The following is a 55,320-nucleotide window of genomic DNA, read 5'->3' as shown; positions in this document are numbered from 1 at the left end:
ATGGAAGAGAGAGATCTTAACGTTTTAATGAGAGAAATGCCTATAAAAAGTCATATTCTGATTTTTATTTAACCAAAATAACCTTATTAAAAATGTGAGATCTCACCCTGCTTGCCGTCGCGATCCATCTTGAAATCCATAGGGTATATTACCTTTGAAAATTAATTCCCCAATATATTACGTGGACTTTACATACCACAATAACTCATCAGAATATTAATATATCCATATTATAAGTAAGTTATTAATGAGACATATCTAAAAAAATCACAATAATATAAAAACTATAGCAGAGATAAAGTTCATGTCAATGCCCCTCTTCAATGAAATCACTATTATTTAAGAGTTAATAAAATTATATGAGATATAAACAACACATACAAAAATATTAAAATGGGAATTATTGGCATTACGTTATTCACCTGAGATTAATAATATGAATATTGGTTGCTATAGTACTATATGATTCTATTTTTATTTTCCAATTTCACCTTTATACAGTGACTGTAATAATTCACAAATTCACTCGCAATGTTAAAATGATAATAAATAAATCAACTTCATAATAACAAAATAATTTTGACTGTAGATTTTAGCTATTCAAATATGCTGAATACAATTAATTAACCTTCCATTACTCCACCAATAAACTATATCCGTTATCTTTCAAGTTGCCTCTTTGTTGGCTGCACTCACTCACCCCGGTCACATAGTTACCTATGCTCCCTGGGATTCGCTCCCTTGCCGTCGCGATCCATCTTGAAATCCATGGGGTATATATCGCTTAAAATATGACGAAAAAACACAGAAAAAAATAAGGGCAGATTTCAAAGCATTTGAAACCACACTCGTTGCCGCGCCCCCAGATAATACCAGACTTAAAGCGTTATTAATGGCATCCTCACCTTGGGAAAAACAACCTTCCCAGTACTACGAGGATAATCAACCATCTTAATTCCCTTCCTGTGAAAAAGAATACGCCTCTATCCTCCCAAATACGCATTTCTCACAGCTTCATTAACCAATAATGCAGACCCGCTGTCTTCTAGTACGATCTTACCGTTTTCCAATACATATCCTCGGTCAGCCAATTTCAATGCCTGATTTGCATTCTGTTCAACTAAAAAGATTGTCATCCCCTCTTCCCTCAACTGCTGTATAGTATCGAAAATCTGAATGATAACTATCGGTGCCAGTCCCAATGAAGGCTCATCCAGCAACAATAATTGTGGCTGGCTCATTAAAGCGCGGCCAATTGCCAACATTTGCTGTTCACCACCGGACATCGTTCCAGCCCGCTGGTTACGTCTTTCCTGTAAACGCGGAAATAAATCATAAACCCGCTCAATGCGCCGCTGATACTGAGTCTTATCAGCAAAAAAGCCGCCCATTGCCAAATTCTCTTCCACTGTCATACGAGCAAACACTCTGCGACCTTCAGGAACAATCGCGATGTCCTCACGCATAATACGAGATGTCGACCATTGGGTGATATCCTGACCACGAAAAATAATGGAACCTTCAGTTGCTCTGGGTTCACTACATAAGGTGCTGAGCAATGTTGTTTTTCCTGCGCCATTTGCACCAATCAGAGTGACAATTTCTCCCTGCTGAATATTCAGGCTAACCTGATGCAACACCTGAACTTCCCCATAGTGGGCGGATACCCGCTTAAATTCCAACATAATTAATACACCTCGCCCAGATATGCCCGGATAACATCCGGGTTGTTACGAATCTCTTCTGGCCTCCCTTGCGCCAAAGACATTCCCTGATTAACAACATAGATACGATCTGAAATTCCCATCACCAATTTCATATCATGCTCAATCAGCAATACAGAAACTTGATGATGTTCCCTTAGTTCAGCAATTAAAGCATTAAGCTCTTCTGTCTCTTTCGGATTCAGACCCGCAGCAGGTTCATCCAGCATCAAAATTTCCGGGCGAACCACCATGCAGCGAGCAATCTCCAAACGCCGTTGCTGACCGTATGCCAGATTACCTGCCTGTCTGTTTGCCAGTGGTAATAAACCAATCCGTTCTAACCAAGTTATGGCCCAATCTACGGCCTTAGATTCTGCCCGGCGGAATGCCGGCGTTTTAAAAAGGCCGGCAAAAAGGCCCCTTTTAAGATGCTGATGCTGCGCCACTAATAGATTCTCAATCACCGTCATCTCTCGGAATAACCGCACATGCTGGAATGTTCTGATAACACCCATACGAGCAATAGCCTGCCCAGATAACCCTTCCAGATGTTTTTCCCGCAGCTTTATCGTACCGCTTGTCGGACAGTAAAATCCTGTCAGACAATTAAAGATCGTGGTTTTCCCTGCTCCATTAGGGCCAATAAGAGAAACAATTTCACCCTGATTTAGCCTCAGGGCAACGTTATTAACCGCCAGCAAACCACCGAAGCGCATGGTCAGATCGGAAACTTGCAATAATGGTGTTGTACTCATGCTTGCTTTCCTCCCTGTACCTGTCGTTCCAATTTGACATGACGGCGTTTTGTCGGTAGCAACCCTTGCGGACGCCAAACCATCATCAATACCATCATTGCCCCTAGCAGCAACATACTATAGGCATTCAGATCACGCATCATCTCACGGGAAACCACCAACAAAATGGCGGCTAGAATCACCGCAGTCTGTGAGCCCATCCCTCCGAGTACCACAATCGCCAGCACAAAAGCAGATTCAGAAAAAGTGAAGGACTCTGGGCTGACGAAACCCTGCCGGGCAGCAAATAAAGTACCCGCAAAACCGGCAAATGCCGCACTGATAGTAAACGCAGCCAGTTTAATACGGGTTGGACTCAGGCCAAGAGAGCGGCAAGCAATCTCATCTTCACGCAGCGCTTCCCATGCGCGACCTAATGGCATACGCAGTAGTCGATTAATAATAAATACTGTCAGTATTACCAACAGTAACGCCACCAGATAAAGGAAGATGACCCGATCACTGGGATCGTATTTCAAACCAAAGAAATTGTGGAAAGTATCCCAACCACCCTCTTTCACACTACGGTTAAATTCCAGCCCGAAGAAAGTCGGTTTTGGGATCTGGCTGATACCATTCGGGCCACCGGTTATTTCAGTATTATTCAACAGTAGAATGCGAACAATTTCACCAAAACCAAGCGTAACAATTGCCAGATAGTCACCTCGCAATCGCAATACCGGAAAGCCCAACAACAACCCCGATAAAGCAGCCGTTAACCCCGCCAGCGGCAAACTCTGCCAAAACCCTAATCCGTAATAGTGACTTAGCAAAGCGTAGGTATAAGCACCGATAGCATAAAAACCTGCATACCCAAGCACCAGCAACCCCGACAAACCAACCACGACATTCAAACCCAACCCTAGCATGACATAAATTAACGTCAGTGTAGCAATATCAACACTACCACGGGAGACAATAAACGGCCAGAAAATTGCAGTAATAATGACCAATATTGCCAGTAACTTTTGTCCTTTGGTTGAGCCATCGAAATCCGGCAACGACCAGCTTTTAATCGGTACTTTCTTCATTATCTGCTGAACAACCGGACGCAATAGCTGGAACAGAAAAACAACCGCACAGCCAATACCAATCCATAACCATCGCACTTCATCGGCACGATGGACGACCAACTTCGTACCCTCCAGCGACAACTGCATCCCCATCATAAAGGCAGACAACACAAATAAAGCGACTGAGGCGATAATGGCATTCACCCAATTAGCATGTTTCATACCTTTTCTACCTCTGGACGGCCTAAGATTCCAGTCGGCATAAACAACAGCACAACAATGAGCAGAGCAAAAGAAACGGCATCTTTATATTCTGTGCTCAAGTAAGCAGAAGTTAAGGCTTCAGAAATTCCCAAAATCAAGCCACCAATCATCGCCCCTGGAATACTGCCAATTCCTCCCAATACTGCTGCGGTGAAAGCTTTCATGCCTGCCATAAAACCGATATACGGATTTATTACACCGTAGAACTGCCCCAACAAAACACCGGCTATTGCAGCCATAACTGCACCGATAACAAAAGTTAAGGAAATCATTCGGTTAGTATTGATCCCCAACAAACTGGCCATTTTCAGATCTTCCGCACAAGCACGGCAGGCACGTCCCATACGGGAGTAGCGAATGAATACTGTCAATATCAGCATGGTAAGAAATGTCACTATCCAGATGGTCAGTTGCATTGCGCTAATACTGGCAGAAAATCCATCACTTTCGCCTAATACCCACTGCCCGGTAATCAGGCTAGGCAATGCCAGATCGCGAGAACTTTGTGACAGACTGACATAGTTTTGCAAGAAAATAGACATCCCAATCGCCGAAATCAGCGCAATCAAGCGTTTGGAATGACGAACTGGCCTGTAAGCCACTCGCTCAATACTCCAACCATAAGCAGCAGCAATGACAATTGATGTTAAAAAAGCCGCAGTAATCAGCAACCAGCCCAAATCAACGCCCATCATGATCAGAGCCGCAATCACAATAAAGGAGACATAGCTACCAATCATGTAAACTTCACCATGAGCGAAGTTAATCATCCCGATAATGCCATAAACCATCGTATAACCAATGGCAATCAATGCATAAGTACTACCCAGAGTCACTCCATTTAACATCTGTTGTAAAAAATAGAGAAATTGCTCTGACATACCTTGTACCTCTGGAATAACAGCTCCTGACAAACAGAAGCTGACGACTGTTCTGATGACTTTACTTCACAGAAGTAGAAGAACCATCTGCATGCCATTCAAAAATACCAAATTCGAACCCTTTTAGATCGCCAACGGCATTCCAGCTTAGTGTTCCCATTACGGTATCTACTGGATTCGCTTTCAGGTCTTTCACCAAATCAATCGGTTCCATACTACCGGTACGGTTCATTGCCGCAGCCAGAGATTGCAGAGCAGCATAGGTTGTCCAGACGAACGGACCTGTCGGATCACCTTTCTTACCTTTGATCGCCTCAACAATAGCTTTGTTCACCGGTACCTGATCGTAACGCTTAGGGAGGGTGACTAACATTCCTTCAGAAGCAACTCCGGCGATATTAGATAGCGAGGAGTTACCTACACCTTCCGGTCCCATAAAACGAATATTCAGACCAGCCTGTTTAGCTTGACGCAGAATTTGCCCCATTTCAGGGTAGTAGCCACCAAAATAGACAAAATCCACATTCTCTTTTTTCAGGCGGGCAACCAGAGCCGAAAAGTCTTTGTCACCAGCAGTAACGCCTTCAAACAAGACAATATTGGCTCCCGCTTTTTTCAATTTATCGAGAACAGATCGAGCCAACCCTTCACCGTATTGCTGTTTATCATGAACAATAGCTATACGCTGAGGTTTAATCTTTTCAGCAATATATTTCGCTGCCGTTGGTCCCTGATCAGAATCCAGCCCGGTAGTACGCATAATCATTTGGTAACCACGAGTTGTCAGATCGGCATTGGTTGCTGCTGGTGTAATCATAATGACACCTTCATCTTCATAGATGTCAGATGCCGGTTGAGTAGAGGAAGAGCATAAATGGCCGATAACATAGCGAATGTTGTCATTAATCACTTTATTCGCGACAGCGACAGCCTGTTTCGGGTCACACGCATCATCATATTCAACCCCCACCAGCTTATTACCATTAATACCACCATTAGCATTGATATCTGCAATCGCCTGACGTGCGCCAGTAAATTCCATATCACCATATTGCGCAACTGGACCAGACATTGCCCCCACAATCGCCACGTTGATCTCTTGTGCCCACAGTGAGTAACTCATCATCATGACAATACAGCCGGCTAATAGGTTTTTACCTGTTATGACTTTCATTTTATTTATCCCCGTGTCGTTATTGGTCTAATTTATTGTGTTTACCTTTTAGATCTCCGATTATCTAATGGGATAACCGTGATCTTTTGTGATCGCTGATTAGATAAAGTAATTTTTATGAATAAGATTTTATTTTTCATGCTATTAAAATAGCATTTCATGCTTAAAATCAAATTAACAAGGTAGATAAAAGCATTAATTACAGCATAAAATACCGCCAAAGTTGATTGGAATTTAGACAAAACATAGTGTGATATTCTGGTTAAATATTAGTAAAGCAATCTTTAACTCGAAATATCGATCATGTTAAAAACATTTTTCCAGTAACGTATAAAAGCGGTTACGCGACACTCCACTCTATCGATCTATGCAACTAAAATTGATATGGAAAAACCATGAAGCTAACTATTGAACAACTTACTGTTTTGTCCGCACAAGATATGATTGATCTGAAAAAAATCTGGCCTCAGCAAATACCTGAACAGTGGCAAATCCATCTAAAAAACGGAAATAAACTGTTCGCTGCTCGTTTTAATGATAGATTACTGGCCGCAGTAAAAGTGACTTTCAGTGATCAATCCGGCCTGCTTAAAGATTTATGTGTCCGTGAAATAACACGCCGCCGGGGAGTGGGTTTATATCTGATAAATGAAATAAAAGCTCAGCATCCCACCATTAACCAGTGGAAGTTAAGCCTTGAAGGGTTCTCCGATGCTAACGAACCAGCATTAAAAGGTTTTATGAGTGCCTGTGGTTTTTACTACGATCCCAAATCAAATTCTTATTCTAGCTGACCCATTTTCCAGACCGCAGCCACATTGCGGGCAGTCACCCTCAAATTCTCATGCCCGCAAGCAAGAGCGTCAGAAAGAGAACAAACGCCGGGCATAATTGAGAAAACGGCATCCAATCCGTGCTCATGAACGATGCTATAGTTCTGACTTATACTGCCAACTAATGCAATGGTTGAAATAGCATACTTTTTGGCGATACGAGCAACACCAATCGGTGTTTTACCGTAAATAGTCTGGCTGTCCATTCGGCCTTCACCAGTAATAACCAGATCAGCGCCTTGTACTGCCTTTTCCAATTCCAGCGTGGAGATAACAATATCAATTCCCGGTTGCAATTTAGCGTCCAACCAACCAAGTAAAGGAACGCCCATTCCCCCTGCTGCTCCTGCACCCGGTACGTCAATGACCTTAATGCCGGTCAGTAACTCAATTTTCTCACCATAATGGCGCAAGGCTGCATCCAACTCTTTCACCATCTCTGGTGTCGCTCCTTTCTGTGGCCCGAAAATAGCAGATGCACCAAACTCGCCGCATAATGGGTTAGTCACATCACAGGCAACGATAATTTCAGTCCGACTCAAACGAACGTCCAAACCAGAAAGATCGATTTTAGCGAGCCGACTTAGCGCAGCCCCGCCAGCTTCCAACGCTTTACCATCAGAATCAAGCAAACAAGCCCCCAACGCCTGCATCATACCGGCACCGCCATCATTAGTCGCGCTACCACCAATGCCTAAAATTATCTTTCTGACACCTTGATCCAAAGCAGCCAACATCAGCTCGCCGGTACCATAAGTCGTGGTTATCAGCGGATTACGCTTTTCCATCGGCACCAGATGTAAGCCAGAAGCCGCCGCGATTTCAATAACAGCGGTTTCTCCATCACCTAGCACGCCGAAAAAGCTATCCACCGGCTGATTTAACGGACCAGTAACCGACAGGTGTACAACTCTCCCATTGGTGGCTGCAACCATCGATTCAACCGTACCTTCACCGCCATCAGCCATCGGCAATTTAATGTATTCTGCTTGTGGATAGATTTCCCGAAATCCTTGCTCTATCGCTTCAGCGGCCTGCAAGGCACTGAGACTTTCTTTAAATGAGTCAGGCGCAATAACAATTTTCATAGGATTAGATGACAACAATGAAAAATAAAACAAAAAAGGCGATAAACCATTATCGCCTTTTTAATTTATTCATTGCGAATGCATTAACGCAAAATCACTCTATTTATGCCTCAATGGCTACACGCAATTTTTTCATGGCATTTTTTTCAAGCTGACGTACACGCTCCGCAGAAACACCATACTTATCCGCCAGTTCTTGCAGGGTAGATTTATTGTCATCATCTAACCAGCGGCAACGGATAATATCCTGACTGCGCTCGTCTAAACTTTCCATCGCTACCGATAATTTATCAGCCGCATGGTTTTCCCAATTGTCCTCTTCAATGCCGTCTGCAAAATCAGATGCTTTATCCTGAAGATACAGCACTGGCGCAACCGGTTGACCTTCCTGACTATCATCATCGGCAGACATATCAAACGCCATATCCTGCGCTGACATACGAGATTCCATCTCACGCACATCTTTACTGGTCACACCAAGTTCTTTGGCGACCATTTCTACTTCGTCCTGATTGAACCACCCTAAGCGCTGTTTAGTTTTACGCAGGTTAAAGAACAGCTTACGCTGTGCTTTAGTTGTTGCAACTTTAACAATACGCCAGTTACGCAGTACATATTCATGGATTTCAGCTTTAATCCAGTGGACGGCAAAAGAAACCAGACGCACCCCTACTTCCGGGTTAAAACGACGTACTGCTTTCATCAGGCCAATATTCCCTTCCTGAATTAAATCCGCCTGAGGTAGCCCATAACCAGCATAGCTACGAGCGACATGAACAACGAAGCGCAGATGAGACAGAATCAGCTTCTTAGCTGCATCCAGATCTCCCTGGTAATGCAGCCTTTCAGCCAGTTCCTTCTCTTCCTCTGCTGTCAGCATTGGATAAATATTAGAGGCACGGATATAGCCCTCTAGACTTCCTTGAGGAACTAACGCTAAGGTTTGCATTTCTTTGGCCATTCAAATCCTCTCAAATAAGGCTCAAATCGTTAGTATGGATTAGATTACATCAGTGTATATGAGAACCTACGTTCAACATACAGCGGTACAGTCTATCACCAGAATGTGCATATTCAAGTTACAGATCCGTGGAAGAGTAATAATTTCAGTACCGACCATCCCGATAATGGGTCCACAGAACAAAAAATAACAGATAGTTTTATATTTATGCAACTACCTTTATTTGTACTATCCCCGACAAATATTAATCCCATTTCACAAAAGCGCCCGCCAGGTTCACCGGGAGAGTACAAGCACCTTTTTAATTAATTCTACACAGAAGAAAATCGAAAATTACCGTTTTATTCTGGCGTAAAATGACGCAAATGCTGAGTTGTCGCCAACCAAGCAGCGACCCAACCAATCATTGCGGAGAGCAAAACTAGCAGCAGGGACTCATCCCATGAAAGCCCATGTAAATTAAATGTCGTGCCAAATACACTGGCAACCTGTGTGACAACATCAGAAAGTTTCCACACCAACAGCGCAGACAAAATTAACGATAAAATTGCCCCCAAAGCCCCTAACAAAGCACCACCATTGAGGAACGGGCGCAAAATAAAGCCATCCGTTGCACCAATAAGCTTCATCACGTTAATCGTATCACGATGACTGAAGATGCTGAGACGCACACTATTACCGATGACCAAAAACAGCGCAACGATCATCAGAATACCGATTACTGTCACAATCTGACCGATAAGACCTGTCAGCGCCGCCAGACGAGCAAACCAGCTATCATCCATCCGAACTTCTTCAATACCTTTAACCTGAGAAACTCTATCACGCAGCGTGGTCAGCGTCTGTGAACTCTGAAAATCGATTTTCGGTGTGATAATAGCCACCGCGGGCAACGGATTCTCTTCCAGCATATCCAGTGCGCTACCAAAGCCAGACCAGGCGCGGAATTCTGTCATTGCTTCCTGACGTGAGAGATAGTTGACATTATCCACACCATCAAGTGCTTTCAGCTCACTTATTAATTTCTGAGCACTGCTATCATCCAGTGATTTATCGAGATATACCGTCAGTTGAGGGGAGGGATACCATGTCTCCGCAGCCTGGCTGACATTCTTCCACACAATGTAACAAACACTTGGTAATGTCAGGGAGATAGCAATCACCATCACGGTCAACAAAGTTGCCAACGGCTGACGCGACATATCTGTCAACGTATTCATCCAAGCATAGCGCCACTGCTCACGCCATCCTCCTTGTAAAACTTTACTTTTCGATCTTGTTACTTTCCCCGCTGCCTTACGCACATTTTTAACCATGATGCTCTCCCGCCATACGGCCTTGGCTCAGAGTCAGAATACGATATTTCCGTCTTTCAATCAGTGCCATATCATGGGTCGCTATCAGCACTGTCACCCCAACCCGATTAAATTCTTCAAACAGTCGTAAAATACCCTCCGACAACTCACCATCCAGATTACCGGTAGGTTCATCCGCCAACAAAACAGTCGGCTTATTCACAACCGCACGAGCAATGCCAACTCGTTGTTGTTCTCCCCCTGAAAGTTGAATTGGGAAATTTTTCGCTTTGTCCAGCAGACCAACCTTATCCAAAGCAGCGGAAGTCCGACGACGGATATCTTCAGAACTTGCACCTGAAATAATCAGTGGCATTGCCACATTATCGTATACCGTCCGACCCAACAGCAGATGATGATCTTGGAAAATCATACCAATCTGACGACGTAGAAAAGGTACCTCACGGCTTTTTAACCGGCTGATATCATGACCGGCAAACCAGATATGTCCGGCACTAGGCCGCTCAATGCCACAGATAAGTTTCAGCAAGGTACTTTTACCTGCCCCTGAGTGACCGATTAGAAATGCCATTTCCGCAGGGCGCAAATGAAAATCCACCCCTTGCAGGGCTTGCCGTCCCCCCAGATAAGCTTTACTGACCTGTTCAAAGCGAATCATAGGTAATTAATCCTCTCGGGCAAAAAGTGCCTCTATAAAGTCGTCTGCCTTAAATGGCCGTAGATCTTCAATTCCTTCACCAACCCCAATATAACGAATAGGAATTTCAAACTGATCAGCAATGGCGAAAATTACTCCACCTTTGGCAGTACCATCCAGTTTTGTCAATGAGATGCCTGTCAACCCAACAGCTTCATGGAATAGTTTAGCCTGATTTATCGCATTCTGACCGGTACTGGCATCCAATGTCAGCATAATTTCATGTGGAGCATTTTCGTCCAGTTTTTTCATCACTCGGACAATCTTCTTCAATTCTTCCATCAGATGAGATTTATTTTGCAAACGACCTGCGGTATCTGCAATCAGGACATCGACACCTTTGGCTTTAGCTGACTGAATAGCATCGAAAATCACAGAAGCGGGATCAGCGCCAGTATGTTGCGCCACTACCGGAATATGGTTACGTTCCCCCCACACCTGTAACTGTTCAACGGCGGCTGCACGGAAAGTATCTCCGGCTGCCAGCATGACAGATTTACCTTGTGCCTGAAATTGACGCGCCAATTTACCAATTGTCGTGGTTTTTCCAACACCATTAACACCAACCATCAGAATGACGTACGGCGTTTTTCCTTCAATGTCCAAGGGTTTATTCACTTTAGTCAGAATACCAGACATCTCTTCTTTCAGTTTGGCATACAACGCTTCTGCGTCTTTTAGCTCTTTACGGCTGGCATGTGTTGTCAAACTGCTAATGATTTTACGGGTAGTATCGACACCAACATCAGCAATCAATAACTGCTCTTCCAATTCATCAAATAGGTCATCATCGATCTTTTTGCCACTGAATAGACTAAGAAAACCGGACCCTAAATTCTGACGAGTTTTAACCAAACTGCGTTTCAGGCGAGAGAAAAAGCCCTCTTTAGTCGGACGCTCTTGCTCTTTTGATATAACTAGCTCTGTCTGTTCAGTTTGTACCTGCTCTGCCGCCAACCTTGCGGCTTCCTCGGCAAGACGCTGTTGTTCCGCCTGCTCCGCCGCCAATCTTGCGGCTTCCTCGGCAAGACGCTGTTGTTCCGCCTGCTCCGCCGCCAACCTTGCAGCTTCCTCGGCAAGACGTTGCTGTTCCGCCTGCTCCGCCGCCAATTGTTCTTCTTTTTGCTGCTCTTCCTGACGGCCACGCCCGAACCAGGAGAAAAAGCCTCTTTTTTTCTCTTTTGCCATTAGCCACTGCTCTCCTCAAGGTTAAATCATGGCGTTACAACAAGGAATAATAACGAAATTAGAAACAGTCTAACATTTTCGTAATAGCTCAACACATATCAATCATGAATTTCATGGTAAATTAATGCCTGTAAGTCTTAACAACTGTTACGCAAATTATGGCAAAGAAATCACAACGGCAATCGATGGGACAAATCCGCATTATTGGCGGAAAATGGCGAGGCCGAAAATTACCTGTACCGGATAGCCCTGGATTACGTCCAACGACAGATCGTGTCAGAGAGACGCTATTTAACTGGCTAGCCCCAGTTATTCAGGAAGCACACTGCTTGGATTGCTATGCAGGAAGCGGAGCACTTGGATTAGAAGCGCTTTCTCGTTATGCAGCCCAAGTTACCCTAATTGAATATGAACGTAATATAGCCAAACAGCTTTCCGCGAATTTGGATCTGCTCAGTACCCAAAACGCCGAGGTCATTAACGACAGTGCATTAACCTATTTATCCCAATCAGGAAAACCCTACGATGTCGTTTTCCTTGATCCTCCTTTTCGTAAAGGAATGCTTAGCGAAACTATAAAATTGTTGGAAGAGCAAAATTGGCTGGCAGATGAAAGCTGGATTTATGTTGAGGCTGAATCTGAATCAATGGCGATTGATGTGCCTGTTAACTGGCAACTTCATCGTGAAAAAGTCGCCGGACAAGTCGCATACCGGCTCTATATCCGTTACTTACCTGCATAACGCTTACTTTGGAGTATACACTGATGTTTATTCAATTGGGCAAACTGTTAATGATCTGCGTTTGGGGATTTCTGATCTTTAACCTGATCCATCCATTTCCAAAACCATTGAAGTATTTTATGGATGTCGCCATGATTTTCATGGTGGTCATGCATGCATTTCAAATGCTGCTTCTGAAAACCAGTCAGCCCAAAGACCAAAAACTCTCTAGCCTGATGCAAACCAAGATCTTCTTTTTTGGTGTTTTTGAACTACTGTCAATGCAGAAAAAACAACGGAAAGAGAAAAGCCATCACCTCAAATAGTAGACACACGCCCCAACACCCGGAAAGTATATATACCCGTCATCTTTCAAGTTGCCTCTTTGTTGGCTGCACTCGCTCACCCCGGTCACATAGTTACCTATGCTCCCGGGGATTCACTCCTTGGCCGTCGCGATGCATCTTGAAATCCATAGGATATACAATTATGTGAGGAATGATTCATTTCATTCCTCTTTCCGGTTATGAGGAGGGCGTTCAGAATTCTGTCTCAACACAACTTATTGCCTGCTTTCTTTGCTGAACAGATAAATCATTTCTTAATTTATTGCCTATTTCCGCACAGATACTTAAACCAATCTCTATTATTTAAGTCTATATTTTGATAGTAAAAGAGTAGAACCCTTATCCATTACTTATTTAAGGAACAAAGATGAGCTGGCCATTTATTGCAGTATTTCTTTCTGGTTGGTTGTATGTTGATGCAGCTTACCGTGGTCCAAACTGGCAAAGATGGCTATTCAGGCCAGTCACTCTGCTATTGTTGTTATTGTGGGCATGGCAAGCGCCTGAGCTGCATATTTCAGGTTATTTAATCTGTCTTGGGTTATTCACTGCTTTAATATCAGATGCTCTGCGCATGCTCCCCAGTAAGTATTCACTACTCTCCCTAAGCACATTATTCCTCTGTTATCTGCTCTACACGATAAGCTTTGTAATGCAGATGAATTTCAGTTTCTTCTTCCCGCTGCCATTAATTTTACTGGTTCTGGGCTCCGTTATTCTGCTGGTTATTTGGAATAAACTGGAGGAAATGCGCTGGCTAGTCGTTGCCTCAATTGTCATGCTCCTGATAATGGTGTGGATGGCAGGTGAACAATATTTCTCCCTTAATACAGCGTATGGTTTCTCCCTGTTAGCAGGCACTATCTTGTTGTTACTGTCACATAGTGTCTGGTTGATTAACCATTACCGTTTCCAGTTCAAATCTTCTAAGGCGATTGTAGCAACCTGTTATTTTATCGGCCATTTTCTGATTATTCGTTCTATTTATCTTTAATAAAAAGATTAAGTTGAAAATAGATATCAGCACTCAGTCGTACAATTTGACAACTTTATTTTTTCTTTTTATTGACTCTGGAGTAGGCTCCAAAGTGTAGAGTTTAATCATTATCTTTGAGTTAACTCTATTCAGGGGGAGTCCATGTACTCAAATTCAAACAAAAATAGTGCTCATCAACATAACCACCAGCATGGAAGCTGTTGCGCGACGACTACTTGTTCAGATCAGGCTAAACAAGTTAGTGAACATTTACATCATCATGAACATGAACATGGTAAGGCTTGCTCACATAAGCATCACCCTTCCCATGATACACAAGAGACACAAGCACCTGCGCTTTTGGCAAACCAACGTTTCAGTTGGGTGGTTAATGGTATGGATTGTCCAAGTTGTGCCCGTAAAATTGAAACCGCGGTTAGCAAAATTCCAGAAGTGAAACAAGCCAAGGTTCTATTCGCAACAGAAAAACTAGTTGTGGATGCGGATACCGATATACGTTCAGCCGTTATTCAAGCCGTTAATCAGGCTGGATTTACTCTACGCAATTCCGATTCAAGTCAGAAAGCAGAAAAAAGCAGCCGCTGGAAAGAATTTGCCCCAATCATCACTCTTTCACTGATGATGCTGATAAGTTGGGGAATCTCTCACATCAATCCCTCATTTGGCCGTATTGCCTTTATCATCACCACCGTGATTGGATTGGTACCTATTGTCACCAAAGCCTGGCAGCTCATACGATCAGGCACGCCATTCGCCATTGAAACATTGATGAGTGTTGCCGCCATTGGCGCACTGTTTATTGACGCCACCGCTGAAGCAGCAATGGTACTACTGCTGTTTATGCTGGGTGAAATGCTGGAAGCTTATGCTGCCGGCCGTGCTCGTCGAGGGGTTAGCGCATTGATGGCACTGGTGCCGGAAGAGGCTCTACTGATAAAAAATGGTGAAAAAAGAACTGTCCCAGTTTCAGACCTTCGCCCTGGCGATATCATCGAGATTGCTCCAGGCGGACGTTTACCCACTGATGCCGAATTACTCAATTCATTCGCTAGCTTTGATGAAAGTGCACTGACAGGCGAATCTATTCCGGTTGAACGAATGCAAGGAGAAAAAGTTCCGGCAGGTTGTTTATCCGTGGATCGTGCAGTCCAAATGAAAGTGCTGTCCGAACAGGGCAACAATGCCATTGACCGTATTCTGCAACTGATTGAAGAAGCCGAAGAACGCCGCGCACCGATTGAGCGTTTCATTGACCGTTTTAGCCGGATTTACACTCCGCTGATTATGCTGTTTTCTGCGTTGGTTATCATCATTCCACCTACTGTATTCAGCCAACCTTGGGACACATGGATCTACCGTGGTCTTACTTTGCTACTGATCGGTTGCCCTTGTGCTTTAGTGATTTCCACACCCGCCGCAATTACCTCTGCCCTTGCAGCAGCAACCCGCCGAGGTGCCTTGATTAAAGGTGGTGCGGCACTGGAACAACTGGGACTAATCACCACTATCGCTTTTGATAAAACCGGTACGCTGACCGCCGGTAAACCACAAGTCACAGATATACAACCAGCAGAAAACATCAGCGAATCCCAGTTATTAACTTTGGCTTCCGCAGTAGAAAGCGGCTCCCACCACCCACTGGCTAAAGCCATTTTGCAATATGCAGAAAGTAAAAACGTTAGTATTACCGAAGCTGAACACCGTAAAGCGCTGGCGGGTGTTGGTGTTGAAGGTCAGTTGGACGGTAAACGTATTCTCGTCAGTGCGCCCGGAAAACTGCCAGCAAACACGTTATCTGAGCATTGGAAACAAAAAATTGTTCAGTTAGAAGATTGCGGTAAAACCGTTGTTGCCGTGATGCATGATGAACAATTTACTGGCCTTATCGCGATGCAAGATACGTTACGTCAAGATGCAATTGATGCTATCCGTTTACTGAAAGATCAAGGTATTAAATCGGTGATGTTGACAGGGGATAACCCACGTGCAGCAACTGCAATTGCCGGTCAGTTAGGGATAGATTTCCGCGCCGGGTTAATGCCAGAAGATAAAGTCAAAGCGGTCATTGCATTGAATAAAGATCACAGCACAATGATGGTCGGTGACGGCATCAATGACGCACCCGCAATGAAAGCTTCCAGTATCGGTGTAGCGATGGGAAGCGGTACCGATGTCGCTCTGGAAACCGCAGATGCAGCATTGACTCACAACCGTCTGACAGGTTTGTCGGAAATCATCACCCTTTCCCGCGCAACGCACAATAATATCCGTCAAAACATTGCTATTGCCTTGGGGCTAAAAGGGATCTTCCTTATCACTAGCCTATTGGGTATTACAGGCTTGTGGATGGCAGTACTGGCGGATTCTGGCGCAACCGCTCTTGTGACGGCAAACGCGGTAAGGTTATTGAGGATTAAGCTGAAATAACGAAAATTGCCTAGCTATACCCTATGGATTTCAAGATGCATCGCGACGGCAAGGGAGCGAATCCCCGGGAGCATAGCGAACTATGTGACCGGGGTGAGTGAGTGCAGCCAACAAAGAGGCAGCTTGAAAGATAACGGGTATATTAAGGATATGAGTCTTATTTCCAGCTCATATCCTGTGCTATAGCAAGATAAATTCAGTGGTGAAAACTCATTGACGTTCGAAGGCATGGTAAAAAGTAAAAGCGTTCATTTCTCAACTTGGCTGTTATATTCAATTCAGAGTTGACTCTCTTTTTTCCGAACCAGATAGCGGTAAGGCATTTGTTCCGTTTCTTGCGCAATCAGTTGATGCTCCATAAAATGGCAGAAACTGGGAATATCACGCGTAGTTGCCGGATCATCAGCAAGAATTAATAACATCTGCCCTGCTTCCATATGACGCACAGTTTTCCGCACCATCATTACTGGTTCAGGACAGCGAAGCCCTTGTGTATCAAGGGTCTGGTCTGGATGAGTAAACACATCGGGCATAACTTATCTCTACAATTTCAGTCAGTCTATTAGACCGAATTATATTATAAAAAAGCCAGCAAAAATTAACTTTACATACCGGCATTTTGAATTCGTGCACAACCGACATATCATGTGAGGTGCCGTCAGTTAAAACGGCAGATCTTTCATTGGGTTCCCTCACCCCATATTTCAAAAAAGGTACAATATGTTTTTATCAACTACGATTACACAACAGCGTGCTATCGCTTTAATTTGGCTTTCGTTATTCCACATTCTGATTATTATTTCCAGTAATTATCTGGTGCAGCTACCCGTCTCTATTTTCGGTTTTCATACCACTTGGGGAGCCTTTACTTTTCCATTTATTTTCCTTGCAACAGATTTGACGGTTCGTATCTACGGCGCACCACTGGCAAGGCGGATCATTACCACCGTTATGATCCCCGCATTGCTGATCTCTTATATAATTTCTGCCCTATTTTTCCAAGGAGAGTGGCAAGAGTTTACCGCGCTACTTGAATTCAATCTCTTTGTTGCCCGTATTGCCTGCGCCAGCTTTATGGCTTACTTCCTTGGGCAGATATTGGATGTATACGTCTTCAATCGTCTGCGCCGGAGACGCAATTGGTGGGTCGCTCCCGCAGCGGCGATGTTCTTCGGCAACTTACTTGATACCCTAGCCTTTTTCTCTATCGCTTTCTATCGCAGTACCGATGCTTTCATGGCCGCTAACTGGATCGAGATTGGGTTAGTCGATTACTGCTTTAAGCTATTAATTTATTTAATCTTTTTCTTGCCAGCTTACGGCATTTTGTTGAACCTGATTCTCAAGTACTTCTTTAACTATCAAATTAATAATAGCCACATTCAAGTTCGCTGATTTTTATACACCCAACCGATAGCTGTCTCTTAATCAGATCGCCTGATTAAGAGATCGGTAAAGCAATACCTGCCACTCTGTCCGCTTTTTACCTGTCCAACCCACTAGCTTCCCCAAACGCAGCTATGAAGAAAAAGGGCCTGTTCCAGTACAGAGATCCGGGTATAGATCAAAAAAACACACATTTCCCACGACAAAATGGGCATAACAACTTTATTTATCCATAACCAACCATTAATTTTTATAGATGGTGTTAGTCTGTGAAGTAATTTAAGTACTTTTTTCATCCGAAGATAGTTTACCAGTCTGTCACATTTTGCTCCTTGTTCATTAGGAAAATTGATGCGACAAACAGACATTGAGTTTCCACAAAAGGAATATTCTTATGCTGAAAATTATTCAATCCCCATCCAAATATATTCAGGGACCTGATGCCCTGCTCCATATTGGTAAATACACAAAAACTATCGCCGACCACGTTTTGGTTATCATCGGTAACTCCGCGATGAAATTGGTGGGAGATACTGTTCATAGCAGCCTGGAACAGCATGAAATCACTCGTCATTTTGAAGTGTTTGGCGGCGAATGTAGTTGGAATGAGATTAAACGCCTGTCTGACATTCTTAAACAACATGAATGCCAAGCCGTTATTGGTATCGGTGGCGGCAAAGTACAAGATACCGCAAAAGCGGTCGCTTACGAATCCAGATTGCCGGTTCTGATTGCTCCCACTATCGCTTCCACTAACGCCCCAACCAGTGCTCTCTCTGTTATTTACAGCGATGATGGCAAATATGAAGACTATCTGTTTCTCCCAACAAACCCAGATATTGTCCTAATCGATACCAACATTATCGCTAAAGCCCCAACCCGTTTTTTCATTGCCGGAATTGGCGATGCGCTGGCAACTTACTTCGAAACCCGCATTTATGGAGTCGGCCATAAACCTCGAATGACAGATGGTGCGATATCCCGTACCACAATAGCCCTCGCTCATCTCTGTTACGAAACTTTGTTAGAAGAAGGCTATAAAGCAAAATTGGCTGTTGAAACAGACGTCAGTACACCTGCGGTGGAAAATGTCATCGAAGCTATTACTTACTTAAGCGGCCTGAGCTTTGAAAATACGGGTGTAGCCGCCGCTCATTCCGTACACAATGGCTTTACCGTATTGGAAGAATGCCACCACATGTACCACGGCGAAAAAGTCGCCTTCGGGGTATTAGTTCAACTAATACTGGAAAATAGCCCAAATGAAGAATTGGACACTTTCCTTGATTTCTGTGTACAGATGGGACTACCGGTTACTCTGGATCAACTTGGAGTAAAAGATGGTGAAAAACTGAAAGAAAAAGTGATGGCAGTGGCAAAAGCAAGTTGTGCCGAGGACGAAACCATTCACAACATGCCTTTTGAAGTGACACCGGAAAAAGTGTACGCCGCTATTATGGCTGCTGACCGGATGGGACGCGACTGGCTGTATTAAGTTTGACAAGAGCGGGCAAATTGCCCGCTCAAATTGTTGGCAAGGCACTGATTTTTATCCAATTATTTGTTTTAATGAAGTCTCGTTCATCAAACGGAACCTGCCGCCATATTAAGAATTCTGCCTTCCCAAATTTTTCTTCCTGAAAAGATCTCACTTAAGTACTAGCAGGTTATCCCAAAATATAAATTTACTATTCTGATTTTTTCAATTTAATAACATCACTCCAATTATTAATAAGAAATGTGCATTCATGACACCCAATTTGACTTCCTTTATTAAAATACTCTTTTGCCTTATTAAAATCTTGATTTACACCAATCCCATTTAAATAATTTGTTCCAATAGTGCGATAGCCCTCAAAATATCCACTTTTTCCAGCCAATTCGAAAAGTGCTCTCGCATCTGAGTATTTATTTTCATCCTCTAAAATAAATCCCAAATTAACCATAGATCTTAACTTATATTTATCATTTCTTGATATAGATAACTTATATTTTTCACTGGCTTCTTGACGATAACCTTCTGTTTGTTGTATTACAGCAAGCATCCAGTTTGCATCTACATTACCACTATTTGCTTTCTTTATTAACGCATAATATTCATTTTCATTTTTATACCCGTCATCTTTCAAGTTGCCTCTTTGTTGGCTGCACTCGCTCACCCCGGTCACATAGTTATCTATGCTCCCGGGGATTCACTCCCTTGCCGTCGCGATCCATCTTGAAATCCATAGGGTATAGGCATTGGAATAGAGAATTCTGATAAAAAATCATCTGAATGATTAAAGACAATCGATGGGATATCTTGTATGTTCATGTCTGAACTCTGAACAATAAAAGAAAAAAAGAACACTGAGTAGAGAAAATATTTCTTATTTTTTACAAAAAAATTACTCATAATATAATCTCGCTAAAAGTATCATTTATACCCGTCATTAGTGTTAACAATTTTATCAACTAACCCATAGTCTTTACTTGGCACAGTTATTTCCTTATTGAAAACTTCCATGATTTTCTTTGATAAATTAAAGAGAATACAATTTACTGCAAATAGAAATAATTATCAATATCACTACGGAAATTTTATAAATTTATATCAAAAAATCAAATTAATAACTTGCTAATATTTTATCTTTATTACTTAATTATTATATTTTTCGATAAGAAATTAGCACTGTTGACATTTTGCGTTACTATTTTGACTAATACAATGAGCATCCACTGAAAAGCAAATAATTTCCGTTAATACTGCTTGTAGTGAAATGAAAATCAATCAACTGAGTTGTTGAGCAACGAAAAAACGCACCGTTCAAAATCAGTGCGTTAGGAAACAAATTTATCGAGTCTATTCAGGCCAAAAATTTTCATCCATTATTTGCTCAAATGTCCAAGGGCAAGTTTCAGGAAATATATTCCGATTAATTAGCGTTTCTTTTTCTGCCAATCGACGAGCAGCAATATAAGCTTTTTCCAAATGCTCATTCAACTTATTTTTCAAACTGGGAGATTCTTGCAAACAATCAATTGCCTTATCACGCTGTTCTTCAATGGTCAGTTCCCAACTCCGCCCTCTGCGATCTGCCTGATATCTCCATTTCAGTAAGTGTGCGAGTAAAATTTCCAACCGGGATCGTAATTCTCTGCGCTCGCTTCGCCCCATAGCCTCAATTTCCTCAAGAAGATTTTCCGTATCCAACTGACTCAAATCACCGGAACGAAGCAAACCTGCCTGCTCCTGCGTCCAACCATAAAAGTCGCTGTCATAACGTGTCGTCATGGTTCCTCCTCTGGGTATATACAACTGTACAAATTATGAGTCTGGCAGATTATTGGCATACCGTCAAAACAGTATATTTATCATCAAAATCGATTAGCACCCCATTCACCATAAAGGTACAACACAGTATTGCAGCTTAAAACCGGTGGTTTACCCTTCCATTTAGAAGAGTAAATTTATCGAGTCTATTCAGGCCAAAAATTTTCATCCATTATTTGCTCAAATGTCCAAGGACAAGTTTCAGGAAATACACTACGCCTAATATTAGTTTCCCTCTCCGCTGCAATAATAGCATCACCATAAGCATCAGAGGAAATTTCGCTAAGTTCTGACTTTAGGCTAGGATTTTTTTTAAGACGACGGGCTATTTTTCTTCTCTGCTCTTCAATCGTAAGCTTCCAGCTCCGACCTTGCCGTTCAGATTGGAATTGCCATTTTAGGAGGTGAAGAAACAGTACCTCAAGACGAGATTCCAGCTCGTTTCTTTGGCTATTTCCCATACTTTCTATTTCCTCCGAAAGGTTTTCCCTATCCAACTGGCTCAAATCACCGGAACGAAGCAAACTGGCTTGCTCCTGAGTCCAACCATAAAAATCACTGTTATAACGGGTCGTCATGGTTCCTCCACTGGGTATATCAGCTATACAACTGTATAAATTATGAGTCTGGCAGATTATTGGCACACCGTCAAAACAGTATGTTTATCGTTAAAATCGATTAGCAGCCCATTCGCCATAAATTGAGAAGAGCCTTTCATCTGGACGGATACATATAGAATAACAAATAGAAGATGTATGAAAACTGTGGTTTTTGTTTGATAAAGAACAGAAACGAACCAAAAACGCTCACCAATAATTAAGTAAAGATCGTTATTGTGACAATGGTCACAATTTCATTGGTAAAGCACATTTCAAAAAGTTAACAAATCACTCAGAATTATCGCCAGGGCAAAACAACTTTAACAACTGAGTGTTGTTTCACAGATAGGTTGAGTGATTTCGACTATCATCATTTTCGTTATGGAAAATAACCACTTACAAAACCTTTCATTTTCCCATCCGGTGGCATTAGTCAACCGGCAAGCTGTTTATAAAACCAAAAATGCCATCGGAGGCAAAATATGTTAAGTATTTTCAAGCCGGCACCTCATAGGTCCCGACTGTCAACAGAACAGATAGATCCAGTCTATCGTCGCTTACGTTGGCAAATTTTTATGGGGATCTTCTTTGGTTACGCGGCTTACTATCTGGTAAGGAAAAACTTTGCACTTGCAATGCCTTATCTGGTTGAGCAAGGTTTTTCCAAAGGTGAGCTCGGTTTCGCACTCTCAGGGATCTCTATCGCATACGGCATCTCCAAATTCATCATGGGCTCCGTATCCGACCGTTCTAACCCACGAGTCTTCTTACCTGCGGGTCTGATCCTCGCGGCTATTGTTATGCTGTTTATGGGTTTCGTACCCTGGGCAACGTCCAGTATCACTATCATGTTCGTACTACTGTTCTTATGTGGTTGGTTCCAGGGTATGGGTTGGCCTCCTTGTGGACGTACCATGGTGCACTGGTGGTCACAGAAAGAACGTGGCGGTATCGTTTCTATCTGGAACTGCTCACACAATGTGGGTGGTGGTTTACCACCATTGCTATTCCTGTTGGGCATGGCGTGGTTCAATGACTGGAAAGCAGCACTTTACATGCCAGCTTTCGCCGCCATTCTCCTTGCATTGATTGTATTTGCCCTGATACGTGATACACCGCAATCCTGTGGTTTGCCACCAATCGAAGAGTATAAAAACGACTATCCTTCTGATTATACAGATAAAAATGAAAATGAGTTGACAGCTAAACAGATTTTCATGCAGTACGTGTTACCGAACAAACTGCTGTGGATGGTTGCTATGGCTAACGTATTTGTTTATCTGCTACGTTACGGTATTCTTGACTGGTCACCAACCTATCTACGTGAAGCCAAGCATTTCGCACTGGATAAATCTTCATGGGCTTATTTCCTGTACGAATATGCCGGTATCCCAGGCACGCTACTATGTGGTTGGATGTCAGACAAAATATTTAAAGGTAACCGTGGTGCAACCGGTGTGTTCTTTATGACACTGGTCACTGTCGCAACTATCGTATTCTGGTTGAACCCACCAGGTAACCCCACTGTAGATATGGCTTGCATGTTGATTATTGGCTTCCTTATCTACGGCCCAGTGATGCTGACTGGTTTACATGCCCTTGAGCTGGCTCCAAAGAAAGCCGCTGGCACAGCCGCCGGCTTCACCGGCTTATTTGGTTACTTAGGCGGCTCTGTTGCTGCAAGTGCTATCATCGGCTACACCGTTGACTTTTTCGGTTGGGACAGCGGCTTTATGGTAATGATTGGCGGTAGTATCTTGTCCGTTATTCTATTGCTAATCGTTACGATTACCGAAAAAAAACATAAACAAGAAATCGCCCAACAACATGGCTAACCTCTGTCATTAAACTGTGATATATCACTGATAATATTAATTAAGCCACAGCATTATATATGCTGTGGCTTTTTTTAGCCTCTCAATTAAGAGATTATGTCAGTACGTGTTATTAACACAACCAAACTCACAGTTTAATGAGATAGATTTTATCTCATCGCTAAAACGGGGAAACACACATGCAAACTCCAATTAAAACAATGATAATGGGTATCATTTTAACTTCATCAATGTCAGGCATCACGCAAGCAGCAGATAAGATTGTTATCGCCCATCGGGGCGCAAGTGGATACTTACCTGAACACACTCTGCCGGCTAAAGCGATGGCTTATGCCGAAGGTGCTGATTATCTGGAACAAGATCTGGTCATGACTAAAGATGATGAACTGATAATCTTACATGACCATTACCTTGATCGTGTAACTGACGTTGCCAATAAATTCCCTAGCCGTGCTCGCCAAGATGGACGCTACTATGCCATTGACTTCACCTTGTCCGAAATCAAGTCACTAAAATTCACGGAAAGCTTCGATATTAAAAATAATCAACAGATACAAAGCTACACCAATCGTTTCCCAATGTGGAAATCTGATTTCCGAATCCACACTTTTCAGGAAGAGATTGAATTTGTTCAAGGATTAAACAAATCTACCGGCAAAAACATCGGTATTTATCCTGAAATCAAAGCACCGTGGTTCCACCAACAAGAGGGAAAAGATATTTCTACTAAGGTACTAGCCGTGCTAAAAGCGTATGGTTACACCAAGAAAAGCGACAAAATTTATCTGCAATGTTTTGATACCAACGAACTCAAACGCATCAAAAACGAATTGGAACCTAAGTTAGGCATGGATCTGAAACTGATTCAACTTATCGCCTACACCGATTGGAATGAAACTTATGAAAAACAATCAGACGGCAAATGGACAAATTACAGCTATGACTGGATGTTCAAACCCGGTGCGATGAGAGAAGTGGCACAATACGCTGATGGCATCGGCCCTGATTATCATATGATTGTGGCGGAGTATTCCACACCAACCAATATTAAGCTAACTAGTCTGGTAAAAGAAGCTCACACCAACAATCTGGAAGTCCATCCATACACGATTCGAGTTGATCAACTGCCTAAATACGCCACCAGCGGCGATCAACTGTTCGATATTATGTATAACCAAGCGGGCGTAGACGGTGTATTCACCGATTTTCCTGACTTGGGTGTGAAATTCCTGCAAAAACAGCATCAACATAAATAAGATGCAAACAGGGTGCCTTAATCAGCGCCCTGTTGCTTAATAATTACGCCTTACTTATCGAAAAGGCCATAACATCACTGAGCTTTTCAGCCCCCAAAGCCAACATCACCAAACGATCGACACCAATCGCCACACCTGCACACTCAGGCATTCCTTGTTTCAGGGCGCCAATCAGGTTTTCATCAATTGGTCGAACAGGTAAACCCAACGCTGCACGTTTACGGTTATCCCGTTCAAAACGCTGGCACTGCTCATTGCCATCAGTCAGCTCACGGAAGCCATTTGCCAATTCAACGCCTTTAAAATAGACTTCAAAACGCTCTGCAACTCGATGATCTTCTTTGCTGATTTCCGCCAAAGAAGCCTGAGAAGCCGGAAAATGGTAGATAAAAGTTGGTTTTTCAGTACCAATGTGCGGTTCAACACCAACAGCAAACAAAAGTTGTAATAAAGTATCCCGATCCTCTTCTATATCAGCAATATTACTCAGATCCAGCTTGGCGGCGATTTCACGCAGCTTTTCTTTCTCTGCTGATAGCGGATCAATATCCAGATAACGCAGGAAAGCTTGTTGATAAGAGAGTGATTCTGCACTTTCACAGTCAAGGATTTGTTGAAGTAAATCATCAACTTCATTCATCAAACGATACATATCATAGTGAGGCCGATACCATTCCAACATGGTAAATTCAGGATTATGATAACGACCCGCCTCTTCATTACGGAAACAGCGACCGAGCTGATAAATAGGGCCACTTCCTGCTGCCAGTAAGCGTTTCATGTGATATTCCGGACTTGTCATCAGATAAAGAGTCATACCATCTGCGGCACCTGGACCAACAAACTCCGTCTGAAAAGAAAACAATTGGATATCAGTCACTGTAAACTGACCTATCGCAGGTGTTTCAACTTCCAATACCCCACGATCTGCGAAAAAGCGCCGTATTCCTGCTAAAATAGTCGCTCGTTTCAACAAGTTGGCGATAGGTGCACTTGGCTGCCAGTTTGCTGTTTCGCTCATGTAAATGACTCCAAAATAAAACAAAACGTGCAGTCTACCTGCATCACACATATCAGACAAATTATTACCGCCTGATCATCCCGGAACAACTTAGCTTGTCTTATACTCGTTATCTTTCAAGTTGCCTCTTTGTTGGCTGCACTCGCTCACCCCGGTCACATCGTTATCTATGCTCCCGGGGATTCACTCCTTTGCCGTCGCGATCCATCTTGAAATCCATAGGGTATATATCACAACAAAGCCAATACCAGACAAAATCACTATTTACTCTAACAGAGTTATCAATCTAAAGTGGCAAAATCCGTCTATATTGGTTTTATCAGGCTTAATATAATTAATACCTTTTATACTAAGCCTAGTCAGATATTTTCCATTATCTGCCTTTAGCGCTATTACATTATCGTCAACATCTTCTACAGTAAACGTAGAAGAAGCATCAACATTCAATGCCGCCGCTTCAATATAATTACCACCAGGCCGAACAACCCGACTCAAATAGAGCCCATTGTCTGCCCGAAGTGCTATCGTATAAGCATCAAATAGCGTCACTACATATCGGGAAGAAGTACCAAGTGTATATCTTCCAGCCTGAATATAATTAATCTTTCCTTGACTGAATCGACTCAAATAAAGTCCATTATCTGCCATCAATGCGATAGTATGCTCTGATAATGCCATCATACTCTCCGTTTAAATATATACCCGTCATCTTTCAAGTTGCCTCTTTGTTGGCTGCACTCACTCACCCCGGTCACATCGTTATCTATGCTCCCGGGGATTCACTCCCTTGCCGCCGCGATGCATCTTGAAATCCATAGGGTATAATTAATTATAGAATACCATTTAAACCTCATATCGACTCTCTATGCCCATAGAAATAAAACTCCCTTGTTGAATATATACTACTACCGTTAAACAATAAAATGTATTCTCTCTTTATTATGGATGACATTGCCAATTATCACTTATAATTATTAAATGACCAGAAGCAATTATCATATTTAGATTAAAAGTAAGATATTATAAAGAAACTGAAAAATAATTTAAAATGATAATTATAATATGACCAGTCATACTAAAAATACATTATTAATCAAATTATTATTAAATATAATTAATATTTTATCTGGTGTATTAAGTGACTAATCCTATTTTAATAGTAAAAATAGTGGTCAGGTAAAATTGACCACCATAATATGATGTCAGCAAAGATCACAATTGTCTAATTACAGTTTTATAACTTTAAACTGGCAATATATATCTAGGTCGTATTTATCCGGTTTATACTCAAGATACTTCAAAGTGCATGTTTGAAAAACAATTATGTTGTTGAATTTAAATGTTTTTATATCTGACAGCTCAAGCATCTTGAAGTTCATTCGGTATATACAAGCAATACGATTATTAAACACCAAAATATATTTTGGTGTTTATTTTAAGTAATATAATTATTTAAGACTTAATTATAATATTCATTAAACACGAATAACTTTCACATTTAAATTATAAAACCATAAACTATAAATAAAATAAAAATCCATTTAAAATTATTAACTGCAACATTACCAAAGTAAAATAAAAATTTTAAATCTCGTTGCATTTAAATAATTTCTAATATCGACAAAAAAAATACCAAGCAAGCCAAATTCATATTGTATGGCTTTGATAATCAGCTCCACAAGTGATTCCCCTCTAGGTAATAGCTCTGTCGGTCAATGATAAATTAAAGTTACTAATTCCTGTCTTAGATCAAGTTTTAGTGATCAAATCCGACAAAATACCCTTTCATATCAAATTTATCTCACTTAGAACCCGTTATACTTAATTCAATACAAACAGTAATAAACAGCTTCCCTTGATCGTTAAAACACCGGATTTTACCTACAGAATGTTGTATATGAAAAATAACAACATTTAGGAAAGTTACGACGATTTTGCTTACTAATTAATTTCACTTAAACAATGGAGAAGCACAGTGCAAATCTTTAATGCCGATCTCGCGATTATCGGAGCCGGAGGCGCAGGTCTACGTGCCGCAATTGCCGCCGCTGAGGCTAATCCTCAGATGAAGATTGCTCTGATCTCAAAAGTTTACCCAATGCGTAGCCACACTGTGGCAGCGGAAGGTGGATCAGCAGCAGTCACCCAAGCTCACGACTCCTACGACTTCCATTTCAACGATACCGTATCCGGTGGTGACTGGTTATGCGAGCAAGATGTTGTTGAATATTTCGTCGAAAATTGCCCGACAGAAATGATCCAACTAGAACAGTGGGGCTGTCCGTGGAGCCGTAAAGAAGATGGTTCCGTCAACGTGCGTCGCTTTGGTGGTATGAAGATAGAGCGCACCTGGTTCGCTGCGGATAAAACTGGCTTCCACATGTTACATACACTATTCCAAACCTCCCTTAAGTATCCTCAAATTCAACGCTTTGATGAGCATTTTGTCCTCGATATTCTGGTAGATGAAGGACAGGTGCGTGGCCTAGTTGCGCTGAATATGATGGAAGGTACCAAAATTCAGATCAGGGCTAATGCCGTTATTATGGCAACTGGTGGCGCAGGCCGTGTATATCGTTACAATACCAACGGCGGTATCGTGACCGGTGATGGCATGGGTATAGCTTTCCGTCACGGCGTACCACTGCGTGATATGGAATTTGTTCAGTATCATCCAACCGGCCTGCCGGGTTCCGGTATCCTAATGACAGAAGGTTGTCGTGGTGAAGGTGGAATTCTGGTCAACAAAGATGGCTACCGCTATTTACAAGATTATGGCCTCGGCCCCGAAACGCCATTAGGCAAACCTGAAAACAAATATATGGAACTAGGTCCCCGTGACAAAGTTTCTCAGGCTTTTTGGCATGAATGGCGGGCCGGTCGTACTATCTCAACTCCACGTGGCAATGTGGTTTATCTGGATCTACGCCATTTGGGGGAGAAAAAATTACTTGAACGCCTCCCCTTCATCTGTGAATTGGCAAAGGCATATGTTGGTGTTGATCCAGTTAAAGAGCCCATTCCGGTCCGGCCTACTGCACATTACACTATGGGTGGTATCGAAACTGACCAGAAATGTGAAACCCTCATTAAAGGGCTGTTCGCTGTTGGTGAATGTTCTTCCGTTGGCCTGCATGGTGCAAACCGCCTTGGTTCCAATTCTCTGGCTGAATTGGTGGTCTTTGGCCGTCTGGCTGGTGAAGAAGCAGTAAAACATGTTCAACAAACCAAACCCGTTAATGACCGCACATTGGATGCCCAGGCACGTGATGTAGTCGCACGTTTGAACAACTTACTGAAACAAAAAGGGACGGAAAGTTGGTCGAAGATCCGTGATGAAATGGGTATCTCGATGGAAGAAGGCTGCGGTATCTATCGCACCCCTGAACTCATGCTAAAAACGATCGATAAGATTGCTGAACTAAAAGATCGCTTCAAAAGGGTGAAAATTACCGATAACACCAATGTGTTCAACACTGATCTACTGTACACCATTGAGCTTGGCTTTAGCCTGGATGTGGCTGAATGTATGATTCACTCTGCGATAAACCGTAAAGAATCCCGTGGCGCTCATCAACGCCTGGATGAAGGTTGTACCGAACGTGATGATGAAAACTTCCTAAAACATACGCTCGCTTTCTATAACCCTGAGAGTGTTCCTCGCCTAGAATACAGTGATGTGAAAATCACCAAATCCATACCCGCAAAACGTGTATATGGCGGTGAAGCCGCGGCACAAGAGAAAAAGTATAAGGAGCAGGAGAATGGTTGATATGAACACCCTGAAAATGGAGGTCATGCGCTATAACCCGGAAAGTGACCATAAACCCCATTTTATCACCTATGAGATTCCTTATGATGAGCAGACTTCTCTACTCGATGCCCTAGGTTACATTAAAGACAATCTCGCTCCCGATCTCTCTTACCGCTGGTCTTGCCGTATGGCTATCTGTGGTTCTTGCGGCATGATGGTTAACCGTGTGCCGAAACTGGCCTGTAAAACCTTCTTGCGTGATTATCCTCAAGGAATGAAAGTTGAAGCGCTGGCTAATTTCCCTATTGAACGTGACCTGGTAGTTGATATGACCCACTTCATTGAAAGCCTGGAAGCCATCAAACCATACATCATTGGGAATGACCGTAGACCTTCTGAAGGCCCAAATATTCAAACTCCAGCACAGATGGCAAAATATCATCAATTTTCCGGCTGTATCAACTGTGGCTTATGTTATGCCGCTTGCCCTCAGTTTGGTCTGAACCCTGAATTTATCGGCCCGGCGGCGATCACGCTAGCTCACCGTTACAACCTCGACAACCGCGACCACGGTAAGAAAAAGCGTATGCCCCAACTTAATAGCCAGAATGGGGTATGGAGCTGTACATTCGTTGGTTACTGTTCTGAGGTCTGTCCGAAACATGTCGATCCAGCAGCGGCTATCCAACAAGGCAAGATCGAAAGCGCGAAAGACTTCATGATCGCCATGCTAAAACCACAATAGGGGGAGAAAGAAAGCAATGACGACTAAACGCAAACCTTATATCCGCAGCATGACTCCCAACTGGTGGCAGAAACTGGGCTTTTACCGCTTCTATATCCTGCGTGAAAGTACCGCAGTTACGACTATGTGGTTCAGTATCTTACTGATATACGGTCTATTCGCTCTAAAAGGCGGCACCCAAAGCTGGGATGAATTTGTCACGTTCCTGCAAAATCCCGTCATCCTGCTGATTAATATCATTACTCTGCTAGGTGCTCTGCTGCATACTAAAACCTGGTTTGAGCTAGCGCCGAAAGCAGCTAACGTCGTGATAAAAGGCGAAAAGATGGGACCTGGGCCAGTAATCAAACTGCTATGGGCCGTCACTATTATCGTCACCACGATTATCTTAGGTATAGCCTTACTTTAACCTCAAGGAGGATCTAATGAATCAAATACCTAAACGTTCCGATGAACCGATTTTTTGGGGATTATTTGGTGCTGGTGGTATGTGGGGCGCAATTGTGGCTCCAGCCATTATTTTACTAGTAGCCATCCTTTTACCATTGGGAGTAGCACCGGAAGCGTTAAGCTACACACGAATTCTAGCTTTCTGTCAGAGCCTTATTGGTCGTACGTTCCTATTACTGATGATTATTCTACCACTATGGTGCGGTTCACACCGTATCCACCACGGTATGCATGACCTGAAAATTCATATCCCTGCGAGTAAATGGATTTTCTACGGCCTGGCAGCGATTCTGAGTGTTGTCGCTATCATCGGCGTTTTTACTCTGTAGTCGAATAGCAGCGAGCTGAACACTATTTCTGCAATGCAGCGGCATCTGGATAAGAGGCATGAAGCTACGACAAAAAGTCGGTATTTCTTGATAAAGAATATCCCATATAGAAGCTGCACTGCCAAAATGTGAAACCTTTGGAGTGCAGTTCACTATTAACTGGACAATTTCAGACCGATAATACCGGCGATAATCAGAGCAAAACTTAAAATCCTGGCAAAACTTGCAGATTCACCAAACACTATAATGCCAAAAATAGCGGTACCCACTGCACCTATTCCAGTCCACACCGCATAAGCTGTACCTATTGGTAAGCCTTTCATTGCATAAGCAAGCAATCCCATACTGAGCGCCACAGCACCGGCTGTAATAAGGCTCGGTATCAACCGGGTGAAACCATGAGTATATTTCAGGCCAACCGCCCAGACGACTTCAAATAAACCAGCAATAACAAGAACAAACCAGGACATATCAACGCCCCATAATAGTGTTGTGGAGTCGTCTCCAGAAAACGGCAGTATATCCAGGTCGTCCCGGATAACCATTAGAAACAGTGATAAATTATAGTTGTGTAAAATGGCAATATCAATAACACAATATTGTGAGCTCAAAAGACATAAATAGCTATGCCCTCTGTATAATCACCAATAAAGAAAACCACAGCCTGCTTCCAGAACTGCGGCTTTTATCAAATACCGTCGGTAATTATTTTACGCGAGAAACGTATTCACCAGAACGGGTATCCACTTTAATCACTTCACCAATTTGAACGAACAGAGGTACTTTAACTACAGCACCTGTGCTCAAGGTTGCTGGTTTACCACCCGTACCTGCGGTATCACCTTTTAGACCTGGATCAGTATCAGTAATTTCTAATTCAACAAAGTTTGGTGGAGTCACAGAGATAGGCTGACCATTCCACAGCGTCAGGATACACTCAGCTTGTTCTACTAACCATTTCGCATTATCGCCAACTGCTTTTTCATCAGCCGCTAACTGTTCGAAGGTTTCGTTATTCATAAAGTGCCAAAACTCACCATCGTTATATAGGTAAGTCAGGTTCATATCCATCACGTCAGCAGATTCTACAGAGTCAGTAGATTTGAAGGTCTTTTCCAGCAGTTTACCGGAAATCAGCTTACGAATACGAACACGGGCAAACGCCTGACCTTTACCCGGCTTCACGAATTCACTTTCAAGAATAGCGCACGGCTCACCATCTAACATGATTTTAAGACCTGAACGGAATTCATTGGTACTATAAGTAGCCATGGAGATCCTCTTTTAAACAAAATGGCTTAGCCAAAAAATGGCGCACATTATAACCCCAAAGATCATCATCAGAGAAGACTGGTTGAAACAACTTACAGATGTTATTACCGATCCTGATGAATTATTACAATTATTATCTTTAGATAAACACCCGAACTTGACCAAGGGGAGCGGCGCACGTCGCCTGTTTCCACTACGGGTACCCAAGGCTTTTGTTGCGCGTATGCAAGTAAGCGATCCTAATGATCCGCTGTTACTTCAGGTCATAACGACACCCGAAGAATTCACGCTTACGCCGGGTTTTTCTACCGATCCTCTGGATGAACAGCGCAGTGCTGTCCCCGGTCTATTACATAAATACCGTAATCGCGCACTGTTGCTGGTTAAAGGAGGATGTGCAGTTAACTGCCGTTATTGCTTCCGACGTCATTTCCCATACGAAGATAACAAAGGTAATAAACGCAATTGGCAACAAGCGTTAGATTATATTCAGCAACATCCTGAACTTGATGAGATTATCTTCTCCGGCGGCGATCCTTTAATGGCAAAAGATCACGAACTTGACTGGTTAATCAGCAATCTGGAAAAGATTTCTCATATTAAACGACTGCGTATTCATACTCGTCTGCCTGTGGTTATTCCTGCCCGGATCACAACAACGCTTTGCGATCGACTGGCACAATCGAGATTACAGGTGATCATGGTGACACATATCAATCATGCTAATGAGATCGACCAATCCTTACAGAACAGTATGATGTTGCTGAAACAAGCAGGTATTACGTTACTAAATCAAAGTGTGCTGTTACGCGGTATCAATAATCATTCTGATACTCTGGCTGACCTGAGCAATGCTCTGTTCGATGTAGGTATCCTACCTTACTACATTCACGTGCTGGATAAAGTACAAGGAGCCTCTCATTTTATGGTCAGTGATGAAGAAGCCAAGGCGCTTATCCGGGAATTGCTGACAAAAATTTCAGGTTATTTAGTACCACGTCTCGCAAGGGAAATCGGCGGAGAACCGAGTAAGACACCTCTTGATTTGGGATTAAGACAAAACTAACAAAAATTCATGCCCGGATACTTTTCAGCCGGGCATATCATTCAAATTCTGAATGCCATTACTGGCATTTATAAACTTGACCAATCATTTTACTGTCCAGTGGCGCAAAGCTCGATAACAGACTTTCACTCGGACTGGTGACGCCATAAATCACATTTCCCCCCATGACTGCGGCTTTATTGCGTAAATCATTGGCTGCCCCACGCATTGAGCTGCTTTCATTACTTACACCAGTCATCCAATTGCTTTGAGTACCTGTTACTTCACCTAATAACTGGCACTCGCTACCTGGCTTAGTATCAACAAATCGAACCTGTGAACCACCAGAAGTTAATTGGTTAGTAGTTGTACACCCTGCCAATAGTAACAATACTGAAGCACTGAGCAAAACTTTAATTCGCATGTTTTTCCTCACCCATTGTTGGAAATTCGACAATTAGTCATCAATATACCTTGTTGTACACCAATGTCGCAAAAAATAATTTATAAAGTCATCCTTCAGTAAAATGTTTAGGTCAAAAATATTTTATGCCAAGGTGAATGCAGTAAGAAAACAGAGAAAAATAATCGAATAAATAATATGAATAAGTTTGATAAATGCTTTATCTTCAAAAAACATCACTCATTAATCAATACATAAATTATTTATCAAAAAAGCCTTTTATCCATGATATTGACTACCAGATAGAGCACTAAAAATATTATTATATGCAATACTAAAAGTCATAATGTAAATATTTAACTAATTCATTAACCTCCTTACAGCAAGATCTTGAATAAACTTATAATAATCATCTGACATATATTTCCCGTTGGCATATTTATATTTATTTTTCTATCTGATAAATTCAATTCCCATGTTGCGAATGATATTAAACTTAAACCATCTCACTCAAAATACTATTAAAATATCTATCGACAGTTTTGATTTGATAATATCTCACGACAATTCTTTATTGAGCAATTATCTGACGTTATATCCCATAAAAATTCCACATATTAATAGGATTAAGAAATTATACTTATACCCGTTATCTTTCAAGCTGCCTCTTTGTTGGCTGCACTCACTCACCCCGGTCACATCGTTATCTATGCTCCCGGGGATTCGCTCCCTTGCCGTCGCGATCCATCTTGAAATCCATAGGGTATATATGAATTTCATGTGGATTTTGTTGTGTGTAAATAATGATACTTTTTTAACATGGATGCAAAAAACTGTGCCCCATTTGGATAGAAATACCTCCATTGATACCACGATAATGGGCCATCAAACATTTTCGTGGCATCATATTTTCCGACTATCACCATCCATCACCAATGTGAATACGCTCTGTCAGATAGTCCAGAAATACCCGTATCCGTGATGGGAGTTGCCTACCTTGGCCGACAAAAACTGCATATATTTCTTCCTTATCGCCAGGATTATAGTTCTCAAGTACAGGTAGCAACAAACCGTTCCGAATATCAGCATCCACATGGAAACGAGCTAATCGTGCTAAGCCAAGTCCTGCTATTGCAGCTTTACGCATGGTTTCTCCATCACCAAGTAGCAAGTTCCCTGAAGGCAATTGTTGCCCACACTCTTCCGAATCGATGAAAGGCCAAGCTTTCATATGACGGGTAAAGCCAAAACCAAGTCGATTGTAGCGCCCCAGATCGCTAGGCATAGAGGGTATCCCCATCCTGTCAAGGTACGAAGGAGATCCCACCACAACCATTCGACTTGCCCCCAACTTGCGTACCATGAAGCATGAATCGTCCAGAGGACCGGTACGAATCGCCACATCGCTACGATCATCAAGTAAATCCACTATCAAGTCACATAATGAGATATCGAGAGTGATCTCTGGGTAGCGTTGCAGGAAATCCGGTAGTAAAGGCATCAAGCAATGTTTTCCAAACGCAACATGACAATTCACACGTATCCGTCCACGTAGCGCGGTTCCCTGATTTGCTTCTTGTTCTGCGGCTATGATGTCCTCCAAAATTCTGACACTACGTTCATAGAAAACAGAACCCTCAGCCGTTAATTGAAGTTTACGTGTCGTTCTATTCAACAGCCGTACACCAAGTCGCATCTCAAGCCGATTAATAAGCTTACTGACTGCTGATGGCGTCATGTCGAGCTTGCGAGCAGCGGCAGAGAGACTCTCCGACTCAATGACCTGAACGAATACAGCCATTTCGGTAGATCGATTAAATTTGTGCATAGATATTTGAATTATTTTCCAAAGTCCTATGAATAAATGAATTTTAGTCTAATAAACTCATTTTTTCTAAGTTTAAGGAAATATTTTTTTCCTTAAGAATTTCCCCTATGCCAAATCATCTTTATCACTTACTTACGCTTTTTAAGCTAATGAAGAGAACAATCACTTTGTAAAGCCATAGTTTCACATGGAGCAGGAGCAGAGTTGAACAAATTTTAACCACGGGTATAGCAGCACTACAGAAGGAAACAGAAGAAGAGAACGTTTAGCAAGAACAGTCTCTTGTATCGTTCATTGGAACATCAGCAAAAATAAAGTTGACGGGAAAGCACTTCAGCTATCCTAGTAGACTTATCACTTGGTAAACACGATGCCGTTTCATCACAATATTGGAGGCAACATCACTTCAACGTACATTTTTCATGAATATTACGGAAATACAGGCTTTCACCCCTATCTGAAATCAGACCCGGAGACCGATATCCAGGCTTGAACCTCAGCCCGGATATCGGATTTTTTTAAATGCTATTTTAGCGGGGTGGGAATATTCACCACGATATTAATCGATGGCCACTATTAATCCGGTGACCACTATTAATCGATGACCACTATGGACGTAACCCGCTCGGCTAGCGACCTACGCGGCTATTACATCATGCCGCCCATACCGCCCATGCCACCCATACCGCCTGCTGCACCTAAATCAGCTTTATCATCTTTAGGCAGATCAGTGATCATACATTCAGTGGTGATCATCAGACCAGCGATAGATGCTGCAAATTGCAGTGCAGAACGGGTCACTTTGGTTGGATCCAAAATACCCATTGCGATCATATCGCCATACTGTTCAGTCGTTGCGTTATAACCGTAGTTGCCTTCACCTGCTTTCACGCTGTTTGCGATAACAGATGGCTCTTCACCTGAGTTATCAACGATCTGACGTAAAGGAGCTTCCATCGCACGCATTGCAACACGGATACCTACGTTTTGATCTTCGTTATCGCCTTTCAGACCAGCAATAGCCGCTGCAACGCGAACCAGTGCAACACCACCACCAGCGACTACGCCTTCTTCTACTGCTGCGCGAGTTGCATGCAAAGCATCGTCAACGCGAGCGCGTTTTTCTTTCATTTCAACTTCTGTTGCAGCACCAACTTTGATAACAGCAACACCACCAGCCAGTTTAGCTAGGCGCTCTTGCAGTTTTTCACGGTCATAATCAGAAGTGGACTCTTTGATCTGCTGATTGATCTGATTAACACGGCCTGTAATTGCAACTTCTTCACCAACGCCATCAATGATGGTGGTGGTATCTTTGTTGATAACGATACGTTTTGCCTGACCCAGATCTTCCAGAGTTGCTTTTTCCAACTCCAAGCCAATCTCTTCAGAAATAACATTACCGTTAGTCAAGACAGCGATATCTTGCAGCATAGCTTTACGGCGGTCACCGAAGCCAGGCGCTTTAACCGCAGCAACTTTGACGATGCCACGCATGGTATTAACAACCAGAGTTGCCAGTGCTTCACCTTCAACATCTTCAGCAACAATCAGCAAAGGCTTGCTTGCCTTAGCTACACCTTCCAGAACGGGTAACAGTTCACGGATGTTGGAGATTTTTTTATCTACCAGAAGAATATATGGGTTTTCTAATTCAACAGAACCGTTTTCTGGTTTGTTGATAAAATAAGGAGAGAGGTAACCACGGTCGAACTGCATACCTTCAACGACATCCAGCTCGTCTTCCAGGCCAGTACCTTCTTCAACGGTGATTACACCTTCTTTACCAACTCTATCCATCGCTTCCGCGATCAATTTACCCACAGTTTCGTCGGAATTCGCGGAGATAGTACCTACCTGAGCAATAGAGGTGGAATCTGAGCAAGGTACGGATAGCTTTTTCAGCTCTGCCACTGCTGCAACTACGGCTTTATCGATGCCACGTTTCAGATCCATTGGGTTCATGCCAGCGGCTACGGCTTTCAGACCTTCAGTAACAATAGACTGGGCCAATACAGTTGCAGTCGTTGTACCGTCGCCCGCAGCATCATTCGCTTTAGAGGCAACTTCTTTCACCATCTGAGCACCCATGTTTTCGAACTTGTCTTCCAGTTCAATTTCACGAGCGACGGTAACACCGTCTTTGGTGATTGTAGGAGCACCGAAAGATTTATCCAGCACAACGTTACGGCCTTTAGGGCCAAGGGTTACTTTTACTGCATCAGCAAGAATATTCACACCACGTAGCATCTTAACGCGAGCGTCGCTACCAAATTTTACGTCTTTAGCTGCCATTGTTTCTTTCCTTTAAATTCGTTCAGTTAAGAAGATCTAAGCGCAACAATTACGCTTCAACAATTGCCAGAATGTCGCTTTCAGACATGATCAACACTTCTTCGTTATCGATCTTCTCTGATTTAACACCGTAACCATCGTTAAAAATAACGATATCTCCAACTTTCACACACAGTGCTTTTACATCACCGTTTTCAAGGATGCGGCCATTGCCCACAGCCAAAACTTCGCCACGAGTGGATTTACCCGCAGCAGTGCCAGTCAGCACAATACCGCCAGCAGATTTTGATTCAACTTCTTTACGCTTGACGATTACACGATCATGCAATGGACGAATATTCATTGATAGCTCTCCTATAAGAAAGTCCATATCAGGTAAGAGGATTGATACCAGTACGCTTTCATTAAACCAGTATCATAATAAATTAAATGGGGACCTATTTATGATACTTCAAGGGCAGGCAAAAAAATATTTTACTTTTTTCTTGCCCACAGAAAAAAACCGATGATTAAACCAAACATTCAGAAAATGACCGCTTATCAATGAGGCTTATGCTCGTCGTCATCGGGTTTATGGTCTTTCAACGTTCGGGAGGGGTCATCCTGCTTACGCTCGTATTCCCCCTCAAAAGTATTACTATCCCGTCTAAACCCACCACTATTATGAGGACGATAGAAATTGATATGTGGCATCAGTTTCATCACTAATGTTTTTTGAACCGGTGGCAATAACAACAACAATCCAAGAAAATCCGTAAAAAAACCGGGGAGGAGTAACAGGAAACCCGCCAGTAAAAGAGAGACGCTTTTTATCATTTCCGCAGCCGGACTCTCCCCATTAATCAGCTTCTGCTGGATCTGAATAAAATTCTTTATGCCCTGACTGCGTACCAAAGAGATACCGATACAAGAAGTAAACAACACCAGTAACAGAGTCAACAGTACACCTAGTTCAGAGGCAACACGCACAAATAAGGCTGACTCGATATAGACAAGCAAAAATATCAGGATAAATGGCAACCAACGCACTTGGTGCTCCTTCAATTGATTTGGATGAACAGATTGTATCCTGAATAAATCATATCAACAAAATCCAAGGGACAACCAAATTAATATTTTTTCAGTTTATTAAAGATATAATTGGGGTCACAGCTATCGTTTTCAATCCGCTGAAAATCCTTCTAATTAGATACAAAATTGTGATAAATATCACATATATCAAATCAGACCAAACAAATACCACTATAAAGTGATCCAGATTCAATGCATTTATTGCTAACCAGCATATGATCACGCTGGCAATCCGGTGATAAAAAGTTCATATCATAACTATTGCAGTTGGCAACATAATGATTTAATGAACGCATAATTAGACAGTAAAAACGTCATCTAATAAGAAGGTTCTCATGTCAAACAACATTCGTATCGAAGAAGACCTGTTAGGTAAACGAGAAGTCCCTGCTGAAGCCTATTATGGTATTCACACCTTACGTGCGATTGAAAACTTCCATATCAGTAACAACACCATTAATGATGTACCCGAATTCATCCGTGGCATGGTGATGGTAAAAAAAGCCGCAGCCTTAGCTAACAAAGAGCTACAAACTATTCCTAAAAAAATTGCAGACATCATCATCAAAGCATGTGACGAAGTGCTCTATACCGGTAGATGCATGGATCAATTTCCGATCGATGTGTTTCAAGGCGGTGCCGGTACTTCACTCAACATGAATACCAATGAGGTTCTGGCAAACATTGGTCTGGAACTGTTAGGCCATAAAAAAGGCGAATATGAGTACCTGAATCCCAATGACCATCTGAATAAAAGCCAGTCAACTAACGACGCCTACCCAACTGGCTTCCGCATTTCAGTTTATAACTCCATCCTGAAACTGATCGAGTCTATTGAACTGTTAATTGTAGGTTTCGATAAAAAAGCCAAAGAATTTAATGATATCCTAAAAATGGGTCGTACCCAATTACAGGATGCTGTTCCCATGACACTGGGGCAGGAATTCAACGCATTCTCTATCCTGTTGAAAGAAGAAGTTAAAAACCTCAACCGAACCTCTGAATTATTGCTGGAAGTTAACCTTGGTGCTACTGCTATCGGTACCGGCTTGAATACAGCACCCGGTTATCAGAAATTGGCGGTTGAAAAACTGGCGGAAGTTTCAGGTTTACCTTGCGTACCAGCCGAAGACCTGATTGAAGCCACCTCTGACTGTGGGGCTTATGTTATGGTCCACGGTGCTCTGAAGCGCTTGGCTGTCAAACTGTCTAAAATCTGCAACGACCTGCGTTTACTTTCTTCTGGCCCTCGTGCTGGCCTGAATGAAATCAACCTACCAGAATTACAGGCAGGCTCTTCTATTATGCCGGCAAAAGTGAACCCAGTTATTCCAGAAGTTGTGAATCAGGTTTGCTTCAAAGTTATTGGTAACGATATTTGTGTTACTATGGCATCCGAAGCAGGCCAGTTACAGCTCAATGTAATGGAACCTGCTATCGGTCAGGCCATGTTTGAATCTATCTCCCTGCTAAGCAACGCTTGCCGCAACCTGGTAGAAAAATGCGTTAATGGCATCACGGCTAACAAAGAAGTTTGCGAAAATTTCGTATTCAACTCGATCGGTATCGTGACATATCTGAACCCATTCATCGGTCACCACAATGGTGACATTGTTGGTAAAATTTGTGCTGAAACCGGTAAAAGTGTTCGTGAAGTTGTGCTGGAACGAGGTCTACTGACCGAAACTCAATTGGATGACATCTTCTCTGTAGAGAACCTAAAATGCCCATCTTACAAGGCAAAACGTTTTGACGATTAAGTTGTTGAATATAATAAAAAATAGCTCTTAGCAACAAGGCACGCAACTCCAACTGGATAGCGTGCCTTTTTACTTCCCTACATGCACAAAGTATTAACCTAAAATTTTCAAATTTTTAATTATTTCAAGGAGTCACTATTATGTTAGCCGTAGAATTGATTATCGTTCTGCTGGCCATCTTCCTGGGTGCAAGATTAGGGGGAATTGGCATTGGATTTGCCGGTGGTCTTGGCGTTCTGGTGCTGGCTGTAATTGGCGTTAAACCAGGGCATATCCCATTTGATGTTATTTCCATCATTATGGCCGTTATCGCCGCTATCTCTGCAATGCAGGTTGCCGGAGGTCTGGATTATCTGGTTCAGCAAACTGAGAAACTGCTGCGTAAAAATCCAAAATACATCACGATACTCGCACCTATCGTTACCTATTTCCTGACACTGTTTGCAGGTACAGGTAACATCTCTCTGTCAGCGCTACCTGTTATTACTGAAGTTGCGAAAGAGCAAGGCATTAAGCCATGCCGTCCACTTTCCACTGCGGTTGTAGCGGCCCAAATTGGCATCACCGCCTCACCAATTTCCGCGGCGGTTGTTTATATGTCTTCTCTGATGGAAGGCCACGGCGTTAGCTATATCCATCTGTTAATGGTGCTATTACCATCCACTTTCGCCGCTATCGTTCTGATGTCTTTTATCATCTCCTGGGCGTTTAATTCCAAGTTGTCTGATGACCCTGTTTACTTAAAGCGCTTGGAAGATAACCTGATAACTCTGCGTGGCAGCAAACAAATTGAGATTAAACCAAGGGCTAAAACTTCCGTTCTGTTATTCCTGTCCGGTGTTATCAGTGTTGTTATTTATGCTATCTTCAATAGCCCAAGCATCGGTCTGGTTGAAGAACCCCTGATGAACACCACTCACGCCATCCTGATCATTATGCTGAGTGTCGCAACTATCACGACGATGTTCTGTTCAGTTGATACTGACGCCATTCTGAACTCCAGTACCTTTAAAGCGGGTATGAGCGCATGTATCTGTATTCTAGGTGTTGCATGGCTAGGAGATACTTTTGTACAGGCGAACATGGATTGGATTAAAGGCACCGCTGGAGACTTAATCCACTCTCAACCTTGGTTGCTAGCGATTATTTTCTTCTTCTGTTCCGCCCTACTCTATTCTCAGGCAGCCACCGCAAAAGCGTTGATGCCGATGGCTTTGGCTCTGAACGTCACTCCATTGACTGCCATTGCCTCTTTCTCCGCAGTTTCTGGGTTGTTTATTCTACCTACTTATCCAACCTTGGTTGCCGCAGTTCAAATGGATGACACCGGTACGACCCGTATCGGCCGTTTTGTATTTAATCATCCATTCTTTATCCCTGGCACCATTGGGGTTGCTCTAGCTGTTGCCTTCGGTTTCCTATTCGGCAGTATGATCCTTTAATTCTGCCTGCCAATAACCACTTAATATAGGGGCGTATATCATACCGCCCCTGCATACTCTCTTCTGCCAAGCGATATATTTTCTCTGAAAACCTTCAATAGCTGTCTTAATCTTAACCAGAACACTTTCTGGTCTGGCCGCCTTCGGTTATAGTGCTGAATCTGTTTCATTCGATTAGCGATCATTATCTTTATGATTAAACGTACTCTGATGCTATTTTTGCTGCTTTGCAGCCCCCTCCTTACCCCAACGGCAGCAAATGCGCTGTTTGAACAGCCGGGGCAAAACCCATATTTGCCAGTAGATCAGGCATTCATGTTTGATTTTCAGCAAAAAAACGACAAATTGACGTTAGACTGGCAGATCAAACCGGGTTATTACCTTTATCGCAAACAACTTCATATTGAGCCGCAACAGGCCACACTACGTAAAATCACGTTGCCACAAGGTACAGCTCATCGAGATGAATTCTTTGGTGAAACTGAAGTTTATTTCCAACAACTCATCGTCAATGTTCCTGTTACAAAGGCGAACAACAATTCTAATATCGTTGTCACTTATCAAGGCTGTGCCGCCGCAGGATATTGCTATCCACCAGAAACCCGCCTTGTTCCATTGAGTGCAGTTATTCCATCAAAAACAACTGACGCCATACCTGCTGAACCTGTTCACAAAACGCCAGAAAGTGCATCGAATGACCAACAACATTTACCATTCTCACCACTCTGGGCAATTTTGATTGGCATCGGTATCGCCTTTACACCTTGTGTACTACCGATGTATCCATTGATTTCCAGCATTATTCTTGGTAACCAACGCCCTAAAAGCCTGAGACAGATATTTTGGTTAGCGCTAAGCTATGTTCAAGGCATGGCAGTCACCTATACGCTACTTGGATTGATTGTAGCGGCTGCCGGTCTACAATTTCAGGCCGCACTGCAACATCCGTATGTACTGATCGGCTTATCAGTATTGTTTATTCTGCTGGCACTGTCGATGTTCGGCCTCTATTCTCTGCAACTGCCTTCCGCTGTTCAGACGCGCTTAGTCAACTGGAGTAACCAGCAAAAAAACGGTTCACTTTTCGGTGTATTCGCTATGGGTGCGTTAGCGGGATTAATTTGCTCTCCTTGTACTACAGCGCCTTTAAGTGCGATTCTGCTCTACATTGCTCAAAGTGGTAATACCGTGGCAGGTGGCCTAACCCTTTATCTTTACGCTTTGGGAATGGGATTACCGCTCATTGCTGTCACCCTATTTGGTCACAAACTCCTGCCACGCAGTGGGCCTTGGATGCAGTATGTTAAAGAAGCTTTTGGCTTCATTATTCTTGCGCTACCCGTTTTCCTGCTGGAAAGGGTTATCGGTGATGCATGGGGAATACGATTATGGAGCCTACTGGCAGTCAGTTTCCTGGGATGGGGATTTGTTCTGACGATTAGAAGCCAAAACGGTTGGGTACGAGTCATACAACTGATATTGTTAATTCTGATGCTGATAGCTACCCGCCCATTACAGGATTGGTTTTGGGGCACAACGGTTACACAACAGCCGCAACACAGCCTAAATTTCCGCCAGATAAATAATTGGCAGGAATTAGAACAGATAATGACACAAAACAGCCGTAAAACCGTTATGCTTGATTTCTATGCTGACTGGTGCACCGCTTGTAAAGAATTTGAAAAATATACTTTCAGCGATCCACAAGTTCAGTCACAACTAGGTGATACCTTACTGTTACAGGCCAATGTCACGAACAACAGCCCGCAACAGAAGCAGCTTTTAGAAAAACTTAGCGTTCGGGGATTGCCGACTATTTTGTTTTTTGATTCTCAGGGGAAAGAGATCCCCGATTCACGGGTAAATGGTTTTATGGATGCAACCCGCTTTAATGAGCATTTGCAACATCTGCCAAAATGATTCAGAAGGAGAACACCATGCAACGAGAACAAGTTCTTAGTCATGCCTTAAACTTACTGGAGCAACATGGCTTATCCATCACAACTGAGGTACTTTTTGGCTCGCTTAACATGGATATCGAATATCTCAAGCAGTTCTGGCCCGATCGGGAAGCTCTACTTTATGACTGCCTACGTTATCACGGCCAACAGATTGAAGTCTGGCAGCGACAGATATTACTGGATGAAACTCTGACACCAGAGCAGAAGTTACTGGCTCGTTACACAGCCCTTGATGAAAAAGTAAAGGAGAAACGCTACCCAGGCTGTCTATTTATCGCGGCCTGTAGCGCATTCCCTGAATCTGACCACCCTATCCATCAATTAGCTGAATTACAAAAACAGAGTTCTTCCCGTTACACCACCGAGCTATTACATCAACTAGATATTGAAGATTGCGAACTCGTTGCTAAACAGATGGAACTGATTCTGGAAGGTTGCCTGAGTAAGCTACTACTCAAACGGGATATTGGTGATATCACTACGGCAAAACTGCTGGCAGAAGATGTTTTAGCTATTGCCTTATGCCGCAAAAATGGTGCGTTAAGTTAACAAAAATCAGCCTAAGATAAACAACCACATAAATTCCGAGCAAAAAGAAAGCAATCAATCCGCTTTTATCATTTTTTATCAGAAAGGCATTGACGACTTAGGCTGAATACGGTTTAATGCGCCCCGTTGCCCGGATAGCTCAGTCGGTAGAGCAGAGGATTGAAAATCCTCGTGTCGGTGGTTCGATTCCGCCTCCGGGCACCAATTCAAAGTGCGCTTGTTGGGAGATAAAAACTTAACGGGCGACCAATACAAGAACCCGAATATATAACTGTAGTTAGTTTAGCTTTTCAGTATTTCGATATTGAATTGAACATAAGGGTTACCAAGCTAGGATGCCTAAAAATTTAAGCGTCCTTTTTTTGCTGGAACGCAATACTTACAAGTTCTATTGCAGCAGTCAATCCATCCAAACTAAAATCAATGAATTAATTAACACGATGTTGTTTATTATTGGTTGCTCAGCTTTCTTATTATTAATAAGAATAGGGTTAGTTATAAAAGATTGCCTCAGTTCAAAAAGATTCCCCATCTTGTAACAAGGAATTTATGTAGAAAAGACAGGTTCAGCATCGATATACAACATCAACTCACACTCCAACAAATGCGCAATCTTACTATTCCAAGTAACACCTTTCAGCCCGACCTGATGCAACACATATCCACGCAATGCCAGTACCTGCTGGCGGATCACTTAAGCAGGCCGATTGTTCACATCTGAAAACATCAGGAATGTATTCGCCACCTTGCAATAACTTGACCGTAAGCCTTCGATGGGTTTGATCATGATCTGCTTCTACTACAAGAGAAATGATTCGACCAGAGTCCGGAGACAGGAAGGGCTTTGCGCCCCTCCTGTGGTTTCTCCTGCTAACTCAAGACAGCGGTGGCACCAGCACCGCCTGCATAGCCTGACGGTTTTGCGGCAGGTGCTCGCGGGCACCTCCGATATCAGGGAACGAGGCCATAGCCCCGCTCAGCTTCGCTAGGCTCGGCCCCTCCGTGTCCGGGACAGCAACAACGGAATGAATCTCATGAAGCATGATGACGGGTTGTCTACTGGCCCAAGACAGCTCTACCAGCCCCCCTTTGGCGTAACTCCTCTGAGTAAAGTTCTTGGCCAGATGGTCCACTCTCATCACCAACGAAGAACCTTCCAGCTCGATTTGCAAATGCTGGTGCGTCATCGCCTGGCTACCGAACACCTTGCGCATCACCAAGGTCGTGCCATTAGCCGAGTCAGTCAGCATCAAATTATCATCATGGCGGCTCACGAGGATTTTTTCCGCATCAGCCACCGGCATGATCAAGCGGTCCAGGGCCTGGCCCGGGTCATCGTTGTCAATGATAACCGTGCGGTAATGCGACCACATCTCTTGGCTGAGGCGGTAGGTATCGTTATCGGCACTGCCATGCAACACCACACTGTCAACACCGGCGATCAGCGGTGGGGTCAAGTCGTCCCGGCGACCATCCGCGCCCCCGCCCCGAATCAACAGCGACGAACCAATACGCTCGACACTAGTGTAATGACTCAGCTTCTGCACATCATCGTCCTTGACCCGGTACAGTGCTTGGTTCGTTGGGCTGTACACATACGCGCCCTTCTTCCCGGCAGCAATTCCGATGAAACGCAGATTGTCTTTAGCCTGGATGCTACCGCAGGAGAACACTTGACCGCTGCCGACATCGAACCAGCCTTGTGTGTCATCGCCTTGCAAGGTCAGCACGCCTTTGGCTCGCCACTTACCAGCGATCTTAGCAAGTGCCTGTGGCAGACGAGCGAAGTTGTCCTGTTGCCAGCCTTTGTCGACGGCAACCAGCTGCAATTTGCCGTCATTGGTTCGCAATAGGATCTCGCCTTTGACGGTGGTCAGGCGTAGCCCGGCATCGACTTGCTCCGCCGCCTTGAGGTACAGTCCAGACTCCAGCTCACTGGCGGCGGGAAGCTGTGGCGAAACTTCAAGCACCTCGTCGGTACCGAACGCGGCAGCCAGCGCATCGGCAGTCATAGGCGGCTGACGATACAACTTGCCGCTGGCGGGTTCGAACAGTCGCGCACCGGAGCCATCCGCTTCAAAACCCAAGAACTGCAAACGCTTGTCTTGCAGGGGGGCCGAAGCCACGACTACCTGACCGTTGTGGTACCACACTGGCAGCAGGCTCTTGCCGTCGGTACCCTTGACCCCGAACACTGCCAGAGTAGCTCTGCCGTCAGCGACGCTAGCCAGGTCCTGCCACCAGTGGGTACGTCCCTTGAGCCAATGCTCGTTGACCGCTTCGTAGCTAAGCTGCCCCAGTGCATCGAGCCGGGCCACACGCCCATCCTCAGTGATGGCAAGCAGGCTGCCGTTCAGATTGACCAGGTTGGCTAACGCTGGAGTACTGATGCGTAATGCTGTGGGATGGCTGGCGTCGAGAACAGCCTGCCCGGGACCTTCCTGTCGGAACAGGGCCTTTTGCTCTTTACTGTAGAAGAAAAACACTTCCTTGCCGCCGGGCTGCGACATGCTCCCCGCTAACACCAGGTCGGCCGGGATCGGCCAGGCACTGCGGGTTTGTTCGTACTCTTTAAAGTGCGAGGTCTGATCTGCCAGTGGCGCCAGATTCGGCTTGATCAGTGTCCCGTCGCCGGGACGTATCCAGTAGCGGTGCGCCACGCCAGCCGCATCCACGCCGAACACAGTGACCAGCGCCGCACTGGTCGGCTGGATCAGCCGTGCGCCTAATATATACGTCGGAGTCTCACGCTGTATACTTTTGCTCTCGTAGTAGCCCTTGAGTATAGTCTTGAGCTCATCACTATGCTGGCTAGTACGTGCTAAAAGCTGGAGCAGCGCATCATCACCCACCGCACTAACCAACTCCATTCGATCATCGAGGATCCGATAGCACAGCTCAGCTTCCTTCTCTAGTTCAGCCTCCTTCTCTTTTAGTCGATAACGGCGTGCCAGGTAGACCGCATCCCCCTCCTGCCATAGCCGACTGATCTTACCCGCATTTTGATTAAACCATGGCTCAAACTGCGCATCGACCTGTCCGGTGGCGATGTCTACCCGCCACGCCGCCGCATTGTCGGCGTCGTAGAAATAGGCATAGTCCCCCATCACCACACCCAATTGGGCATGTCTGGTCTGTTCGTGGGTGGTGTTGGTGAACAACATCCGCTCCTTGCCTACATCGTAAAACGCTCGACCAACATCTCGCCCGTTGTGGCTGTAGTTCTCCACCACTACGTACTGCCCGTGCAACTGATGCGCTTTGGCCAGATCACTCAGGTGCTGCTCAATTTGCTGGCCGGGCACCTGCCACTTACTCGCATCTTCGCTTACCACCTGAGTTGTCAGGCCAGCAAAGTCAACTTCGCGCACCTCTCCCTTGCCGTTGACCACCAATACCTGCCCGTTCTGGGTCGGATCGAGTTCAACTACCACCCCGCCGACCACCAGTTGGTTCTTCGACACGCTGATGCTGTCACTGGCGAGCTGACTGCTATCGATGATCCAGCGCGACAATGCACTGGCGCTATCGCTCGTGAGCTTAACTTGGGTGCCTTCGTTGAGGCCGATCAGGTACTCGCCACCCGCTCCCTTGATCTCGTAGCGCAAAAAGCCGTGTAGCTCTTTGGGTAGCTCGGGCACCACCAGTTGCCGGTTGCGCTGATCGAGTATCACCTCGATTGGGGTGTCGACGTACTCATGATGAATCCTGCGGATTGTCTCCTCCCCCGGAAAGATATAGAAGTCGTAGTCAAACCGCTTGTCTTCCTCTAGCCTGCGTATCACGTCGAAACCAGCATCATGGCGTGTGGTGGCGCCAGGGAGCAACATGTATTCGTAGCTGATGTAGGACTTAGGTGTGCCCGGCAGGATCACGACATTGCTGTCGCCGTGTTCAAGAGGCCGGGAGATATCCTTGTAACCAATACCGCTACGCACTTCGATAGCCTGACCACGATCGTGGACCATTCGCGGAAAGTCACCGACCCAGAAGAAGTAATTGATTTTCCCCGAACCGGTAGATCCCGAATGGGTACGGTAGATGTACTGGCTGTCGAAGCTGATCTGGTTCCTGCGCAAGTCAAGGCTCTTGACTACCGCCCCGGCAAGAGGTACCAGCACCTTTTTCTCGTTGTCATATCGATAGCCATTGCCTTTGTACGCCTTGTCGACCGTATCAAAGTAACGGCCTACCGCCTTGGCATCCTCGGCGACTGCACCAAAGGCTTGAGCCAATGCCGTAAAGCCCACAGCGAGCCCGCCAAGGATCACGCTGGCTCCACCGAGTACCGCCCCGGCCGTCGAAGCACCGACCAAACCAGCCCCCACCCCGGCTGTACCAGTGACGAAGCTCGCCGAGTCGAACGCTAGCTGGGTACCGAACACCGCCTTCTGCACATCGTTCTCAGCGTAGGCCAGTTCATAAGCATCCAGACCGACCATAGCTCCGCCAAACAACACACCGGCACCTTCGTTGACGGTGTGGCCCAGGTTCGAAGCAAAGTCCTTTAACGAGGTTTCGGCGGCCACCACTTCACCGCGCAGCGCCGTACGCACCAACGCGGTGACCTTGGCTATATCCTGTACACCACCGTGAGCCATCTGGACCAAGTTGAGGTAGCTGTGGACCTTGAGCGCGGTGGCCAGATCAGGCGAATTCACTCCGCTTGCCGCATCGTGGCGGTTCTTGTCGGCAAACCACTGGATCAGCGTCTGAACCGCAAACCCGGCGTTCAGCCCATCCACCGGAGCGGCCTCGCCAACTCCGCCGCGAGGCCGTATCCGGCCGTGCTCTAGGGTAAAGTGCTCGTTCAGTACACCCATGCGCTCATCGACGAAGCGCCGGAATTCGACAAAGGTGCTATCGTCGGTGATCAACCAGCGGGTCTGCTCGGGTTGGTCACGGTTAATGAACTGGACCCGGTAGCTGCCTTTCCCCTGGTCTTCCGTCGTAGCGATAATCGGTAGCCAGCGGCTGTCCAGTTGGTGCTCTCGCGCCAGCCGGGTGCTGGCGACTTCGAACCGTGCGCCCCATTGCTCGGCATCAAAGGTCTTCAGTGCAGGACTCAGTCGCAAGTCTTCCATGACCCGCTCTTGTACACTCACCACCTGCTCGACCTGCCGCCGTTGCCCGATGACACTGGACAGTTCCTCGATTCGGGTCAGGTCAGACACGTTTAGGCCATTACCCACTGGTACCTCAGCCATCTTGCCGGTATCGATCTCAATCAGGTTGAAGGCTGGCGCCGATTTGCTGCCGAACGAGTCATAGTGCGCGGCCAGCCCGCGCACCACCAAGTGCTGCTCCATAGCCCTGGACAGACTCTTGGTGTTGTTGAAAGCAAAGATCCCGACATTCGGGTCATAGAAGTAGTAGCGACGGCCTTCGGCCGTGACAGTGCTCCCTACCATCATCGAGTGATTCTGGGTATTGAGTGCAAACATCGAGGTGCCGGTTGTTGCGGCCAGTCGCGACACCACCTCGGACAAATTGAACTGGCCCAGCTCCGTGGAAGCCTGAACGGCCTCAACATTGTAGTGCAGATTGATCAGGCTATTCTTGAGCAGCGTGGAGCTGCCCGCCTGCGGGTCAGCGGAGGCGAAAAACAGCTTTTGTACCAAGCTATTGACGCCGGCCTCTCCACCACCCGCCAATGCCACAGCCATGGTCCTGACCAAAGGGTAGCAACGGCCACCGGTTCGGTCACCGACCAGCGACAGATAAAAGTCCTGTGGTACTAAGCGGTCGAAGACACTGCCGGCGTCATGGAAGTCCTCACTGAACATTGCGGTCTGTCGCAGTACCTTATCAATGTACTCGGCCTGGCTGATTTCGGTGATGCGACCGCTCAAGGCACCCCGTTGCTCATGGGTAAGCTTTCCTTCAAGAAACAGGCGTTTCATCTCCAGAACCGACATTTTGTCATCCACTCCGGGGATCTTGATCTCTCGGAAGTTACGCAAACCATCATTGAACCCGCTATCCTGTGCCCCGCGCTGATAGGCCTCGGAGGCCGCGTAACGTTCTCCCACGCTGCTGGTGCGCTCCTCGCCTTGAATGGCCGTATCGTCAATCTGTACCACCGCAACGCTGCCATCTTTGGCTTTGATCTGCTGCCAGAGCCAAGTCTTTTCGACAGAACTGGCTTCACGCAATACTGGATCGTACTGCGCCCTGTAGTAGTCCTGTGTAAGATTGAGTTGCTTGATCTGCTGATCGATCAAGGCCGTATCACTTGAGGTACGTCGTGCTTCCTGGAGCTGGTAGCGTTTGTCCGCCACTTGGTCAATGTTGGCTTTGACCTTGGCCTGAACCGCTTCGCGCAACCGGGTCCATGCGGCAATTGCCGGATGCCCAGGAGAAAACGCCCCCTCTGTGTAGACGCCGTCGGTAACTCCTTTGACCGACACCCCAAACTGCGTCGCCACCGTTTTCAGTTGTTGGTGAACCTGCTCGCGGTAAGTGGCGAATTCGACCTGGTTGCGCTCCATCACCTGACTGCCGGCGACCTGAATCGAGAGTGGCTCCACACCACCGCGCAACTTCGGCCAGACCATCTGTCCATCTCGTTGATATTCCTGGCGCTGGAACACCAGTTGCCACTCGCCATTGACGTACTGCATGTACGCCGCAGCAAGGCCCTCAGTGGTACCGGATATCTGGTAATCCTTGTAGTCGACCGCCATCACCACATTGTCATACAGCAGCGAGCTGTTGAATCGGCCATCGTGGTAAACCCGGTAGGTATTGGCGTCGAGGCTGGTCACCACCAACGAGCCGCCCGACAGTGTCCCTGTGAACAGAAAACTCCCTGCGGCCGCATGCTTGGGAATGTCCACATAGGCGGGTACCGCATTGGCCTGGTTCGGGCCATTGTAGCCGAGGAAGTACGCCGACACGCTGCTTGAGGATATGCTATTGGCGTTTTGTTCAGTGTATTCGAGCTCGTATAAGCCTGACCCGACCTTCACCAACTGGGCACTCCCCTCTGCCGGGAGGCGCCCCGACCTGACCAGCACCTCAGCACTCATGGTGTGGGTTTTGGCGAACAGTGCAGGATCAGAGGCAAACTGATGGATGTCGTCACTGCCTTGTCGGGGCTCAAATCCATCACCTACAGACACCAGCCCAGCCTTGAGTTCGAGATCCTTCACCGCCTGCCCCAGCAGCGCCGGCCTTGGACCCATGTAGGTAAAACGCGGTGGATGGAATTCGTCAGCCGCTGGCAAGCCCTGATTAATGATCGGCAAGACCCGCGCCATCACTCCGTCATACAGTTCACCCTGCAACTCTCTCTTGCTGCCTTCGGCGCGGTACTTGTCGAACATCTGCAACATGTCCTTGCCGATACTGTTCGCACCCTCCGGTTCGTAACGCGCAGCGACATAGAGGGTTTCGAAGAACGAGTGATAGCCGTTACGAATCATGAATGCCGCATTAGCCATCTGGAATTGCCAATACTGCTTGACGCTCAATGCGCCACCGAACAATTCCGGCAAGGCATTGCTGACGGTCTGGGTGATCCCGGAAATCCCCCCCACGAACGGGGTGTCCAGGTCATTCATGTAGCGTGTGGCGTCATTCTTCGGGTCCGGACGGTACTGGTTGTAGCTGTGGTACTTATCGTCCTTGATCAGGTAAGAATCCTCGTGATACGTCTGCTCCTCAAGGCCGGTATTGAGGAGCAGATACGGATCGGGCTGATTCAACCGGTTATTGATCATGACCTTGCCGGCACCCAGCGCAGCGTGAGGATTGACCGGGACCGAGACCTTGGAAAAGCTATTGGCTACCAGAAACAAGGCATGGAACAAGACCTGTTTGCGCAAGCTCCTGCCCTCATTGCTCAACAGCGCCGCCTCAACCGCCGGGCGCAGTTGCGCATCGGCGCTCTCAAGGCCCTGGGGACCAGTCAGTAACAGGATGAGCAGTTTGTCGTCCAGCGAGTGCTCAACCGCGGCTTGATCGAAAACATGTACTTTCGGATTGCTTGGATGCTGTGCCGCATTGGCGCTAGCGACCCGCTGGATTTCCGCTTCGATGGCCCGAATGCGCCATTGTTCGTACAACGGTGCCAATAGCCCTCTGGCCTGGGCAATGTCACTTTGCACATAGCCATTTTGCAAGACCTTAACCACAGCCCGGTTCTTCACCAATCTCGTTGCCAGCCCAAACAGTAGCGGATCATTATCACTGCTTCGCCAAACCGAAGCGGCAAACGCCTGTTCCCACAGCGCTTTGTTTAGGTTATTACCCTTGATATCACGCATGTTGTTACGGAAATACTCCGGCGCCAACACCCCTGCGGGGGTGATGTGGTTACGCTCAAGCAAACGTACCAACTGCTGCTCGAACGCCTTGCGATCTTCGCTGCCTTTAAACAGACGACTGACCTTCGTACCGCCTTCACGCAGTTGCTCCAGCTTCTCGAAAAATGCGGCGTTGTATTGATACAGTATGTCGGTCTGCGCCTTGCTCAAGTGACTGCTGCTGACCTTGTCGTCGTCAACGCTCATCACCCCAAAGGGCGTCGCGGATAGGTAACCGTTGCCCTGGGGCATTTCCAACAAATACTGACGACTGGCAAAACCGACCGAACCTTCCAGCTCATGGATATTAACGAAAAGCCCGTCACGGTCCGGGTGGTAACCATTCTGGCGAAACCCCTCCAGGCCGATAGTCTGGAAGCTAGCGATATCAGCATTCTGGTTGATCAGGTCACTCAAGGCGCTTGCCAATGGTACCTCACGGGTGATGGTGGTATTCGAAACCTGGCCGGATACCTGAATCCCGACCTGATTCGGCACCTTGCGGTCAACGCTGGTCAGCAGCATTTTGTGACCGTTACCCAGCAACTGCGCCTTGAAGCCTTCACGCAAGGTGCTTTCCGAAACCAGGTAGTTGGCGAAGAACTTCTCAACGAACTCGGTTTTGACCAGCACCGAGCGAATTGGCGCATAGGTCGGCGAGCGAAAGGATGGCAGCTCACTCTTGAGCCGGTATTGTTGTTGCCAGGCTAGGGAGCGGGCTGCGGTACCGAAGGAGAAGTTGAATACCCTGTCCGCCGACACAACTAATCTGCCATTCTCCAGGAAGAAATCTTTGAAGCGGCCATCGGTGCTGGCATTAACTAGTGCGACGTTCATGCGGATGTAGCCAGGGCGCTCCTCCATCATCAGCAACGAAATATTTACCGGCAGATCATCGGAGGCCGGAGGCACCGTGGTCAGCCCGCCGAGAGCTGCGGCCTCTTCCGTAGAGGATGCTTTGAGTAAGGCGTTGTAGCGGGCATTGACCTCCTTGTAGGCCTGTAGTTCGGAAAACAGCGTCACGTATTTTGGGCTGAACGTGGAGGTAGCCACCTGTATAGTCAGTTGTTGTTCCAGACGCTTGATCTCGGTATCCAGCTTAGCCTGCTTGCCCGCCGCGTTCTCCCTCAGGGTCGTCGTCTTCAAGGTCTTAGAGCCGCCGGAATTGAGCATGGTCAAAGCCTTACGCCAAGTGCTGTCAAAGTGCGTTATGGCCATCTGCTGTCGGCTGTATAGCAGGATGTCGCGGTCCAGTTGCTGCTTGTAGGCGTTGATCGCCGGTGTGCCGGGCACATCGTTCATCTGCTGCCGTCTTTGCTGCAATGTCTGCAACTGGTCGCCAACAGAAACGGGGTTATCCTGCATCTGAAAATGCTGGGCAGCCAGCACACTCAGCGTACTCTGCTGCATTTCCTGTAACCGCTCGTCTACCTGCCTGATGTAGTCGGCACGCTCATCAGGCCTCATGTTAAACCATTCTGTCTGACGACTTGCTGCCTCAATCTGTCCATCTATCAGGGTATTGAGCAGATTCGTGAAGTCTTTGGATATATAAGCCATTGCAATGATCCTTGCCTGTTTTTAAGCGAAACCCTTCGCGCTGCGAAAAGCTGTTTGTCGTTTGTCGATACAGATTTGACATTCTCCTCGACCTAAAGACCATAACTGTAGGTACGAACGTATTCAGTTACCGCGGGGGTTCCCGCACATACGGTCGAGTCGAAGGCAGATGTCATTTTGCATTACTTTATTTAGGTGATAGTTACATATTATTGTTATTTATATTAGTGAATATTAGATAGTCAACATTTATTTGCTCTGTAGTTGTAGTCATAATTATCTCCTTTATTTTTCGTTTATATTTCAAATCACATAAATGATAACATCGCAATATAATTAATTTTTTGTATATTTAAATTAAAATTATTAAAAATATGAATTAGTTACATATGAAAATATTTTTTAATTATATTGTTGCGTTTTTTATAAAACGTTGAATAAATAATAACGAATCTTAGCAAGGTTATTTATTAGTGAATTGTTGTATCTGATTTTTGAGTTAGAGCGCGATATTTAAAAGTTCTACTGCAACTGTCAAGCAACCCCAATTAGGTTGTGTCCCTCAATTAAATAATGACCTTAAGAAATAAGCGGATACAACCTAATTTCACCATAGCAATATAATTTCTTGCTGTCTTTTCATAACGGGTGGCGATGCGACGATGCTCTTTGAGTCGACCAAAACATCTTTCTACAACATTTCTTCTTCGATACGTTTTATGGTCGAAT

46 protein-coding genes and 1 tRNA gene are annotated in these 55,320 nt (G+C 44.9%); 20 read left to right on the top strand and 27 right to left on the bottom strand.

Going from position 1 to position 55,320, the window contains the following annotated elements:
• Nucleotides 1-983 precede the first annotated feature (983 nt).
• The 5 genes from livF to ACGF49_RS18500 form a co-directional block, all read right to left on the bottom strand.
• On the bottom strand, nucleotides 984-1,685 hold the full coding sequence (gene livF, locus ACGF49_RS18520) for a high-affinity branched-chain amino acid ABC transporter ATP-binding protein LivF (protein WP_113043707.1): 702 nt from the start codon (nucleotides 1,683-1,685) through the stop codon (nucleotides 984-986).
• A 2-nt stretch (nucleotides 1,686-1,687) separates the two neighbouring features.
• On the bottom strand, nucleotides 1,688-2,461 hold the full coding sequence (gene livG / locus ACGF49_RS18515; RefSeq protein WP_113043708.1) for a high-affinity branched-chain amino acid ABC transporter ATP-binding protein LivG: 774 nt from the start codon (nucleotides 2,459-2,461) through the stop codon (nucleotides 1,688-1,690).
• Nucleotides 2,458-3,735 carry a high-affinity branched-chain amino acid ABC transporter permease LivM gene (locus ACGF49_RS18510; protein ID WP_113043709.1) on the bottom strand — a complete coding sequence of 426 codons (1,278 nt, stop codon included), beginning with the start codon at nucleotides 3,733-3,735 and terminating at the stop codon, nucleotides 2,458-2,460. The genes livG and ACGF49_RS18510 overlap by 4 nt, the downstream gene beginning before the upstream one ends.
• Entirely contained in the window at nucleotides 3,732-4,658 is a 927-nt protein-coding gene (gene livH, locus ACGF49_RS18505) for a high-affinity branched-chain amino acid ABC transporter permease LivH (RefSeq protein WP_113043710.1), read from the bottom strand. The genes ACGF49_RS18510 and livH overlap by 4 nt, the downstream gene beginning before the upstream one ends.
• 61 nt (nucleotides 4,659-4,719) lie before the next feature.
• A complete protein-coding gene (locus tag ACGF49_RS18500) occupies nucleotides 4,720-5,832 on the bottom strand; it encodes a branched-chain amino acid ABC transporter substrate-binding protein (RefSeq protein ID WP_113043711.1) in 1,113 nt (370 codons plus the stop codon).
• Nucleotides 5,833-6,227: 395 nt separating this feature from the next.
• On the opposite strand from ACGF49_RS18500, the gene panM reads away from it, so the two are divergent.
• Entirely contained in the window at nucleotides 6,228-6,626 is a 399-nt protein-coding gene (panM, locus tag ACGF49_RS18495) for an aspartate 1-decarboxylase autocleavage activator PanM (protein WP_113043712.1), read from the top strand.
• Here panM and ACGF49_RS18490 read toward each other — a convergent pair.
• The 5 genes from ACGF49_RS18490 to ftsY form a co-directional block, all read right to left on the bottom strand.
• Nucleotides 6,614-7,753: a glycerate kinase gene (locus ACGF49_RS18490; RefSeq protein WP_113043741.1), complete on the bottom strand. Its 1,140-nt coding sequence runs from the start codon at nucleotides 7,751-7,753 to the stop codon at nucleotides 6,614-6,616. The two genes, panM and ACGF49_RS18490, sit on opposite strands and share 13 nt — an antisense overlap.
• A 103-nt stretch (nucleotides 7,754-7,856) precedes the next feature.
• On the bottom strand, nucleotides 7,857-8,714 hold the full coding sequence (gene rpoH, locus ACGF49_RS18485; RefSeq protein ID WP_113043713.1) for an RNA polymerase sigma factor RpoH: 858 nt from the start codon (nucleotides 8,712-8,714) through the stop codon (nucleotides 7,857-7,859).
• 341 nt (nucleotides 8,715-9,055) lie between these two features.
• Nucleotides 9,056-10,030, bottom strand: a complete 975-nt coding sequence (ftsX, locus tag ACGF49_RS18480; RefSeq protein WP_112878267.1) for a permease-like cell division protein FtsX — start codon at nucleotides 10,028-10,030, stop codon at nucleotides 9,056-9,058.
• Nucleotides 10,023-10,688 carry a cell division ATP-binding protein FtsE gene (gene ftsE, locus ACGF49_RS18475; protein WP_113043714.1) on the bottom strand — a complete coding sequence of 222 codons (666 nt, stop codon included), beginning with the start codon at nucleotides 10,686-10,688 and terminating at the stop codon, nucleotides 10,023-10,025. Before ftsE ends, ftsX begins: the two co-directional genes overlap by 8 nt.
• A 6-nt stretch (nucleotides 10,689-10,694) precedes the next feature.
• Nucleotides 10,695-11,915 carry a signal recognition particle-docking protein FtsY gene (gene ftsY, locus ACGF49_RS18470; protein WP_113043715.1) on the bottom strand — a complete coding sequence of 407 codons (1,221 nt, stop codon included), beginning with the start codon at nucleotides 11,913-11,915 and terminating at the stop codon, nucleotides 10,695-10,697.
• Nucleotides 11,916-12,073: 158 nt separating this feature from the next.
• Here ftsY and rsmD point away from each other — a divergent pair, with 158 nt between their 5' ends.
• The 5 genes from rsmD (at nucleotide 12,074) to ACGF49_RS18445 (ending at nucleotide 16,594) form a co-directional block, all read left to right on the top strand.
• Nucleotides 12,074-12,658: a 16S rRNA (guanine(966)-N(2))-methyltransferase gene (gene rsmD, locus ACGF49_RS18465; protein WP_113043716.1), complete on the top strand. Its 585-nt coding sequence runs from the start codon at nucleotides 12,074-12,076 to the stop codon at nucleotides 12,656-12,658.
• 23 nt (nucleotides 12,659-12,681) lie between these two features.
• On the top strand, nucleotides 12,682-12,963 hold the full coding sequence (locus tag ACGF49_RS18460) for a DUF1145 family protein (RefSeq protein WP_112878263.1): 282 nt from the start codon (nucleotides 12,682-12,684) through the stop codon (nucleotides 12,961-12,963).
• Nucleotides 12,964-13,351: 388 nt separating this feature from the next.
• Complete coding sequence (locus ACGF49_RS18455) at nucleotides 13,352-13,978, top strand: lysoplasmalogenase (RefSeq protein ID WP_113043717.1); 627 nt, start codon at nucleotides 13,352-13,354, stop codon at nucleotides 13,976-13,978.
• A 144-nt stretch (nucleotides 13,979-14,122) separates the two neighbouring features.
• Nucleotides 14,123-16,408: a zinc/cadmium/mercury/lead-transporting ATPase gene (locus ACGF49_RS18450; RefSeq protein WP_262978073.1), complete on the top strand. Its 2,286-nt coding sequence runs from the start codon at nucleotides 14,123-14,125 to the stop codon at nucleotides 16,406-16,408.
• Nucleotides 16,409-16,414: 6 nt separating this feature from the next.
• Nucleotides 16,415-16,594 (top strand): hypothetical protein, encoded by a 180-nt coding sequence (locus tag ACGF49_RS18445; RefSeq protein ID WP_158536604.1) that lies wholly within the window; start codon nucleotides 16,415-16,417, stop codon nucleotides 16,592-16,594.
• A 92-nt stretch (nucleotides 16,595-16,686) separates the two neighbouring features.
• Here the strand turns inward: ACGF49_RS18445 and tusA are convergent, their stop codons facing one another.
• Nucleotides 16,687-16,941 carry a sulfurtransferase TusA gene (gene tusA / locus ACGF49_RS18440; protein WP_113043719.1) on the bottom strand — a complete coding sequence of 85 codons (255 nt, stop codon included), beginning with the start codon at nucleotides 16,939-16,941 and terminating at the stop codon, nucleotides 16,687-16,689.
• 187 nt (nucleotides 16,942-17,128) lie between these two features.
• Here tusA and ACGF49_RS18435 point away from each other — a divergent pair, with 187 nt between their 5' ends.
• Both ACGF49_RS18435 and ACGF49_RS18430 read left to right on the top strand, forming a co-directional pair.
• On the top strand, nucleotides 17,129-17,803 hold the full coding sequence (locus tag ACGF49_RS18435) for a 7-cyano-7-deazaguanine/7-aminomethyl-7-deazaguanine transporter (protein ID WP_113043720.1): 675 nt from the start codon (nucleotides 17,129-17,131) through the stop codon (nucleotides 17,801-17,803).
• Between the two features lie 385 nt (nucleotides 17,804-18,188).
• Complete coding sequence (locus tag ACGF49_RS18430; protein ID WP_113043722.1) at nucleotides 18,189-19,289, top strand: glycerol dehydrogenase; 1,101 nt, start codon at nucleotides 18,189-18,191, stop codon at nucleotides 19,287-19,289.
• 193 nt (nucleotides 19,290-19,482) lie between these two features.
• Here the strand turns inward: ACGF49_RS18430 and ACGF49_RS18425 are convergent, their stop codons facing one another.
• The 3 genes from ACGF49_RS18425 to ACGF49_RS18415 form a co-directional block, all read right to left on the bottom strand.
• A complete protein-coding gene (locus ACGF49_RS18425) occupies nucleotides 19,483-19,962 on the bottom strand; it encodes a tetratricopeptide repeat protein (protein WP_387492197.1) in 480 nt (159 codons plus the stop codon).
• A gap of 674 nt (nucleotides 19,963-20,636) precedes the next feature.
• Nucleotides 20,637-21,068, bottom strand: a complete 432-nt coding sequence (locus tag ACGF49_RS18420) for a DUF29 domain-containing protein (RefSeq protein ID WP_271859567.1) — start codon at nucleotides 21,066-21,068, stop codon at nucleotides 20,637-20,639.
• Between the two features lie 185 nt (nucleotides 21,069-21,253).
• Nucleotides 21,254-21,685, bottom strand: a complete 432-nt coding sequence (locus tag ACGF49_RS18415; RefSeq protein ID WP_011148236.1) for a DUF29 domain-containing protein — start codon at nucleotides 21,683-21,685, stop codon at nucleotides 21,254-21,256.
• 503 nt (nucleotides 21,686-22,188) lie between these two features.
• Between ACGF49_RS18415 and glpT the strand changes: the two genes are divergently transcribed.
• On the top strand, nucleotides 22,189-23,541 hold the full coding sequence (glpT, locus tag ACGF49_RS18410; protein WP_113043726.1) for a glycerol-3-phosphate transporter: 1,353 nt from the start codon (nucleotides 22,189-22,191) through the stop codon (nucleotides 23,539-23,541).
• A 179-nt stretch (nucleotides 23,542-23,720) separates the two neighbouring features.
• Nucleotides 23,721-24,797, top strand: a complete 1,077-nt coding sequence (gene glpQ, locus ACGF49_RS18405; RefSeq protein ID WP_113043727.1) for a glycerophosphodiester phosphodiesterase — start codon at nucleotides 23,721-23,723, stop codon at nucleotides 24,795-24,797.
• Nucleotides 24,798-24,840: 43 nt separating this feature from the next.
• Here the strand turns inward: glpQ and epmA are convergent, their stop codons facing one another.
• Nucleotides 24,841-25,818, bottom strand: a complete 978-nt coding sequence (gene epmA, locus ACGF49_RS18400; RefSeq protein WP_113043728.1) for an elongation factor P--(R)-beta-lysine ligase — start codon at nucleotides 25,816-25,818, stop codon at nucleotides 24,841-24,843.
• Between the two features lie 264 nt (nucleotides 25,819-26,082).
• Entirely contained in the window at nucleotides 26,083-26,496 is a 414-nt protein-coding gene (locus tag ACGF49_RS18395; RefSeq protein WP_113043729.1) for a hypothetical protein, read from the bottom strand.
• Nucleotides 26,497-27,793: 1,297 nt separating this feature from the next.
• Here ACGF49_RS18395 and frdA point away from each other — a divergent pair.
• Genes frdA through frdD form a run of 4 tightly spaced genes read left to right on the top strand, consistent with a single transcriptional unit; the run spans nucleotide 27,794 to nucleotide 31,096 of the window.
• The gene (gene frdA / locus ACGF49_RS18390) at nucleotides 27,794-29,590 is read left to right on the top strand and encodes a fumarate reductase (quinol) flavoprotein subunit (RefSeq protein WP_228900961.1); all 1,797 of its coding nucleotides are present in this window, start codon (nucleotides 27,794-27,796) and stop codon (nucleotides 29,588-29,590) included.
• Entirely contained in the window at nucleotides 29,583-30,317 is a 735-nt protein-coding gene (locus ACGF49_RS18385) for a succinate dehydrogenase/fumarate reductase iron-sulfur subunit (protein WP_113043731.1), read from the top strand. Before frdA ends, ACGF49_RS18385 begins: the two co-directional genes overlap by 8 nt.
• A gap of 16 nt (nucleotides 30,318-30,333) precedes the next feature.
• A complete protein-coding gene (frdC, locus tag ACGF49_RS18380; protein ID WP_113043732.1) occupies nucleotides 30,334-30,726 on the top strand; it encodes a fumarate reductase subunit FrdC in 393 nt (130 codons plus the stop codon).
• Between the two features lie 16 nt (nucleotides 30,727-30,742).
• Nucleotides 30,743-31,096, top strand: coding sequence for a fumarate reductase subunit FrdD (gene frdD / locus ACGF49_RS18375; protein ID WP_113043733.1), 354 nt, complete (start codon nucleotides 30,743-30,745; stop codon nucleotides 31,094-31,096).
• Nucleotides 31,097-31,251: 155 nt separating this feature from the next.
• On the opposite strand, the gene sugE is transcribed toward frdD, so the two are convergent.
• Both sugE and efp read right to left on the bottom strand, forming a co-directional pair.
• Entirely contained in the window at nucleotides 31,252-31,566 is a 315-nt protein-coding gene (gene sugE, locus ACGF49_RS18370; RefSeq protein ID WP_112895611.1) for a quaternary ammonium compound efflux SMR transporter SugE, read from the bottom strand.
• Between the two features lie 235 nt (nucleotides 31,567-31,801).
• Nucleotides 31,802-32,368, bottom strand: a complete 567-nt coding sequence (efp, locus tag ACGF49_RS18365; RefSeq protein WP_036776062.1) for an elongation factor P — start codon at nucleotides 32,366-32,368, stop codon at nucleotides 31,802-31,804.
• A 37-nt stretch (nucleotides 32,369-32,405) separates the two neighbouring features.
• Here efp and epmB point away from each other — a divergent pair, with 37 nt between their 5' ends.
• Nucleotides 32,406-33,434 carry an EF-P beta-lysylation protein EpmB gene (epmB, locus tag ACGF49_RS18360; protein ID WP_113043734.1) on the top strand — a complete coding sequence of 343 codons (1,029 nt, stop codon included), beginning with the start codon at nucleotides 32,406-32,408 and terminating at the stop codon, nucleotides 33,432-33,434.
• Between the two features lie 58 nt (nucleotides 33,435-33,492).
• Here epmB and ACGF49_RS18355 read toward each other — a convergent pair whose 3' ends face one another.
• The 6 genes from ACGF49_RS18355 to ACGF49_RS18330 form a co-directional block, all read right to left on the bottom strand.
• Nucleotides 33,493-33,837, bottom strand: a complete 345-nt coding sequence (locus ACGF49_RS18355; protein ID WP_011148248.1) for a DUF4156 domain-containing protein — start codon at nucleotides 33,835-33,837, stop codon at nucleotides 33,493-33,495.
• Between the two features lie 561 nt (nucleotides 33,838-34,398).
• The gene (locus tag ACGF49_RS18350; protein ID WP_146748124.1) at nucleotides 34,399-34,596 is read right to left on the bottom strand and encodes a hypothetical protein; all 198 of its coding nucleotides are present in this window, start codon (nucleotides 34,594-34,596) and stop codon (nucleotides 34,399-34,401) included.
• Between the two features lie 139 nt (nucleotides 34,597-34,735).
• The gene (locus ACGF49_RS18345) at nucleotides 34,736-35,617 is read right to left on the bottom strand and encodes a LysR family transcriptional regulator (RefSeq protein WP_228900959.1); all 882 of its coding nucleotides are present in this window, start codon (nucleotides 35,615-35,617) and stop codon (nucleotides 34,736-34,738) included.
• 675 nt (nucleotides 35,618-36,292) lie between these two features.
• Nucleotides 36,293-37,939, bottom strand: coding sequence for a chaperonin GroEL (groL, locus tag ACGF49_RS18340; RefSeq protein WP_113043736.1), 1,647 nt, complete (start codon nucleotides 37,937-37,939; stop codon nucleotides 36,293-36,295).
• Nucleotides 37,940-37,988: 49 nt separating this feature from the next.
• Nucleotides 37,989-38,282, bottom strand: a complete 294-nt coding sequence (locus tag ACGF49_RS18335) for a co-chaperone GroES (RefSeq protein ID WP_036809429.1) — start codon at nucleotides 38,280-38,282, stop codon at nucleotides 37,989-37,991.
• 197 nt (nucleotides 38,283-38,479) lie between these two features.
• Nucleotides 38,480-38,968: an FxsA family protein gene (locus ACGF49_RS18330; protein WP_011148252.1), complete on the bottom strand. Its 489-nt coding sequence runs from the start codon at nucleotides 38,966-38,968 to the stop codon at nucleotides 38,480-38,482.
• 377 nt (nucleotides 38,969-39,345) lie between these two features.
• Here ACGF49_RS18330 and aspA point away from each other — a divergent pair, with 377 nt between their 5' ends.
• The 5 genes from aspA to ACGF49_RS18305 all read left to right on the top strand — a co-directional run bounded on the left by aspA (nucleotide 39,346) and on the right by ACGF49_RS18305 (nucleotide 44,926).
• A complete protein-coding gene (gene aspA / locus ACGF49_RS18325) occupies nucleotides 39,346-40,770 on the top strand; it encodes an aspartate ammonia-lyase (protein ID WP_113043737.1) in 1,425 nt (474 codons plus the stop codon).
• Between the two features lie 140 nt (nucleotides 40,771-40,910).
• Nucleotides 40,911-42,212, top strand: coding sequence for an anaerobic C4-dicarboxylate transporter (locus ACGF49_RS18320; protein WP_113043738.1), 1,302 nt, complete (start codon nucleotides 40,911-40,913; stop codon nucleotides 42,210-42,212).
• Between the two features lie 192 nt (nucleotides 42,213-42,404).
• A complete protein-coding gene (locus ACGF49_RS18315) occupies nucleotides 42,405-44,132 on the top strand; it encodes a protein-disulfide reductase DsbD (RefSeq protein ID WP_113043739.1) in 1,728 nt (575 codons plus the stop codon).
• 17 nt (nucleotides 44,133-44,149) lie between these two features.
• Entirely contained in the window at nucleotides 44,150-44,722 is a 573-nt protein-coding gene (locus tag ACGF49_RS18310) for a transcriptional regulator (RefSeq protein ID WP_112878239.1), read from the top strand.
• Nucleotides 44,723-44,850: 128 nt separating this feature from the next.
• Nucleotides 44,851-44,926 (top strand) — tRNA-Phe (locus ACGF49_RS18305).
• Between the two features lie 343 nt (nucleotides 44,927-45,269).
• On the opposite strand, the gene ACGF49_RS18300 is transcribed toward ACGF49_RS18305, so the two are convergent.
• From ACGF49_RS18300 to ACGF49_RS18290, 3 genes are all read right to left on the bottom strand, one after another.
• Entirely contained in the window at nucleotides 45,270-45,416 is a 147-nt protein-coding gene (locus ACGF49_RS18300) for a hypothetical protein (protein WP_228900957.1), read from the bottom strand.
• Between the two features lie 181 nt (nucleotides 45,417-45,597).
• Nucleotides 45,598-54,591 (bottom strand): insecticidal toxin MCF, encoded by an 8,994-nt coding sequence (mcf, locus tag ACGF49_RS18295; RefSeq protein WP_387492183.1) that lies wholly within the window; start codon nucleotides 54,589-54,591, stop codon nucleotides 45,598-45,600.
• Nucleotides 54,592-55,157: 566 nt separating this feature from the next.
• Nucleotides 55,158-55,320 (bottom strand): transposase (locus ACGF49_RS18290; RefSeq protein WP_387492208.1); only part of this gene is annotated, 163 nt, incomplete at its 5' end.

Origin of the sequence: Photorhabdus sp. RM96S, assembly GCF_042879335.1 — a bacterium.
GTDB lineage: Bacteria > Pseudomonadota > Gammaproteobacteria > Enterobacterales > Enterobacteriaceae > Photorhabdus > Photorhabdus kayaii.
This window is presented reverse-complemented; position numbering and strand designations above follow the sequence as displayed.

Coding starts and splice junctions, on each gene's coding strand:
- ACGF49_RS18500 (WP_113043711.1), bottom strand. CDS start 5,832: ATGAAAGTCATAACAGGTAAAAACCTATTAGCCGGCTGTATTGTCATG.
- efp (WP_036776062.1), bottom strand. CDS start 32,368: ATGGCTACTTATAGTACCAATGAATTCCGTTCAGGTCTTAAAATCATG.
- glpT (WP_113043726.1), top strand. CDS start 22,189: ATGTTAAGTATTTTCAAGCCGGCACCTCATAGGTCCCGACTGTCAACA.
- ACGF49_RS18345 (WP_228900959.1), bottom strand. CDS start 35,617: ATGGCTGTATTCGTTCAGGTCATTGAGTCGGAGAGTCTCTCTGCCGCT.
- ACGF49_RS18335 (WP_036809429.1), bottom strand. CDS start 38,282: ATGAATATTCGTCCATTGCATGATCGTGTAATCGTCAAGCGTAAAGAA.
- sugE (WP_112895611.1), bottom strand. CDS start 31,566: ATGTCCTGGTTTGTTCTTGTTATTGCTGGTTTATTTGAAGTCGTCTGG.
- livH (WP_113043710.1), bottom strand. CDS start 4,658: ATGTCAGAGCAATTTCTCTATTTTTTACAACAGATGTTAAATGGAGTG.
- livG (WP_113043708.1), bottom strand. CDS start 2,461: ATGAGTACAACACCATTATTGCAAGTTTCCGATCTGACCATGCGCTTC.
- mcf (WP_387492183.1), bottom strand. CDS start 54,591: ATGGCTTATATATCCAAAGACTTCACGAATCTGCTCAATACCCTGATA.
- ftsX (WP_112878267.1), bottom strand. CDS start 10,030: ATGGTTAAAAATGTGCGTAAGGCAGCGGGGAAAGTAACAAGATCGAAA.
- epmB (WP_113043734.1), top strand. CDS start 32,406: ATGGCGCACATTATAACCCCAAAGATCATCATCAGAGAAGACTGGTTG.
- ACGF49_RS18430 (WP_113043722.1), top strand. CDS start 18,189: ATGCTGAAAATTATTCAATCCCCATCCAAATATATTCAGGGACCTGAT.
- ACGF49_RS18455 (WP_113043717.1), top strand. CDS start 13,352: ATGAGCTGGCCATTTATTGCAGTATTTCTTTCTGGTTGGTTGTATGTT.
- ACGF49_RS18320 (WP_113043738.1), top strand. CDS start 40,911: ATGTTAGCCGTAGAATTGATTATCGTTCTGCTGGCCATCTTCCTGGGT.
- panM (WP_113043712.1), top strand. CDS start 6,228: ATGAAGCTAACTATTGAACAACTTACTGTTTTGTCCGCACAAGATATG.
- tusA (WP_113043719.1), bottom strand. CDS start 16,941: ATGCCCGATGTGTTTACTCATCCAGACCAGACCCTTGATACACAAGGG.
- ftsY (WP_113043715.1), bottom strand. CDS start 11,915: ATGGCAAAAGAGAAAAAAAGAGGCTTTTTCTCCTGGTTCGGGCGTGGC.
- ACGF49_RS18310 (WP_112878239.1), top strand. CDS start 44,150: ATGCAACGAGAACAAGTTCTTAGTCATGCCTTAAACTTACTGGAGCAA.
- ACGF49_RS18510 (WP_113043709.1), bottom strand. CDS start 3,735: ATGAAACATGCTAATTGGGTGAATGCCATTATCGCCTCAGTCGCTTTA.
- aspA (WP_113043737.1), top strand. CDS start 39,346: ATGTCAAACAACATTCGTATCGAAGAAGACCTGTTAGGTAAACGAGAA.
- ACGF49_RS18355 (WP_011148248.1), bottom strand. CDS start 33,837: ATGCGAATTAAAGTTTTGCTCAGTGCTTCAGTATTGTTACTATTGGCA.
- ACGF49_RS18315 (WP_113043739.1), top strand. CDS start 42,405: ATGATTAAACGTACTCTGATGCTATTTTTGCTGCTTTGCAGCCCCCTC.
- epmA (WP_113043728.1), bottom strand. CDS start 25,818: ATGAGCGAAACAGCAAACTGGCAGCCAAGTGCACCTATCGCCAACTTG.
- ACGF49_RS18415 (WP_011148236.1), bottom strand. CDS start 21,685: ATGACGACCCGTTATAACAGTGATTTTTATGGTTGGACTCAGGAGCAA.
- ACGF49_RS18435 (WP_113043720.1), top strand. CDS start 17,129: ATGTTTTTATCAACTACGATTACACAACAGCGTGCTATCGCTTTAATT.
- ACGF49_RS18420 (WP_271859567.1), bottom strand. CDS start 21,068: ATGACGACACGTTATGACAGCGACTTTTATGGTTGGACGCAGGAGCAG.
- frdD (WP_113043733.1), top strand. CDS start 30,743: ATGAATCAAATACCTAAACGTTCCGATGAACCGATTTTTTGGGGATTA.
- ACGF49_RS18385 (WP_113043731.1), top strand. CDS start 29,583: ATGGTTGATATGAACACCCTGAAAATGGAGGTCATGCGCTATAACCCG.
- rpoH (WP_113043713.1), bottom strand. CDS start 8,714: ATGGCCAAAGAAATGCAAACCTTAGCGTTAGTTCCTCAAGGAAGTCTA.
- rsmD (WP_113043716.1), top strand. CDS start 12,074: ATGGCAAAGAAATCACAACGGCAATCGATGGGACAAATCCGCATTATT.
- glpQ (WP_113043727.1), top strand. CDS start 23,721: ATGCAAACTCCAATTAAAACAATGATAATGGGTATCATTTTAACTTCA.
- ACGF49_RS18395 (WP_113043729.1), bottom strand. CDS start 26,496: ATGGCATTATCAGAGCATACTATCGCATTGATGGCAGATAATGGACTT.
- ACGF49_RS18490 (WP_113043741.1), bottom strand. CDS start 7,753: ATGAAAATTGTTATTGCGCCTGACTCATTTAAAGAAAGTCTCAGTGCC.
- ftsE (WP_113043714.1), bottom strand. CDS start 10,688: ATGATTCGCTTTGAACAGGTCAGTAAAGCTTATCTGGGGGGACGGCAA.
- livF (WP_113043707.1), bottom strand. CDS start 1,685: ATGTTGGAATTTAAGCGGGTATCCGCCCACTATGGGGAAGTTCAGGTG.
- frdC (WP_113043732.1), top strand. CDS start 30,334: ATGACGACTAAACGCAAACCTTATATCCGCAGCATGACTCCCAACTGG.
- ACGF49_RS18460 (WP_112878263.1), top strand. CDS start 12,682: ATGTTTATTCAATTGGGCAAACTGTTAATGATCTGCGTTTGGGGATTT.
- ACGF49_RS18450 (WP_262978073.1), top strand. CDS start 14,123: ATGTACTCAAATTCAAACAAAAATAGTGCTCATCAACATAACCACCAG.
- ACGF49_RS18350 (WP_146748124.1), bottom strand. CDS start 34,596: ATGAAATTCATATATACCCTATGGATTTCAAGATGGATCGCGACGGCA.
- groL (WP_113043736.1), bottom strand. CDS start 37,939: ATGGCAGCTAAAGACGTAAAATTTGGTAGCGACGCTCGCGTTAAGATG.